This window comes from Archangium lipolyticum, from assembly GCF_024623785.1.
GTDB lineage: Bacteria > Myxococcota > Myxococcia > Myxococcales > Myxococcaceae > Archangium > Archangium lipolyticum.
Window position 1 is genome coordinate 228,896 of sequence record NZ_JANKBZ010000008.1, and the last position, 56,833, is coordinate 285,728.

The 56,833-nt window shown below is 69.2% G+C and carries 49 protein-coding genes and 1 pseudogene (2 of these 50 cut by a window edge); 24 read left to right on the forward strand and 26 right to left on the reverse strand.

The window, feature by feature from the left end; genetic code table 11:
• Positions 1 to 1,579, reverse strand: the 5' portion of a protein-coding gene (locus NR810_RS19550; protein WP_257454441.1) for a pre-peptidase C-terminal domain-containing protein. It extends 50 nt beyond the left edge of the window; the window shows 1,579 of its 1,629 coding nt (coding positions 1-1,579); the start codon lies at positions 1,577 to 1,579; its stop codon lies off the left edge, out of view.
• Between the two features lie 91 nt (positions 1,580 to 1,670).
• Positions 1,671 to 2,159 carry a YqaA family protein gene (locus NR810_RS19555; RefSeq protein ID WP_257454442.1) on the reverse strand — a complete coding sequence of 163 codons (489 nt, stop codon included), beginning with the start codon at positions 2,157 to 2,159 and terminating at the stop codon, positions 1,671 to 1,673.
• A 132-nt stretch (positions 2,160 to 2,291) separates the two neighbouring features.
• Between NR810_RS19555 and NR810_RS19560 the strand changes: the two genes are divergently transcribed.
• Positions 2,292 to 2,969 (forward strand): hypothetical protein, encoded by a 678-nt coding sequence (locus NR810_RS19560; protein WP_257454444.1) that lies wholly within the window; start codon positions 2,292 to 2,294, stop codon positions 2,967 to 2,969.
• Here the strand turns inward: NR810_RS19560 and NR810_RS19565 are convergent.
• On the reverse strand, positions 2,920 to 4,782 hold the full coding sequence (locus tag NR810_RS19565) for a hybrid sensor histidine kinase/response regulator (protein WP_257454446.1): 1,863 nt from the start codon (positions 4,780 to 4,782) through the stop codon (positions 2,920 to 2,922). The two genes, NR810_RS19560 and NR810_RS19565, sit on opposite strands and share 50 nt — an antisense overlap.
• A gap of 163 nt (positions 4,783 to 4,945) precedes the next feature.
• Between NR810_RS19565 and NR810_RS19570 the strand changes: the two genes are divergently transcribed.
• Entirely contained in the window at positions 4,946 to 5,404 is a 459-nt protein-coding gene (locus tag NR810_RS19570; RefSeq protein ID WP_257454447.1) for a hypothetical protein, read from the forward strand.
• 18 nt (positions 5,405 to 5,422) lie between these two features.
• On the opposite strand, the gene NR810_RS19575 is transcribed toward NR810_RS19570, so the two are convergent.
• The 6 genes from NR810_RS19575 to NR810_RS19600 all read right to left on the reverse strand — a co-directional run bounded on the left by NR810_RS19575 (position 5,423) and on the right by NR810_RS19600 (position 11,577).
• Positions 5,423 to 6,370, reverse strand: a complete 948-nt coding sequence (locus NR810_RS19575) for a glycoside hydrolase family 43 protein (RefSeq protein ID WP_257454448.1) — start codon at positions 6,368 to 6,370, stop codon at positions 5,423 to 5,425.
• 51 nt (positions 6,371 to 6,421) lie between these two features.
• Complete coding sequence (locus tag NR810_RS19580; RefSeq protein WP_257454449.1) at positions 6,422 to 7,219, reverse strand: hypothetical protein; 798 nt, start codon at positions 7,217 to 7,219, stop codon at positions 6,422 to 6,424.
• A 38-nt stretch (positions 7,220 to 7,257) separates the two neighbouring features.
• Positions 7,258 to 7,845 carry a hypothetical protein gene (locus NR810_RS19585; protein WP_257454452.1) on the reverse strand — a complete coding sequence of 196 codons (588 nt, stop codon included), beginning with the start codon at positions 7,843 to 7,845 and terminating at the stop codon, positions 7,258 to 7,260.
• Between the two features lie 60 nt (positions 7,846 to 7,905).
• Complete coding sequence (locus tag NR810_RS19590; protein ID WP_257454454.1) at positions 7,906 to 9,162, reverse strand: hypothetical protein; 1,257 nt, start codon at positions 9,160 to 9,162, stop codon at positions 7,906 to 7,908.
• Positions 9,163 to 9,240: 78 nt separating this feature from the next.
• Positions 9,241 to 9,843: a DUF2378 family protein gene (locus NR810_RS19595; RefSeq protein WP_257454455.1), complete on the reverse strand. Its 603-nt coding sequence runs from the start codon at positions 9,841 to 9,843 to the stop codon at positions 9,241 to 9,243.
• 93 nt (positions 9,844 to 9,936) lie between these two features.
• Positions 9,937 to 11,577, reverse strand: coding sequence for an AMP-binding protein (locus tag NR810_RS19600; protein WP_257454457.1), 1,641 nt, complete (start codon positions 11,575 to 11,577; stop codon positions 9,937 to 9,939).
• A gap of 146 nt (positions 11,578 to 11,723) precedes the next feature.
• Here NR810_RS19600 and NR810_RS19605 point away from each other — a divergent pair, with 146 nt between their 5' ends.
• The gene (locus tag NR810_RS19605) at positions 11,724 to 12,884 is read left to right on the forward strand and encodes an MFS transporter (protein ID WP_257454459.1); all 1,161 of its coding nucleotides are present in this window, start codon (positions 11,724 to 11,726) and stop codon (positions 12,882 to 12,884) included.
• 21 nt (positions 12,885 to 12,905) lie between these two features.
• Here NR810_RS19605 and NR810_RS19610 read toward each other — a convergent pair whose 3' ends face one another.
• Together NR810_RS19610 and NR810_RS19615 are read right to left on the reverse strand one after the other, a co-directional pair.
• Positions 12,906 to 13,484 (reverse strand): hypothetical protein, encoded by a 579-nt coding sequence (locus tag NR810_RS19610; protein ID WP_257454461.1) that lies wholly within the window; start codon positions 13,482 to 13,484, stop codon positions 12,906 to 12,908.
• Positions 13,485 to 13,487: 3 nt separating this feature from the next.
• On the reverse strand, positions 13,488 to 15,842 hold the full coding sequence (locus tag NR810_RS19615; protein WP_257454463.1) for a DUF2141 domain-containing protein: 2,355 nt from the start codon (positions 15,840 to 15,842) through the stop codon (positions 13,488 to 13,490).
• A gap of 282 nt (positions 15,843 to 16,124) precedes the next feature.
• On the opposite strand from NR810_RS19615, the gene NR810_RS19620 reads away from it, so the two are divergent.
• Entirely contained in the window at positions 16,125 to 17,216 is a 1,092-nt protein-coding gene (locus NR810_RS19620) for a BON domain-containing protein (protein WP_257454465.1), read from the forward strand.
• A gap of 39 nt (positions 17,217 to 17,255) precedes the next feature.
• Positions 17,256 to 17,801: a BON domain-containing protein gene (locus NR810_RS19625; protein WP_257454467.1), complete on the forward strand. Its 546-nt coding sequence runs from the start codon at positions 17,256 to 17,258 to the stop codon at positions 17,799 to 17,801.
• Positions 17,802 to 17,846: 45 nt separating this feature from the next.
• Here NR810_RS19625 and NR810_RS19630 read toward each other — a convergent pair whose 3' ends face one another.
• Positions 17,847 to 19,526 carry a R3H domain-containing nucleic acid-binding protein gene (locus tag NR810_RS19630; RefSeq protein WP_257454469.1) on the reverse strand — a complete coding sequence of 560 codons (1,680 nt, stop codon included), beginning with the start codon at positions 19,524 to 19,526 and terminating at the stop codon, positions 17,847 to 17,849.
• Between the two features lie 203 nt (positions 19,527 to 19,729).
• Here NR810_RS19630 and NR810_RS19635 point away from each other — a divergent pair, with 203 nt between their 5' ends.
• The gene (locus tag NR810_RS19635) at positions 19,730 to 20,257 is read left to right on the forward strand and encodes a hypothetical protein (RefSeq protein WP_257454470.1); all 528 of its coding nucleotides are present in this window, start codon (positions 19,730 to 19,732) and stop codon (positions 20,255 to 20,257) included.
• A gap of 99 nt (positions 20,258 to 20,356) precedes the next feature.
• Here the strand turns inward: NR810_RS19635 and NR810_RS19640 are convergent, their stop codons facing one another.
• From NR810_RS19640 to NR810_RS19665, 6 genes are all read right to left on the reverse strand, one after another.
• Positions 20,357 to 21,268 (reverse strand): cupin domain-containing protein, encoded by a 912-nt coding sequence (locus tag NR810_RS19640; RefSeq protein ID WP_257454472.1) that lies wholly within the window; start codon positions 21,266 to 21,268, stop codon positions 20,357 to 20,359.
• 42 nt (positions 21,269 to 21,310) lie between these two features.
• Positions 21,311 to 22,138, reverse strand: coding sequence for a cyanophycinase (locus tag NR810_RS19645; RefSeq protein ID WP_257454475.1), 828 nt, complete (start codon positions 22,136 to 22,138; stop codon positions 21,311 to 21,313).
• On the reverse strand, positions 22,135 to 23,250 hold the full coding sequence (locus tag NR810_RS19650; RefSeq protein ID WP_257454478.1) for an amidohydrolase family protein: 1,116 nt from the start codon (positions 23,248 to 23,250) through the stop codon (positions 22,135 to 22,137). The genes NR810_RS19645 and NR810_RS19650 overlap by 4 nt, the downstream gene beginning before the upstream one ends.
• 14 nt (positions 23,251 to 23,264) lie before the next feature.
• Complete coding sequence (gene cphA, locus NR810_RS19655) at positions 23,265 to 25,925, reverse strand: cyanophycin synthetase (protein ID WP_257454480.1); 2,661 nt, start codon at positions 25,923 to 25,925, stop codon at positions 23,265 to 23,267.
• Positions 25,926 to 26,057: 132 nt separating this feature from the next.
• Entirely contained in the window at positions 26,058 to 26,633 is a 576-nt protein-coding gene (locus NR810_RS19660) for an alpha-ketoglutarate-dependent dioxygenase AlkB (RefSeq protein WP_257454482.1), read from the reverse strand.
• A gap of 3 nt (positions 26,634 to 26,636) precedes the next feature.
• The gene (locus NR810_RS19665) at positions 26,637 to 27,308 is read right to left on the reverse strand and encodes a DUF2231 domain-containing protein (protein ID WP_257454484.1); all 672 of its coding nucleotides are present in this window, start codon (positions 27,306 to 27,308) and stop codon (positions 26,637 to 26,639) included.
• A gap of 209 nt (positions 27,309 to 27,517) precedes the next feature.
• Between NR810_RS19665 and NR810_RS19670 the strand changes: the two genes are divergently transcribed.
• The 7 genes from NR810_RS19670 to galE all read left to right on the forward strand — a co-directional run bounded on the left by NR810_RS19670 (position 27,518) and on the right by galE (position 36,663).
• Positions 27,518 to 27,721: a hypothetical protein gene (locus NR810_RS19670; protein WP_257454486.1), complete on the forward strand. Its 204-nt coding sequence runs from the start codon at positions 27,518 to 27,520 to the stop codon at positions 27,719 to 27,721.
• A 204-nt stretch (positions 27,722 to 27,925) separates the two neighbouring features.
• Positions 27,926 to 29,782: a glycoside hydrolase family 2 protein gene (locus tag NR810_RS19675; RefSeq protein ID WP_257454487.1), complete on the forward strand. Its 1,857-nt coding sequence runs from the start codon at positions 27,926 to 27,928 to the stop codon at positions 29,780 to 29,782.
• A gap of 18 nt (positions 29,783 to 29,800) precedes the next feature.
• Positions 29,801 to 30,931, forward strand: coding sequence for a galactokinase (galK, locus tag NR810_RS19680; protein WP_257454489.1), 1,131 nt, complete (start codon positions 29,801 to 29,803; stop codon positions 30,929 to 30,931).
• 117 nt (positions 30,932 to 31,048) lie between these two features.
• A complete protein-coding gene (locus NR810_RS19685) occupies positions 31,049 to 32,242 on the forward strand; it encodes a glycosyltransferase family 1 protein (protein ID WP_257454491.1) in 1,194 nt (397 codons plus the stop codon).
• 41 nt (positions 32,243 to 32,283) lie between these two features.
• Entirely contained in the window at positions 32,284 to 33,417 is a 1,134-nt protein-coding gene (gene glf, locus NR810_RS19690; RefSeq protein WP_257454493.1) for a UDP-galactopyranose mutase, read from the forward strand.
• Positions 33,414 to 35,765 carry a family 1 glycosylhydrolase gene (locus NR810_RS19695; protein WP_257454495.1) on the forward strand — a complete coding sequence of 784 codons (2,352 nt, stop codon included), beginning with the start codon at positions 33,414 to 33,416 and terminating at the stop codon, positions 35,763 to 35,765. Before glf ends, NR810_RS19695 begins: the two co-directional genes overlap by 4 nt.
• Complete coding sequence (galE, locus tag NR810_RS19700; RefSeq protein WP_257454497.1) at positions 35,686 to 36,663, forward strand: UDP-glucose 4-epimerase GalE; 978 nt, start codon at positions 35,686 to 35,688, stop codon at positions 36,661 to 36,663. The genes NR810_RS19695 and galE overlap by 80 nt, the downstream gene beginning before the upstream one ends.
• On the opposite strand, the gene NR810_RS19705 is transcribed toward galE, so the two are convergent.
• Together NR810_RS19705 and NR810_RS19710 are read right to left on the reverse strand one after the other, a co-directional pair.
• Positions 36,660 to 37,739 (reverse strand): M24 family metallopeptidase, encoded by a 1,080-nt coding sequence (locus NR810_RS19705; protein ID WP_257454499.1) that lies wholly within the window; start codon positions 37,737 to 37,739, stop codon positions 36,660 to 36,662. The genes galE and NR810_RS19705 overlap by 4 nt on opposite strands.
• An 85-nt stretch (positions 37,740 to 37,824) precedes the next feature.
• Positions 37,825 to 38,922: an AAA family ATPase gene (locus NR810_RS19710; RefSeq protein ID WP_257454501.1), complete on the reverse strand. Its 1,098-nt coding sequence runs from the start codon at positions 38,920 to 38,922 to the stop codon at positions 37,825 to 37,827.
• 80 nt (positions 38,923 to 39,002) lie between these two features.
• On the opposite strand from NR810_RS19710, the gene NR810_RS19715 reads away from it, so the two are divergent.
• From NR810_RS19715 to NR810_RS19730, 4 genes are all read left to right on the forward strand, one after another.
• Complete coding sequence (locus tag NR810_RS19715) at positions 39,003 to 39,860, forward strand: hypothetical protein (protein ID WP_257454503.1); 858 nt, start codon at positions 39,003 to 39,005, stop codon at positions 39,858 to 39,860.
• Complete coding sequence (locus NR810_RS19720; RefSeq protein ID WP_257454505.1) at positions 39,860 to 40,771, forward strand: DUF3396 domain-containing protein; 912 nt, start codon at positions 39,860 to 39,862, stop codon at positions 40,769 to 40,771. The genes NR810_RS19715 and NR810_RS19720 overlap by 1 nt, the downstream gene beginning before the upstream one ends.
• A 264-nt stretch (positions 40,772 to 41,035) precedes the next feature.
• Positions 41,036 to 43,462, forward strand: a complete 2,427-nt coding sequence (locus NR810_RS19725; RefSeq protein ID WP_257454506.1) for a lytic transglycosylase domain-containing protein — start codon at positions 41,036 to 41,038, stop codon at positions 43,460 to 43,462.
• A 5-nt stretch (positions 43,463 to 43,467) separates the two neighbouring features.
• Entirely contained in the window at positions 43,468 to 44,274 is an 807-nt protein-coding gene (locus NR810_RS19730) for a GNAT family N-acetyltransferase (RefSeq protein ID WP_257454508.1), read from the forward strand.
• A gap of 6 nt (positions 44,275 to 44,280) precedes the next feature.
• Here the strand turns inward: NR810_RS19730 and NR810_RS19735 are convergent, their stop codons facing one another.
• A complete protein-coding gene (locus NR810_RS19735; protein WP_257454510.1) occupies positions 44,281 to 45,114 on the reverse strand; it encodes a DUF3014 domain-containing protein in 834 nt (277 codons plus the stop codon).
• Positions 45,111 to 46,715, reverse strand: a complete 1,605-nt coding sequence (locus NR810_RS19740) for a sigma 54-interacting transcriptional regulator (RefSeq protein WP_257454511.1) — start codon at positions 46,713 to 46,715, stop codon at positions 45,111 to 45,113. The genes NR810_RS19735 and NR810_RS19740 overlap by 4 nt, the downstream gene beginning before the upstream one ends.
• Before the next feature lie 229 nt (positions 46,716 to 46,944).
• Between NR810_RS19740 and NR810_RS19745 the strand changes: the two genes are divergently transcribed.
• The 3 genes and pseudogenes from NR810_RS19745 to dps all read left to right on the forward strand — a co-directional run.
• Positions 46,945 to 47,499 carry a peroxiredoxin gene (locus NR810_RS19745; RefSeq protein ID WP_257454513.1) on the forward strand — a complete coding sequence of 185 codons (555 nt, stop codon included), beginning with the start codon at positions 46,945 to 46,947 and terminating at the stop codon, positions 47,497 to 47,499.
• Between the two features lie 6 nt (positions 47,500 to 47,505).
• Positions 47,506 to 48,033, forward strand: a complete 528-nt coding sequence (locus tag NR810_RS19750; protein ID WP_257454515.1) for a carboxymuconolactone decarboxylase family protein — start codon at positions 47,506 to 47,508, stop codon at positions 48,031 to 48,033.
• An 87-nt stretch (positions 48,034 to 48,120) separates the two neighbouring features.
• A pseudogene (gene dps, locus NR810_RS19755) lies at positions 48,121 to 48,621 on the forward strand (DNA starvation/stationary phase protection protein Dps); the annotation flags it as partial.
• A gap of 3 nt (positions 48,622 to 48,624) precedes the next feature.
• Here the strand turns inward: dps and NR810_RS19760 are convergent.
• From NR810_RS19760 to NR810_RS19775, 4 genes are all read right to left on the reverse strand, one after another.
• The gene (locus NR810_RS19760) at positions 48,625 to 49,005 is read right to left on the reverse strand and encodes a hypothetical protein (RefSeq protein ID WP_257454519.1); all 381 of its coding nucleotides are present in this window, start codon (positions 49,003 to 49,005) and stop codon (positions 48,625 to 48,627) included.
• A gap of 111 nt (positions 49,006 to 49,116) precedes the next feature.
• Complete coding sequence (locus tag NR810_RS19765) at positions 49,117 to 51,363, reverse strand: prolyl oligopeptidase family serine peptidase (protein WP_257454522.1); 2,247 nt, start codon at positions 51,361 to 51,363, stop codon at positions 49,117 to 49,119.
• 106 nt (positions 51,364 to 51,469) lie between these two features.
• The gene (locus NR810_RS19770; protein WP_257454524.1) at positions 51,470 to 53,542 is read right to left on the reverse strand and encodes a M13 family metallopeptidase; all 2,073 of its coding nucleotides are present in this window, start codon (positions 53,540 to 53,542) and stop codon (positions 51,470 to 51,472) included.
• Positions 53,543 to 53,718: 176 nt separating this feature from the next.
• On the reverse strand, positions 53,719 to 54,507 hold the full coding sequence (locus NR810_RS19775; RefSeq protein ID WP_257454526.1) for a glutathione S-transferase family protein: 789 nt from the start codon (positions 54,505 to 54,507) through the stop codon (positions 53,719 to 53,721).
• 205 nt (positions 54,508 to 54,712) lie between these two features.
• On the opposite strand from NR810_RS19775, the gene NR810_RS19780 reads away from it, so the two are divergent.
• The 4 genes in view from NR810_RS19780 to NR810_RS19795 are tightly spaced (at most 57 nt apart) and all read left to right on the forward strand, a layout consistent with a single transcriptional unit that may run on beyond the window.
• The gene (locus NR810_RS19780; RefSeq protein WP_257454529.1) at positions 54,713 to 55,519 is read left to right on the forward strand and encodes a hypothetical protein; all 807 of its coding nucleotides are present in this window, start codon (positions 54,713 to 54,715) and stop codon (positions 55,517 to 55,519) included.
• 24 nt (positions 55,520 to 55,543) lie between these two features.
• Complete coding sequence (locus NR810_RS19785; protein ID WP_257454531.1) at positions 55,544 to 55,981, forward strand: hypothetical protein; 438 nt, start codon at positions 55,544 to 55,546, stop codon at positions 55,979 to 55,981.
• A gap of 12 nt (positions 55,982 to 55,993) precedes the next feature.
• On the forward strand, positions 55,994 to 56,590 hold the full coding sequence (locus tag NR810_RS19790) for a TetR/AcrR family transcriptional regulator (protein WP_257454533.1): 597 nt from the start codon (positions 55,994 to 55,996) through the stop codon (positions 56,588 to 56,590).
• 57 nt (positions 56,591 to 56,647) lie between these two features.
• Positions 56,648 to 56,833: the 5' portion of an alpha/beta fold hydrolase gene (locus NR810_RS19795; RefSeq protein ID WP_257454535.1), read on the forward strand. 945 nt of this gene lie beyond the right edge of the window; the window shows 186 of its 1,131 coding nt (coding positions 1-186); it begins with the start codon at positions 56,648 to 56,650; the stop codon falls past the right edge of the window.

Consider the following 56,833-nt stretch of genomic DNA (forward strand, 5'->3'; position numbering starts at 1 on the left):
CGCCCGCGTAGCCCACCACCTTCACGTAGTAGGTGCCCGCCGCCGAAACGTTGTAGGTGCCCACCTCGGGGTTGGCCGTGGTGTAGCCGCGCGTCAGGTACGTGGTGACGTTGGAGCCGGAGTACAGGTACCAGTCCAGGTCCCCCGTCCCGGGCATGGTCAGCTTCACCGTGACGAAGCCCGGCGCGGTCACCGTGAACTTGAACCAGTCGATGTCCGTGCTGGTGGAGACGCTCCCGGTCACGTTGGTGCCCGCCGCCACCCGGCCATTGGCGCCCGCCGCGGTGTTGTTGACCTCGGTCTCCTGGGTGATGACGGGGTCCGGAGTCGGACCGGGGGCGGTGATGGTGAAGGCCCCGTCGCTCGTGTCGGAGGTGGCCACGTTGGACGCGTCACTCACCCGCACCCTGGCCGTCGTGGTCGCCGTGCCCGGCACCGTCCAGCCGTAGCTGCCCGCCGAGGCCGGCGTGCTCGCGGTGATGACGTTCCACGTGCTGCCATCGAGCGTGTACTCGAGCTTCACGTTCGTCACGTTGCTCGCCGTCCAGGTGATGGTCCCGTTCAGCCCGCCCGTCCAGCTCTCCCCACCATTGGGCGACACCACCGTCACGCTCGCCGGAGGCGGCGGGGTCGTGTCCGCCGGAATGAGGAAGTCCTTGATGACGGCCATGTGCTGCATGTTGGTGGAGGCGCTGTCGCCATACTGCGCCGGGGAGATGTCCGAGAGCGGCGTGTACACCCGCGTGTCCACCACCACGCCCGCGCTGAAGGAGCTGGAGCCGAGGACCGTGGGCGTCTGGTAGGCGCGCAGGTCCGAGTCCACGAGCACGTGGTCATAGGGCTTGTTGCGGTTGGAGTTGGTGTCGGGGTCGCCGTTCTGGTCCACCGGATGCGGACCGTTGGTGGTCACCACCTGGTTGAAGGTGCTGAAGCAGGACTCGGTGCGGCTGTCGGTATTGAAGTCCCCACCGATGGTCAGGTAGTCGCCCACGGGCACGAGCTCGTTGATGCGCTTCACCAGCTCGATGGCCTCGTTGTTGCGATCGCCAGCGGAGCCAGAGTTGAGCAGGTGCACGCTCACCACCCAGAGGTCCTTGGAACCCGGCACGTCGATACGCGCCCAGGCGAAATCACGGTTGGAGACGACCGGGTCATTCCACTGACCCGAGGAGACGATGGGCCAGCGGCTGATGACACCGTTGGGAATCTGCGCCCCGGTCTCTCGCGAGTAATGGAAGCCCGTCCCGAAGGCGGTATCGACGAAGCTCCGGAGGGCGCTGGCCGAGTTGTTGCCGTAGTTGAACTCCTGGATCATCACCACGTCCGGCTGCGTGCCCTGGAAGATGCGGATGCCCTCTCCCGGGTCGTAGCTCTGGCCATTGCCGCTGGTGATGTTGGCGGCCATCAGCCGCACCCGCACATCCGCGAGTGGCGCCGCGCTGGCGGACACGCTTTCGTCCGCGGGCTCTCGCGTGTCCACGGCACTCCCGCCACAGGCGGCGAGAACCAGGGTGAGCAGCGGCGCCAGCAGCCAGGACCGGAGCCCGGTGCGCATCGAGAAGGTGGGAGACTGTCGCATACGGAGACTTCCTGCCCGCGAGGCGCGGGCGGGTGGGAGGAGGACGGCGCGCGTCATCATCGCCCATCACCCCCCCCGCCGTCTCGCAGTCCTACGGTGAAATTCCAGCCTGGCTCGCCGCGGCAACGGACAGGGCGACGAAGAGGTAGCGCAGCGCCTTGCCCAGGGTGACGAAGGCGACGAAGGGCGCCCAGCGCATCCCCACGAGGCCGGCGGCGAGCACGAACACGTCCCCCACCACGGGGAGCCACGCGAGGAGGAGCACCGGAGCGCCCCAGGTGGCCAGCCGCGCCTGGGCCCGCTCCAGCCGGGGACCCTCCCGCGCGCGGCGGCGTTGCACCCAGCGCCCCACCGGGCCCCCTCCCCCACGCGCCACCCAGCGCCCCAGGAGGTAGACGGTGATGGCCCCGAGCACGTTGCCCACGGTGGCCACCGCCACGGTCCACGCCGGCTGCACCCCTCCATAGATGAGCGCGGCCAGCACCGCCTCGGAGGGAGCCGGCAGCACGGAGCCCGCCATCACGGCCACGAGGAAGAGCCCGGGCAATCCCCATTCGGCCAGGGTGGAGGAGTCCGGCATGGTCGCGCCCACTTTAGGACGTTCCCGCGCCCGTCCGTACAGCCACGAACTCCCCGTACTCCCGGGAGGGATGGACGCCTGCCTGCCCATTCCTACCTTCTGGCCAACCCCTTCCCCGTACCGAGGTCTCCCATGAAGCCCTTCGTCGTCCTCGCGGCCACGGGCGCCGTGCTCGCCAGTGGACTCTGTCTGGCCCAGTCCGCCAGGTACACCGTGAGAATCCAGGAGCTGTTCCTCCTGCCCGGAGTCTCCACCCCCACCACCAACCAGAGCGCCAGCGGCGAGTGGAAGGACGTGCTCCACACCACCCTGACGACGGCCCAGAAGAAGAACCTCGCGATGAGGGTGGAGCTCGAGGCCGGCCTGCACACGGACGCGCCCACGCGCGGCAGGGCCTTCCCCGGGGAGGTCTCCGCCCGGGGTCAGCTGGAGATCCGTGTGCTGGTGGACGGCACCCAGGTGGCCCCCGGCCCCCTCGTCATCGCCGAGAGCACCCAGCCCCAGATGAACCGCTTCGGAGACCTGCTCTCCAGCTGTGCCGACACCAACGCGGACGGCACCCTCCTCTTCGAGGAGTGCATCTTCACCCTGGAGGAGCAGCGGCGCGTGCTCCGGGCCCTCGACGCCCGCGCGCTCTCCTTCTCCCTGGACGACATCGACACCGGCACGCATGACCTGCGGGTGCAGGCGCGCGTCAGCGTCTCCAGCCAGGGCGCCAGCGGCTCGGCCTCGGCGGGCGCGTGGTTGGGCCGAGGCACCATCAGCCTCGAGGAGGTGCGGCTGGTGAAGAGCTTCGATATCTCCGACTGAGCACCTGGGGTGCGATCGAGGCCACCACGGAGAGCAACTGCGAGGGGTTCAGCGGTTTGGCGAGGTGCACATCGAAGCCCGCGGCCAGGGCACGCCGCCGGTCCTCGCTCCGGGCGAAGGCCGTGAACGCCACCGCGGGGATACGCTCCTCGTTCCGCTCCCGCTCCTGGGCGCGGAGCTGGCGGATCAAGCTGTAGCCATCCTCTCCGGCCATGCCGATGTCCGAGACGAGCACATCGGGCCGGAGGGAGCCGAGCAGCGCCAGGGCCTCCCGGGTGCTCGCCGCGCGAATTACCTGGGCACGGCAGCCCTCCAACACCTCGGAGAGGAGGGCCAGCGTATCCGGCTCGTCCTCCACCACGAGGATGTGAAGTCCCTCCAGGCAAGGTGTCCAGGCCTCCGGGGGCCGAGCGCCCTGTTCCGGCCGGGCCTGAGTGGACGGTGACGGCTCCGGCGCGCATGGCGGGGGATGGGGAAAGGTGACGCGGAAGGTGGCGCCCCGGCCCGGCCCGTCGCTGTGCGCGAACACGGTGCCCCCGTGCATCTCCACCAGGTGACGCACGATGGCCAGCCCCAGACCCAGGCCACCATGGGAGCGCGTGGAGCTGCTGTCGGCCTGGCGGAAGCGCTCGAAGACATGCGGAAGGAAGGACGGGGCGATGCCCTGCCCCGTGTCCTCCACCTCCAGCCGGGCCTCGCCCTCTCCCTGCTCCAGCCGCACCACCACCTGGCCTCCCGAGGGCGTGAACTTGATGGCGTTGGTCAACAGGTTCCACACCACCTGCTGCAAGCGCTCGGCATCCACGGACAGGGGCCCCACACCGGGGGCGACACTCAGGGACAGCCGCACGCCCCGGGCCTCGGCCGCCGGGCGGACCGCGTCGAGCGCCGCCTCCAGCACCGGCAGGGGCTCCAGCGGACGCACGTCCAGCCGCAGCTTCCCGGTGACGATGCGGCTGATGTCCAGCAAGTCCTCGATGAGCTGCGTCTGCGCCCGCGCGTTGCGCTCGATGGTCGCCAGGGCGCGCTGGCGCTTGTCCTCCGGCATCTCGCGCGTGCGCAGCAGCTGGGCCCACCCGAGGATGGAGGTGAGGGGCGTGCGCAGCTCGTGGGACAGCGTGGAGAGGAACTCGTCCTTCATCCGGCTGGCGGACTCGGCTTCCCGGCGGGCCTGGCGCTCGAGGGCCAGCAGGCGCTCCCGCTCCTGTTCCGCCCGGGCCTTCTCCATCGCCACGGAGGCGATGTGGGCCATGGTCTCGATGAGGTGCAGCTCGTGCTCCGTGGGGGCCCGGGGCTCTTTGTAATACATGGCCAGCGTCCCCAGCACCCGCCCTTCCGAGGAGAGGATGGGACCGGACCAGCACGCCTGCAGCCGAAGCACCTTCGCGAAGTCCTGGTAGGGAATCCAGTTGGGGTGCGTGTTGATGTCCGTCACCACCACCATCCGTTTCCAATACGCGGCCGCGCCGCAGGAGCCCACGGTGGGGCCGATGGGCAACCCCTCGACGAGGGCGTTGTAGGCGGGCGGCAGGCTGTCCCCAGCTCCCACGTGGAGGAGGCCAGCGTCATCCAGCAACAACACCGAGGCCATCATCCCCGGGCTCAACAGCTCGATGGCACGGGTGATGGACCGCAACATGTCCGGCAACGAAGTGCCGCGAGCCACCAGCTCCAACAGCCGGTTCTGCATCGCCAGACGAGCTTCCACCTGGCCGCGCCCATCTGCCTTGTCATTCGCCAACCCGGTGAGCGCCTCCAGCTCTCCCAACAGTGCGTCCGATGAACCCGGCGAGGAAGCAGACGGATGATCCATGGGAACCCCACATCCACGCGAACACCCCAGAGGGTGACGCGCCAATCCCCATTCTATGAGTCGCGCGGAGTCGTCGCACAGCGAGCCCTCGCCCCCCAGGTGTCAGCTTCGAGCGGCTCCCTCGTCCTGTGGCCCATCCGTTTGGGATACAAAGGAATACACCATGTGCCGATACGCGATGAGCGGCCCCTACAAGCAGCACTACGCCTGCTTCGACTGTCGCAAGAGCTTCAAGTGGCCGCGGGACGCCCACCAGCCACGCTCAGCGGACACCCCTTCCGAAGTGAAGTGCCCGCAGTGCGGTGAGCCCATGTCCTCCATGGGCATGGACTTCAAGCCACCCCCCCGGCACGACACCCACCAGTGGGAGAAGGTCCGCGTCCTGCTCGCCCACGGGTACACGTACCACTCGTGTGGCTGCGGCGGACCGGGTTACCGGCCCCGGACGTTGGGCGAGGTGCCGGAGTTCCTCGCCAGCCGGCCACCGCGCTCGCCGGGTGAGGCACTGCTGCGGCGCATCTCCGCACGGGAGGAAGGTGGAGCCCGGTGGAAGCGGGAGTCGAGCCTGTCGGACAACCAGTATTGGAGCCCGAAACAAAGGCCCCGCCGTCCCGGTGCCTGAGTCGGCGCCGAGTATCCGTCATCCGGCCGTGCGAGGGAGGTGCGTCGGCACGAAGGACGGTCCGAGCACCCGGGGGCCCTGCTCGCCCCACACGAGCGGGTCGATGCACATCCGGCGAGCCGTCCGGCCCGGGTCCCACGCGTGGTAGACGACGACGTCCTGCCCGCCGGGACCGGTGACCACGCAGTTGTGCCCGGGGCCGATCACCTTGTCCGACACGGTCCGCAGCAGAGGGGGGATGCCGGCCGGCTCGACCCATGGCCCGAGCGGGTGATCGGCCACGGCATACGCGACACCGTACGTCGGCTCCAGCCAGGAACCGCCGGAGTAGAAGCAGTAGTAGCGGCCCTCGTAGCGGCGGACGAACGGACCTTCCAGCGTGTGCCAGTCATAGACCTGCCCGTACATCTTCCGCTCGCGCAGGAACACCTGCCAGTCGCCACTGGGCCGCAGCATGGTGCGAGGCTGTCCGCGCAGCCGGGTCATGCCCTCCAGCACGTCGACGGCGAGCATGGTGCCGACCCGGTCGCCCTCGAGGACGTCCCGGGCGTAGAAGAGGTACCAGGTGCCGTCCTCGTCCCGGAAGGGGCTCGCGTCGATGGCGAAGCGCTCCCCCGGGGTGAGATTGATGCCCTGGTCGATGAACGGGCCCGTCGGACGGTCGGCGACCGCGACCCGCAGATGGTGGCCAGCGTCCCCGAATCCCACGGAGTAGTACATCCACCACTTCCCATGAGCCTCGGTGACCTCCGGTGCCCAGTAGTCGCTTCCGGCCTCCGGGGGTAGCAGCTCGAGGGCGCCTCCCACGCTGCTCCAGGTGATGAGGTCTGGAGACGTGAGCACTTCAAAAGCGCGCCCGTCGACCACCCGGCCGGTACCGTAGGCGACATACCCGTCCCCGACCCGCAGGACGAAGGGGTCCGCGAAGTAGGCGTCGTGCACGGGGTTGCAGTAGCGGAGGGTCATGGCGGGATGACTACAACATGAGTGACCTGGAGGAAGGTGAAGTGGCTCATGTCACGGTGAGCCGATGTCCAGTTCCCGCCGTGTGGGGATGCGGATCAGCACGCGCAGTCCCTTCCTGCGATTGAATCCCACTGAGTAGAGCTCGCTCCCAATGGCGACCACAGCCGGAGGCGGGGGCGAGGGCTGCGTCTCCAACCAGGAATACGCCTCCTCCCGGGTCGCGAAGGACCGGACCGGGCGCGAGACCCTGGTGGAGTGGAGGGTACCCAGGAACTCCTCGAAGCCATGGTGCTCCCCAATGTCCATCACGAAGTGGAAGGCAATCTTGGCGATCCTGATGGCCTCCAATTCCTCAGGTGAAGACATACGCTGCTCCATCTCATGGAGGTGGAGGCAGGTCTTGTTGCAGAGATCGAAGAGGCTGAAGCGCGCACCACGACCCGGGTTCGGAGTGCTGGGCTCTTCCTCTTCCTCTTCCTCCGCACCCGCCATCCGCGCCCACTCTTCTTTGGAGGCAAGGCGGAGCAGCTTCCGGTGCTCGAGCTCGCGCGAGTACGCGACGTGATAGAGAGAATCCCCCACCCCGATGATGGCCCCATGGGGAGGAGCTGGGTGAACCCGCAGCCAGGCCTCCGCCTCTTCCTTCGTCACGAAAGAGAGAGCCGGAGTCAGCCGTGCCGTGTTGAAGCCTTCGAGGTATTCCTCGAACTCGATGGCCTCGTTCCTCTCCAAGATGAAGTGAAGAGCGATCCTGGAGTTCTCGAGCGCGTCATGCTGCTCCGAGGTGGATGCAAACCGCTCCACTCCGTGAAGCAAGACCAAGGTGCTCTGGATGAGAACAGGATTCATATGGACGCTCCAACGAGCCGTGTGGTGCGCATTGCGCTTCAACCCGCCATGAGCACGACGGGAGCCAGTACGACCACGCCAGCCCCAGCCGAGAGGGTCACGAAAGCAACACCCGCGATGACGACGACCGTGCCAACGAGGAGCTCCTTCCGGTTCCGTTTCAGCCATTCGGCCGCCTCATGCGTGGCGGAAAACTCCAGGGCAGGCGAGCGCTGCGACTTGAGGCAATCCTGGTATTCCTCCATGCACTTCTCGGCGCAGTAGCTTCCCTTGCTACCGTCCCCACGCTTGACATGACTCAGATAGGACGGAAGCCTGCGTTTCATGCAGTCCCGAAAGCAGTCGATATGCTCCTGCTCACAGTCCCTCGGACGGGATGAGGCGAGCACGATGTTTTCAACTGCATCGCCCGTGCTGGAGAGGTGGTCATACCACGACAGGTCGAACTCGCTGGCGCGTTGCCAGGAGTGCCTGGCCTGACCATCCGATGCATCCTCGATGACGAGCACGAAGCCGGTAAGCTCCTCGGAGCGTGAAGGTGCGGCATGGCGAGTACTGCCACAAGAGACCAGCAGCAAGACGAGGCCAGCCGCGAGCAGCTTGGAAACAAGTGCCTGGGTACTCATGGAGTGACGCACTACCAGACAGACGAGCGCCATCCAAACAACTGGCCCTTCGAGCACCCGTCACGCCGCGACGGCGTGATCCAGCGAGCGCCAGGTGCCCAGCGCCCAGTCCTGCTCGTCCGGATCGTCGAAGCTCACCACGCACAGCGCGCGATGCGCTCCGGCCTCGCACAGCGCCGTCAGCCGGCACTCCTCCGCCCCCACGTGCAGCGTGGCCCTTCCGCTCACCCGCTCTCCGTGGTGCTGGAACTCGTACGGCAGCGATTCCTCGGGTCCCGGTGCGATGCCACTCACGTCCTGCAACGGCACGAAGCGCACGCTCCGCCGATGGTCCCTCGCCACCCAGCTCCCATCCGCCAGCCGCTGCTCGGCCAGCGAGCCAGGAATGCGGATCTCCCACCCCTCGGGCAGCGTCACCTGCACCGCGCCCCGCCGGTATCCAATGAGCGAGCCCGATGGCGCCTCGGCGGCGTGCCGCGACACCCGCTCCGCCAGCGTGCCTCCAATGCCCAGGTACCCCAGCACCTCCTGCCACTCGCGCCACGGGTACGGCAGCGTCGGGTCCTCCCGCCACGCCAGCTCCAGCAGCCGGGCCACGTCGCGGAACAGGTGCCGCTCCTCCTCGAGCAGCGGCGGGCGCCACACCATCTCCGTCCAGATGCGGCTGAGCGCACGGCCCAGCCGCGTCGAGGCACCCAGTCCAGGCTCCCACCACGGGAAGATGTCCCGGCCGTTGCGCGGATCCTCCCGCACGGCGCGCAGCCACGACTCGTCACGAGGGCCCAGCGGCGTCAGCAGGGCACCGGGGTATTCGAAGCCGTGCCCCGAGCGCATCGACAGCGTGGCACCCGAGTGGCCGAGCCTCCGGAAGTCCAGCACCCGGCCCGCCATCTCCGACAACCAGGCGAGCATGCGCGGCTCGATTTCGCTCGCATCCCCGGTGTGGAAGTAGCCCGTGGGATCCCCTACTCCGGCGGTGGTGAGGGCGGGTTCGGCCCAGTCCACCTGGAGCGCGTCCCCCAGGGCGTGCAGCAGATCGCACAGGTAGCGGTGATAGCCGGGCCCCACCATGGAGGTGTTGGCCAGGACGACCACCCGCCCCTGCCCTGCGGCGACGATGGCCACCTCCTCGGCGGCCGGGTGCAGACGCAGGAAGAGGACGGGCCCCTGGGGGCTCTCCACCGTGCGCGAGCTCTCCAGCAGTTCCTCCGCGGCCTCGTGGACCCAGCGCTCCACCTTCCGCAGCCAGGGCCGGGGAGCCTCGGGCGCGCTGAGCTCGCCCCCATACCAGCCAGCCAGTAGCAGCTTCACTCCCATCGCGTCCTCTCCTCTCCATCCGGCGGCGGACCCATCCCCACGCAACGGGCAACAGGAGCCGATTATGTCTCGGGGCCCTCAACTCCAGCGGATGTCGTAATCGATATCGAGCGGCGCCAGTCGGTGACCCCGCACCACGATCTCCTTCGCCGAGGACTGCTCCAGCGCGTAGGTGAGGACGCCCTCGTTGTAGGCCATGGGCAGGAGCTCCCGGCGCACCCGGAACCTCGCCTGCTTGTCCCCCAGGAGCTCCACGGTGCGGTTGCCAGTGCTGAGTGACGCCCGGAAGGCGGTGGGAAAGCTGTTGACCACCCGATGCGGATCCCTGCCGGCGAGCGCCAGCATCGTCTTGCCCACGGTGGATTGGTGGAAGTCCTCCGTGGCCCGCCGTCCCAGCAGGTGCATCACCGCGTCCCGCCCTCCGTGCTTCGGCCCGAGCAGCTCCGCGGCGGTGAAGAGGGCCTTGAGGAAATCCGCGATCGGGTAGCTGAAGAAGTCCACGAACTTCTTCGCACCCGCGGCCACGTAGCATCGGGCCCGGGCTTCCTCACCCCCGAGCGAACGCACCGCGTCGAACAGCCCGTTGAAGAACATGCCGCGGCACGTGTCCTCGGGAGTGGTCAGGGTGAGCAGGTGCTCCAGCTCGGGCGTGGGAATGACGGAGGTGGAGGGAAGAGACACGGGGGACCTCATGGGGGGCATGTCCGTTGGCCGCTCGGACGGCCTCCGGACAAGGGGGGGAGCCCATTACACCCCAAAACACCGCCCCCGGTGTCACGCCGTGCGGATGTTCGCCGCGGCCTCCAGCCCCAGCTCCACCACCGCCACCTCTCGCATCCGGAATTTCTGGATTTTCCCTGTCACCGTCATGGGGAACTCGTCGACGAACTTCCAGAAGCGGGGAATCTTGAAGGTGGAGATGCGGCCGGTGCAGAAGCGGACGAGCTCCTCCTGGGTGCAGGTGGCGCCGGGCTTCGTCTTCACCCAGGCCATCACCTCCTCGCCGTACTTCTCGCTGGGCACGCCGATGACCTGGGCCTCGCTGACGGCCGGGTGGGTGTGGAGGAACTCCTCGATTTCGCGCGGGTACACGTTCTCGCCGCCGCGGATGATCATGTCCTTGATGCGGCCAACGATCTTCACGTAGCCCTCCTCGTCCATGGTGGCGAGGTCGCCGGTGTGCATCCAGCCGGCCGCGTCGATGGACGTACGGGTGGCCTCGGGGTTGTTCCAGTAGCCGAGCATCACGCTGTAGGCGCGCGTGCACAGCTCGCCGGGCGAGCCGCGAGGCACCACCGCGCCCGTGCCTGGATCGACGATCTTCACCTCCACATGCGGGTGCACCCGGCCCACGGTGGAGACACGCTTGTCCAGGGGGTCATCCAGCGAGCTCTGCGTGGACACCGGCGAGGTCTCCGTCATGCCGTAGCAGATGGTGACCTCGCGCATGTTCATGCGCGACTGGACCTTCTTCATCACCTCGATGGGGCACGGCGAGCCGGCCATGATGCCGGTGCGCAGCGAGGAGAAGTCGAACTCGGCGAAGCGCGGGTGGTCCAGCTCGGCGATGAACATGGTGGGCACGCCGTAGAGCGCGGTGCAGCGCTCGGCGCCCACCGTCTGCATCACCGCGAGCGGATCGAACGCCTCGCTCGGAATCACCATGGTGGAGCCGTGGGAGGTACAGGCCAGGTTGCCCATCACCATGCCGAAGCAGTGGTAGAAGGGCACGGGGATGCAGACGCGGTCCTCGGGCGTGAGGCCGATGGCCTCTCCCACGAAGAAGCCATTGTTGAGGACGTTGTGGTGGCTGAGCGTGGCGCCCTTGGGAAAGCCGGTGGTGCCGGACGTGTACTGGATGTTGATGGGGTCGTCGAACTGGAGCGTGGCCTCGCGGTCCGCCAGGGTGCGCTCGCTCACGTGGGTCCCGTTCTTGAGCAGCAGCTCCCAGTCATCGTCCAGCACCAGGGCGACGCGCAGGCCGGGGCAGCGCGGGCGCACCTCCTCCAACATCTTGCGGTAGTCCGACTGGCGGAAGCCGCGCGAGAGCAGCAGCACGCTGGTGCCGGACTGGTTGAGCGCGTACTCCAGCTCCGCCGTCTTGTAGGCGGGGTTGAGGTTCACGAGGATGGCGCCAATGCGGGCCGCGGCGTACTGGGCCACCACCCACTCGTAACGGTTGGGGGACCAGAGGCCCACCCGATCCCCCTTCTCCACGCCAAAGGCCAACAGGCCCAGCGCCACCCGCGTCGTCACATCCCAGAACTCGCGCCACGTGGCACGGTAGCCCTGGGAGACGACCACGAGCGCTTCCCGATCGCCGTGGCGCTCGACGGTGCGCCGCAGGTTCTGGCCAATGGTCTCCCCGAGCAGCGGGGTGGTGCTGGTGCCGTGGACGTAGGAAGGAGAGGGCATGGGGTGGATCCTCCCCGTCCCCCCTCGGCCCGCGCAAGCCCCGCGAGCGCACCACCGGGGCTCCTGGCCCGGAGAACCCGGCCTCATGAGCCCCGCTTGTCGGGAGCCGGAGCGGGCTGTATGGGGGCGCCGTGAAGTCCCATTCCATGAGCCCCGGCCTCGTCTGGATGATGGCCGCCGCCGCGGGCCTCGCCGTCGCGAACCTCTACTACCACCAGCCCCTGCTCGGAGACATCGGCCAGACGTTCCAGGCCTCGGACCAGGCGTTGGGGCTCATCCCCACGTTCTCCCAGGTGGGCTACGCCCTGGGCCTGCTGCTCGTCGTCCCGCTGGGTGACAGCCTCGAGCGGCGGCGCGTCATCGTCGTCATGACCGTGCTGGTGAGCCTGGCGCTGATGGGCGTGGCATTGGCGCCGAACCTGCCGTGGATGGTGGCCGCCAGCGGCCTGGTGGGGGTGACGACGGTGGTGCCCCAGCTCATCGTCCCCTTCGCGGCGCACCTGGCGCCCGATGCCCAACGCGGCCGCGTGGTGGGCACGGTGATGAGCGGGCTGCTCATCGGCATCCTCCTGTCGCGCACCGCGTCCGGCTTCCTCGGGGTGCAGTTCGGCTGGCGCGCCATGTTCTGGCTCGCCGCGGGGCTGATGCTGGTGCTGGCGGTGGTGCTGCGGCTCACCCTGCCGAGCCTGTCCCCGAGCGCCCCCCTGCCCTACCCCGCCCTGCTGCGCTCCCTGGGAGGACTGGTGCGCGAGGAGCCCCTGCTGCGGCTGCACTCGGTGCTGGGCGCGCTCACCTTCGGCTGCTTCAGCGCCTTCTGGGCCACGCTGGCGCTCTACCTCCAGTCGATGCCCCAGCACTACGGGGCCCAGGTGGCGGGGCTCTTCGGCGTGGTGGGCGTGGCCGGCGCCATCGCCGCGCCGCTGGTGGGGCGTTACACCGACACGCGCGGGGACCGGCGCATCAACGCGCTCGGCATCGGCATCCTGTTCGCATCCTTCGGAGTGCTCTGGCTGCTGGGCCATTCACTGTGGGGCATCGCGCTCGGCGTCATCCTCCTGGACCTGGGCGCGCAGGCCAACCACATCTCCAACCAGACGCGCGTCTACGCGCTGCGTCCCGAGGCCCGCAACCGGCTCAACACCGTCTACATGGTGACGTACTTCGCCGGGGGTGCCACCGGCGCATGGCTGGGCAGCCTGGCCTGGAGCCACTGGGGCTGGAGCGGCGTGTGCGCCGTGGGCGCGGCGCTGTCGCTCACCGGGTTGTTGGTGCTGGGGCTCGCCCGGCCGAAGCGCCCGGCGGCCTGAGCGGGCCCGCCGGGCGGCGATTCAGCGACTCGTCCTCTCCTTGTCCTTGCAGGGCGAGGGCTCACGCAGCGCGAAGCCCCTGCCCAGCGTGCCGAGGGTGCCCTGCAGGCACACGAGGCCGAAGGGCCCCCGGTAGCTGGCGGGCAGCATCACGCTCCGGCCGTCCTCGGTGATCCCCGTCTTCAGCGGGAAGGGGGAAGCACCGCTCTCGGTGACCTTGAGCCACAGCCGGGTGCGCTTGCCCTCCGCGAGCGCTGGCGCGGGCCGGGGGGCCCGGCTCGTGTCATCGGAGCGGCGGCCGTTGTGGAAGCGCAGCACGGGGCCGCGCTCGTCCACCTCCAGCAGGCCCCAGAGCTCCACGAGCGCTCCGGCCTCCGGCGTCCAGTCGAACGCCTGGCCCTCGACGCGAAGCGCGTAGCGGTCATTGGACACCACGCCGCGCACCAGCTCGGAGAACCCGGCCAGGGCCAGGTAGCGGCCGGAGACACGCACGAGGCCAGGGCCCGGTTGGCCCTGGGCCAGGGTGGCCAGGTCGAGCGGGCGGTAGGAGGTCTCCGCCGGAGCGGTGGCCAGCAGCAGTGCGAGCGGCAACAGGAACATGGTTCACCGCTCCCGGGAGAAGAGGGTCTGGAAGATCGCCTGGGTATCGACGGGGGGCTGGAACCGTAGCGCGCCCTCCGGCAACACGTTCGCGCCCTGGCCACCGAGGGACGTCAGCACCGACATCCGCACGTTCACGGACGACACATCCGAGCTGACATCCAGGAGGGAACAACCGGTACCCGTGCCCGTGGTGTAGCAGCCGGAGTAGTCGCCAACACCCAGGGAGCCGTCACCGTTGACATCATTGTACGCGAGGACGATGTAGTCGGCCGGCTCCACGTAGAGCGTGTAGCCGACGTTCGGCATCGCGAGGGCGATCTTGAACCCCTTCGTCTTGGGCGAGCTCTCGTCGCACTTGCCCTCGACGGCGTGGCAGGCCACCACGTTCGTCCCCTGCAAGGAGCCGCCCGCCGGGGCGTACAGCGCGCCCTTGATGGCCTTGTAGCCGTAGGGCAGCGGGCCGGGCAGACGCACCACCACCGCATAGGGCGGTGCGCTGTTGCGCGCCTCGACGGTGATGGTGGCACTGCCGCCCGTGCCATGACCCACCAGGTAGCGCATCGAGCGTGCGGTGCCGATGATGCCCTGGTACAGGGGGGTGTGGCCCAGCATGGACCAGCTCCCGTCACGCAGGTTGAAGTCCTGGTAGTCGTAGCCGGTGAGCAGCCCCGTGTGATCGAGCATCAACGTGGCGGCCCAGTCGAGCATCAGATCCGGGAAGGGAGAGCCCGTGTGCGCCTCCAGGTTGGCGATGCCCGTGTTGGGGCCGGCCATCCACGCGCTCCAGAATTGGGAGTGCCCCTTCTTCTCCGCCACGCGCCAGAGCAGGAGGAAGTTGTAGCCGTAGATGCTCAGCCCCTCATCGGGCGCCTCGGGCCTGCCCGGATACACCGTGCGGAAGCGCTGGGGAGAGACCAGGCTGTAGCGCGCGTAGGGCTGGACCTCGCCCACCTGCGTGCCCAGCCCCGCGAGCTGCTGGGCCGCCATGGCACTGCCCTCCTCGGCCCACATCTCCTCGGGCGCACGCTGGGGATTGGAGAGCAGGCGCGTGCTCGTGGCGATCTGGTGCTTGAGCTCGTGCACCATGGTGGCGGGCATGGAGACGTTGAAGTACCGGGAGCGGGTCATCCCGGAGAGGGTGCTCGGAGTGGCGGCGTAGAAGATGTCACCCTCGTTGCTGCGAACACCCTGCGGCGCGGTCTCCGCGTCGCTGAACAGGTCGGCGGGGTGCACGTAGCCCAGCAGACCCTCGGGCCCCAGCAGGCGGCTGAAGACGATGAAGATCTTCCCGTTCTGGTCCACGTCCGAGAAGTTGCCGAAGTACTTCCGGTCGGACGGCACCACCCGGGTCTCGAAATCGTTGGCGAGGCTCTGCAGCTCGGCCGCGGAGAAGTCGTTCGCGTCCTCGTTCTGCACGAACCAGTACGCGTTGGCGCTCGCGTGGCGCAGCGTGGCGGTGATCTGCTGCTGCGTATCGCCGGTCATCACCCAGAAACCGCACTGGCGGGTGCCCACCGTGTACGGGCCGGGGCACTTGCCGAGCGAGGCCTGGGCGCTCACTCGGCCTGCACGGCTCAAGGGGATGGAGCCCGCCTGCTGGAGCCGCTCGGCCCACCGCAGGCCGTGCTCCAACCGGCGCAGGTGCGCGTCGGAATGCGTGGGGGCCGCATCGGCCGCCTGGAGGCCCACCGCCCCGCCCTCTGGACTGGTGCTCATCTGCTGGAGTTCGGGCAGCAGATCCTCCTGCGCCACCACGCCGCTGGTCTCGAGGCCGAACTGGAAGCCATCCACCTGGGAGGACTGGCTGGCGTGCACGGGGATGACGACCACGCGCTCCTGGACGCCGAGTGACGGGAAGGACACCGTGGCCTTGCCGTCCACGAAGTCCTTGGGGCGCAGGAACGTCACGTTCTCCGAGAGGGGGATGGTGCCGCCGGAGCCCTTCCTCTGCATGGTGATGTTGACGCCCAGCACGGGCGGAGTGACGGTGACGGCCTGCGAGCCGCCATTCGTATACAGACCCGAGTAGTCCCCATCATCGAACTCGCCGTTGTCGTTGACGTCCTGGGCGGCGAGCACGTGATAGGTGCCGGCGGCCAGGCCGTCGAAGCTGTAGGCGAAGCTCGAGCCCGAGGTCTGCAGCACCAGCTGCTTCGTGTTGCTGGAGTCGAGCGAGCACCCGTTGTTGATGACGAAGCACGCCACCACCTGGGTCCCCTGGAGGCTGACTCCGGCGGGCGCCGACACCGTGCCTCGGATGTAGAGGCTGGAAGGATCCGGCTCCGGTTTTTCCGGGCAGCCGGACAAGGACAGGGTGAGTCCCGCACAGGCGAGAAGTTGAAAGAACCTTCGCATCGAATCTTTTCCTTTCGGAGAGGGAAGCCGGCCGCGGGATGAGACCCCCCCGTCCACGCGGCCCGGGTCGCCATACACGACAGCCTACACCCCTGTCTCGTCACGATTCACATTCCAACATTCCCATTCACCAAGACGTCACACCTGAGAGACGCGTCGAGTGGTGGGCGGAGTCCTCCGCGCGAAGGGAGGGGGAGCCGGGCGGGCGTGCCTTCACGCCCCCTTGCCGTGGGTGCGAGCCGGTACGACCCTCAGGGCGATCCACACTCCAAGGAGGCGGCGATGGCGGACAGGCGGCGGCATGGCATGGAGCGGCAGGGATTGGGCCAGGACCCGGAGCGCGGCACCCGGCGTGATGTCACGGAACGAGGGCGGGACATGGGCCGCACGCGAAACGCCCGCGACGAGGATCGGGGCCCGGGCCGGGGCTACCGCGAGGAGGACCGGGACCGGGGCCGCTTCGGAGGTGGCGGTGGCATGAGGGGCAGCGGCTTCGACGATCGCGACGTGGGCCGCTACGGCCGGGGCTACGAGTACGGCGGTGACGAGGACCGGGGACGTTTCGACCAGGACAGCCGCGAGGAGTACCAGCGCGGCGGGCTGATGCGGGGAGCGCCAGGCGTGCGCCGGGCGGGCGGCCCCGGCGAGGAGTTCGGCGAGGGCTTCTGGAGCGAGGTGACGCGCGAGCGCACCCGGGGCGACTTCAACCGCTACGGGGACCGCGGCGCCGTCCGCACACAGCCGTACGACACCGACCGCTGGGACCGGGGCACCTACGCACTGGGCGCCGCGAGGGACCCGGAGGACATGCGGCGCTACGGCTGGGGCGAAGGCTGGAGCCAGGATCAGGGCAATGATCGCGGCTACGGCACGCGCGGCTTCGGCGATACGGACTACGAGCCCCCACGCGTGCAGTCCTCGTACATCGAGCAGCGCCCGCGCACCGGCTACGCCACCAGCCCCACGCGGGACATGGACCGGGAGATGGGCCACGGCGCCGGCCGCGGCGGCATGCAGGGCGCCTACCCCTACTACGAGCAGTCTCCCGAGCTGCCCCGGCGCCAGGGCCGAGGGCCGCGCAACTACCAGCGCTCGGATGAGCGCATCCGCGAGGATCTCTGCGAGCGGCTGATGCGGGCCTGGATGGACGCCGACGACGTGGACGTCCGGGTGGAGAAGGGCGAGGTCACCCTCACCGGCACGGTGAAGAGCCGCGACGAGAAGCGCGCCATCGAGGACGTGGCCGAGGACATCCTGGGCGTGAAGGAGGTCCACAACGAGCTCCGCGTCGCCCGCGAGCAGCAGCGCGACCTGGGACAGGAGCGTCGGGACGAGGACCAGGGCTCGAAGCAGGAAGGCCGGACGCTGCAGTGAGACGGCGCCCCACGCAACCGACAGGAGAGGAGTCCACGAATGGCACGGCGTGACAACGACAACTACGGCCAGGAGCAACGCTTCCCGGTGCGCGCGCGGCGCATGGAGCGCCCGGTACAGGACTACGGAACCCAACGCGGCGAGCAGGGCCGTCCGGGTTACGGCTCGTTCGGGGCCGAGCGGGGCTACAACCAGGGCGGCTACGGAGGGCTGGGCGCCTACGAGCGCGGCTACCAGCCTCGAAGCTACGACGCGAAGCTGGTGCGCCCGCCACGCGGCTACCAGCGCTCGGATGACCGCATCCGTGAGGACGTCTGCGAGCGGCTCATGGAAGGGCCCGTCGACGTGGGTGACGTGGAGGTCACCGTCAAGGACGGCGAGGTGACCCTGATGGGCACGGTGGAGGAGCGCTGGGAGAAGCGCGCCATCGAGGACATCGCCGCGCACGTGCGTGGCGTGCACGACGTGCACAACCGCGTCCGCGTGAAACCCCCGGAAGACAGGCCGATGGCCCGGGAAGCCACGAGGCTGCGCGAGGAGCGGCCCCAGGAGCCGCAGGGCGATCAGCCGCACATGGGCTCCTGACGGCCCCACCCGGGACGGAGGGCTCGCCAGGCGCCACGGCCTCACTCAGGCCAGACCTTCCGCGCCCTCCTCCTCATCGCCGTCCAGTTCCCGGCCCCGGGGCATGTCCACGATCGCCCCGAGCGGATAGATGGTGAGATGCCGCTGCGGCTCGCTGCCGTGGCTCACCGTCTCCAGATGGTAGCGCGACACGAGCCGATGCTGCAGCTTGCGCAGCCGGGGAGGCCTCGGGGCCAGGGGCACCGCCACGCTCTCGCTCAACACGCGCTGGATGGCATGCTCGGCCTCGAGCACCGCCTCGCGGATCTGCTCCTCGTCCACGCCCTCGGCGAGGAGGAAGATGTCGCGCAGCACCCGCCGCATCTCCGACGAGCTGTTGCGCTTGATGGCCAGCACGCGCGCCCCCGTCTTCTCCGACACCTTTCGCAACTTCGGATCGTTCGCCCGCGAGCGCAACGTGATGACGACGTCCGCGTTCTCCAGGCGGCCCGCCACGCGCGCGTCCGCGCCAAGGTCCCGCAGCACCCGCTCGAGCAGATCCCTGCTGGCCGCGTGCGCGTAGACGCGCGTGGTGCCCTGGCGCAGGCCGGGCTCGCGCCGGGGCGGAGGGGCCGTCCGGGACGGCTCGCGACCGGGAGCTGGCTCCCGGGAGGATCCGCGCGAGAGCCCGCGAGGCGCCTCGGCGGCACGGGTCGGCAGGGGAGCCACCGCCTCGGGCTCCTCCTTCACCTCCACCTGGCCCTCGACGAGCTGGCGCCGCTCGCCGCCCACGTTCTCGCCCGCCAGCAGCCGGTCCACCGACTGGGCGGTGTCGCGGTGCACCAGCACCTCGTCGCGGTTCACCATCTCCACCACCACGTCGAAGGTGGGCGGAGCCCGGCGCTCGCTGATCGTCTTCTGCGTGCGCCGCCGCCGCGCCTCCTCGTCGCTGAGCGTGACGACGTGCACGCCGCCCACCAGGTCCGACAGCGTGGGGTTGAGGACGAGGTTCTCCAGCGTGTTGCCGTGGGCCGTGGCCACCAGCTGCACGCCGCGCTCGGCGATGGTGCGGGCCGCGGCGGCCTCGGCCGAGGTGCCAATCTCGTCGACGATGATGGCCTCGGGCATGTGGTTCTCCACCGCCTCGATCATCACGTCGTGCTGCCGGTCCGGCCGCGACACCTGCATGCGGCGCGCGCCGCCGATGCCCGGGTGGGGGATGTCTCCGTCGCCTCCAATCTCATTGGAGGTGTCCACCACCATGACGCGCTTGCCCAGGTCATCGGCCAGCACGCGGGCCACCTCGCGCAGCTTCGTCGTCTTGCCCACCCCGGGCCGGCCGAGCAGCAGGATGTTGAGGCCGCTGCCGATCAGATCCTTGAGCATGTCGATGGTGCCGAAGATGGCGCGCCCCACGCGCAGCGTGAGGCCCACGACCTTGTTCTGACGGTTGCGGATGGCGGAGACGCGGTGGAGGGTGCGCTCGATGCCGGCGCGGTTGTCCTCGCCCACCGAGCCCACCTGCCCCAGCACGTGCTCCAGGTCCTTGCGGGTGACGGGGGTTTCGGACAGGCGCACCACGCGCCCGGTGAGCCGGGCCTCGGGCGAGCGGCCGAGGTCCATCACCACCTCGAGGACCTCCGTGGGAGACAGCTCCCTCACCGCCGCCTGCAGAGGCTCGGGCAGGACACTCACGAGGAGCTGGAAGTCGTCATGGGGAACGGCAATGGCGTCGCGCGAGCTCATGGCGTGTCTAAAGGTGAATCCTTCCGAGTCGGGTTGCACGTGTCCCCGCGGCCGAGGGGCAACGGGGCACCCGATGCTAGCGGGCATCCAGGGGCACCGTCCCCTTCTCGTGACTGGGTACGTCGAGACACCCTGCATAGCTCAGCAACAGGGGCATGACTGGGGGCCTTTGCCTCCAGCCTCCACGCCCGAGGAGCGACCCCATGGCCCGGTACGACAAGGACGACGAACTCAACACCCCCCACCCGAAGCACATCGACAAGCCCAAGGGAGAGATGACCATCCGCGAGGCCGCCTCGAAAGAGATGGAGGAGCAATCCACCGGGACCACCGTCATGCGGGGAAAGGCGGTGCACGGTTTCGGAAATGGCACCGACACGTCGAAGCGGCATGGCGACATGCGGTCCATGGACATGCCGATGATGCACGGCCCAGCGCTTCAGGAGGTGGAGGCCCCCATGAAGGGCTCCACCGCCGGCATGGGGATGGGCATGCAGCCGCCGAGCACCGGGGAGTCGGTGACGCGGCTCATGGACATGATCTTCCAGCTCCCGTTCCACGCGCAGCTCAGTGTGCTGCGGATGATGGCGCCGCGGGTGCTCGGGTCCATGGACTCGAGGGATCTGGACAACTTCCTGCGCGACCTGCGCTCGGAGATCTCCACGGTGGAGTCGGGTGAGGAAGGCACCGGAACGCGCATCACGAACACACCGGACATCCAGGGGACGTGAGCGGCGTCCCTCCCCGGTGGCCGACATGGGAGGGAGGGCTCGCCCGGTGGGCTGTCCTCCCTTCCGACGCAACCCGTCGTCGCCCAGTTCGTTCTCAGCTCAGTCCTTCTCGTCCCGGCGCGAGGGAGTGCCCAGGCCGAGTGCCGAGGAACGGATTCCCGCGCTGGCACTGGCGGCCATGAACCGGAGCACCTGCCGCGGGTCCTCCATCATCCGCTTCAGCTCGCCCCCGAGTTCCTGGAACAAGCTCCGGTAGAGCTCCATCTTCTCCGCGTCCGACAGCGGGGAGGCATGTCCCAGCGGTGGCAGCCGCCGCTGCCAGGCGCGCGAGCGCATCAACTGCGTGCGCAGGAAGTCCAGGACGTCGATGGGCGTCGGGGGCATGAGGCCCACCGAGATGGAGATGGACTCCTGCTCCGGCGCGCTCACGTGGTGCCAGTAGCCGCCGGGAATGTAGAGCCAGTCACCAGCCTCGAGTCGGCACTCCTGCACCGGCGTCCGCTCGCGCGAGACGTCCGGCGCATCGTTGAGCGTCTCGTGGAGGGGCGTGGGGTTGAGCGTGTTGCGCCGCAGCAGGTAGCTCTTGGCGCCCAGGGTCTGGAAGATGAAGACCTCTTCGGGGTCGCAATGCCAGCCAAAGCTGCCGTGCCCCGCGGGGGTGCAATAGAGCTGAAGGTTGACCGTGCCCTGAAGCTCGGCGGAGAGCGTACGCCCCAGCTCCGCGAGGCCGGCGTCGTGCCGGTCCGCGTGCCGCAAGACGATGGAATATCCCTGCGCGTGGAGCGCGCGGGCCTCGCGGGCGCTCGTGGGCCTGGGGCCGGTCCACAGCTTGCCATCGCGAACGAGCAGCAGGTCGCACTCGGGGGTCTCGATGAGGCGCTCGGCGGTGTCCCACGTCGCCAGCTCTCGCAGCTTCGAAGCGGCGGAGGGCCGCGCGAGCGGCTGCTGGAGGTAGTGCTCCTGGAGGAAGACGGAACGAGGGAGATCGCCCAACAGGGTATCAATGAGCATGACGCGGGCATTGTACCGGAGCGACATCCCGGAGGGGGGATGTCACACGGTGGAGGTCGAGGAGGGAGGGATGGGCCGGCGTTCCTTCAGGTTGAAGCGGTCGTCCCGGCCCAGCACGTGGACGCGCGCGTCGTGGATGGTGAGGATGCCCTCGGACTGCCGGTCCGACAGGCTGGTGAAGCGGATGCCGGTGCCGTCGATGACGTAGATGGCACCCGAGCCCAACACGGTGAATTCCTCGTCGTTCGTCACGTGGATGGCGGTGTCCTCGTCGATGCCGATGCCCAGGTTGTGCGGGTTCTGCGCGACGGCGCCCATGAGCCGCCCGAAGCGGCCCCGCTCGGCGAAGTGCGAGTCCACGATGACGCCCTCCAACAACCCGAGCCCCGGAGCCATGGACAGGGAGGTGAGACGGGACTGATTGGTGGGGCCGCTGATGAGCATCGTCTCGGACATGGCCGCCGCGCCCGCCGAGGTGCCGACGATGGTCGCCCCCTCCTCATGCAACGCGAAGATGCGGTCCAGCAGCGGCGAGCCCCCCATCTGGCTGGTGATGCGCAGCTGGTCGCCGCCGGTGAAGAACAGCACCGAGGCCCCCTCCAGCTTCTCCACGTTGGCCGGGTCATAGGCCTGCTCGCGGTTGCGGATGTCGAGCACCTCCATGTAGCGCACGCCCAGCCGGCCGAAGGCCTTGCGGTACGTCTCCGCCGTGGCCTCGGGCTCCATGGTGGCCACGGTGAGCACGACGATGCGCCCCCCGTCGTCCTGCGCCTTCTTCGCGGCCTGCCGCAGGATGGTCCGCTCCTCGTCCGACTCCTTCTGCTCGTGGCCACCGATGACCAGCAGGTCACCCCGGCGCTTCTTCTTCATGACATGTCTCCTTCCCCGCCCTCGAGCAGCCGCCCGTCCCGCACCCGCTGCCGTCCCCGAGCGAAGACGTGGACGACCTCCAGCGTGCGTGCCTCCAGCACCACCACGTCACCCTCCACGCCCGGCGCGAGCCGCCCCTTGCGGTGCAGCTTCAGCGCCGCCGCGGGATTGGCCGTGAAGAAGGGTAGGACCTGTTCGAGCAAGAACCCATGCTCGCGCACGGAGGCGACCAGTTCCTGATGCAGCCGGGCCGGCTCGGCGCCCGCGGTATGGGCATCCGAGGACACGGTGAGCCGCTCGGGCACGCCTCCGTGTTCCAGGTAGTAGCGGATCCACCGGCCCACTCCGGGATCCACCGTGTCCACGTCCACGAAGGCCCCCCGGCGCGACAAGGCGATGGCATCGTCCATCAGCGCGTCACTGCGGTTGGCGTGTGTGGCGTAGATGTACTCCGGCGCCACCTCGTACCCGTCGAGCAGCGCATGGAGCGGCCGCATCAGGGTGCGGCCCGGCCCGACGTGGAAGTGCGTGACGCCGGCCTTGCCCGCCATCCTCCCGCCCACCATCGCCGAGGACACCACCCGCGCCAGGTCGTCCAGCGAGGGGTGGCTGGAGCGGGCGTCGGAGATGGCCAGTTCCCCCACGCCGATGACCCGGTCGATGAGGACCAGGTCATCCATCACGGAGCCTGTGAGCGTGGCCGGAGGGACGTAGAAGCCGCCGGTGTAGAGGAAGGCGCTCACTCCCTGCTCGACCAGTTGCCGGACCTTGCCCACCAGCGCGCTCAGGTGCCGCGTGGTGCCATCCGTTCCCAGACAGCCCACCACGGTGGTGATGCCGGCGAGCAACAACTGCTCCAGGGAGACCTCGGGCCTGCGGCTGGCGAAGCCCTTCTCCCCGCCGGCCCCAATGAGGTGCTGGTGCGGGTCCACGAGGCCGGGGACGACGAGGCCCCCCCGGGCGTCGACCACCTCGTAGGGCAACCCGAGCGCGATCAACGCGGCTTCGTCCACCTCGCCCAGCCGGGCCACGCGCTCGCCCACCAGCAGCACCGGCTGGATTCCCGCCGGTGCTGGCGCGTGGAGGACTCCGTTGCGAATGAGAGTGAGCACCGGACCCGTGTCCCCTACATGAGGCTCCGAGACACGGGCAGCTCGCACACCCCGGACTCCTCATCCGCCTCCACGTCGGCGAGGGACTCGAGGACCTCCAGCGCCTCCTCGACGATGTCCGCGATGATGACCAGCCGGTCCCCGGGCCGGGAGCGTTGGAAGCCGAGGAGGATGCCCTCGCGCCCGTCCGCGGCGAAGTGGTGGGGCGTGTCCGGAGCCAGGCAGCTGCGCATCAACTGGGGAACCTCCAGCTCCGCGCGCTCGCGGCGATCCTTCAGGTCATGGAACACGTACTCGTCCACGAAGGGCAGCGTCTCCTGGACGGTGGCCAGGATGTCCTCGTCGCGGCGATCTCCCGGCAGGCCAATCACCATCAGGGTGCGGCGGGAGCCGTCGCGGGGCAGCGCCTCGGCGATGGCACGCATGGCGCCGACGTTGTGCCCGTAGTCCAGGATGACCTGCCGCCCCGCCAGCCCCAGGACGTTGAAACGCCCCGGCGCCATGCGGTGGTCCGAACGGAAGGTGGTCAGCGCGCGGACGATGAGCGCGGGGTTGAGCCCCTGGGCCCAGGCCGCGGCAGTGGCGGCGAGCGCGTTCTCGAGCTGGAAGCGCAGGGCGCCTCCCGCGGTGAAGGTGATGCGCTCCAGTTCCACCAGCAGCTGGCGGCGATCCCCCCTGGCCGTGACGATGAACCCGTTCTCGACGAACACGCCGCTGCCGCCCTGGGCCAGGTGCGCCTGGAGGATGGGGTTGTCCGGCCTGCGCGAGAAGTAGACGACCTGGCCCTTGGAGGCGGCCGCCATCTCCGCCACCAGTGGATCATCCGCGTTGAGCACCGCCGAACCATCCTCCGACACCGACTCGATGACGACCTGCTTCACCCGCGCCAGCTGCTCCAGCGTGTTGATGCCACCGAGCCCCAGGTGGTCCGGGCTGACGTTGGTGACGATGCCCACGCTGCACCAGTCGAAGCCGAGGCCCTCGCGCAGGATGCCGCCGCGCGCCACCTCCAACACCGCCACCTCCACGCGCGGGTGCAGGAGGACGGCCTGGGCGCTCCTCGGCCCCGAGCAATCACCCTCGAGGATGCGCTCGCCGCGGATGTACGTCCCGTCGGTGCTCGTCATGCCCACGCACTGGTGCGCCGTCTCGAACATGTGTGCCACCAGCCGGGTGACGGTCGTCTTCCCGTTGGTGCCGGTGACGGCGATGATGGGGATGCGCGAGGGCGCCCCATCCGGATAGAGCGACTCCACGATGGGCACGCCCACGTCGCGTGGAATGCCATTCGTCGGCTGCAGGTGCATGCGCAGCCCCGGCGCCGCGTTCACCTCGACGATGGCTCCGCCCTGCTCCATCACCGGGCGCCGGATGTCCTTGCACAGCAGGTCGATGCCCGCGACGTCCAGGTTGAGCACCTGCGCTGCGAGCTCGGCCATGCGTGCGTTGCTCGGGTGCACCTCGTCCGTCACGTCCGTGGCGGTGCCACCGGTGGACAGGTTGCAGTTCTGGCGCAGCTTGACGACCTGGCCCTGTGCCGGAACGGACTCCCCGGTGAGCCCCTGCTGACCGAGCACCACCTGTGCCGCGTCGTCCAGCCGGATGCGGGTGAGGGAGCTGCTATGGCCCGGCCTCCGGCGGGGATCCTGGTTGGCCACCTCGACCAGTTGCGCCACCGTGCGCCGGCCATCCCCGATGACCTGTGCCGGGTCCCTCCGCGCCGCGGCCACCATCTTCCCATTGACGACCAGGAGCCGGAAGTCATCGCCTTCGATATGCCGCTCGACGAGCACGTCGCCGCGGTACTGGCTGGCGACCTCGTACGCGGCGCGGACCTCGGCCTCGGAGCGCAGGTTCACCATCACGCCCTTGCCCTGGTTGCCCGCCTCCGGCTTGAGGATGACGGGCAGGCCGAGGTCCTGGGCCACCTCCCAGGCCTCGTCCGCCGAGCGCACCGTGCGGCCCTCGGGCACGGAGATGCCCACGTTGCGCAGCACGCGGTTGGTGAGGGGCTTCTCCTGGCAGATCTCCACGGCGAGCGAGGACGTGTCGGACGTCTGCGAGGCGAGGATGCGCTTCTGGTGGATGCCGTAGCCGAGCTGCACCAGGCTGCCGGTGGGCGTCAGCCGGCGCACCGGAATCTTCCGGCGGCGCGCGGCATTGACGATGGCGCGGGTGCTCGGGCCCATCCGGTACTCGTCGGCCATGTCCCGCAGGCGCTCGAGGGCCGCGGGCGCGTCGTAGGGCTCGTCGAACATGGCCGCGAGCGTCATCTCCAGCGCCGTCTTGAAGGCCTCGCGCGCGGGCTCCTCCTCCTCATAGGCGACCACGACGGTGTACACCCCCGTCTCGCCCGTGCCCCGCGCGCGGCCATACGCCACGTCGAAGCCCATCTCGTTCTGGATGGCGATGGTGACGTGCTCGGTGATGTGCGCCAGGTACGTGCCGCGCCGCAGCCGCTCCACGAAGCCCCCGGGCCGGCCGATGCTGCATTCGTGCACGTGCAGCCCGGGCAACCAGGACGTCAACCGCTCGACGAAACCGGGGAAGGAGTTGCTCGGCCGCGTCTCCAGCGGACCGATGTCCAGCTCGACGCGCAGCACGGTCTTGTATGCGTAGAGATTGGGCCCGCGGAGGGCCTGGACCCTGCGAACCGTCACGCCATGGGAAGTCATGAGAATTAATTCCGGGTCGGGTTGATTCACACAGACGGTACGGCTGTGTGACCTCTTTCAGAGGTATCCCTGCCCTTCCCGACCTGCACCTGTCCCTGGGTTCAATCAAAGCCTCGCACCGGAGACACGTTGTCAGCCCGGCAACGACGCGGTGCGGCGGGATGAGGCCCGCACCGTCCGGAAGCTGAGCGAGTACCGCAGGGTCTTCACCGGAGAGAGCGTGTGCTGCCAGCTCGAGCGCGCCGCTCCGGCCAGGATGTAGAGGGAGCGTGGCGCGAGCTCGAGCGCTGCTGTCTGGTATGCGCCGTCCACCTCTCGACGGAAGCGCATCCGCGCCGCTCCGAGCAGCGAGACGCCGATGACACAGGGGCCGAACATCGGCGCATCGCGGTGCCAGCCGATGCTCGCACCGGGTGGGTAGCGGGAGACGAGCGCCTCCTCGAGCTCGCCGGGGTCGAGTCCCGCGGCGGCGGCGCAGCGCTCCCTCAGTGGTTCGAGGAAGGGCGGCACGGGTGGGGCGGGCGTGAGCCTCCAGGATTCATACCCGTAGTCCCAGCCGTAGTGCACCACGGTGCGCCGGGCCACCACCCCGTGCATGTGGATCTCCCGGAAGTCGAGCCGGGAGAGCTCGTCCACCAGCGTGCGCTCCTCTTCCTCGGTGAGGAAGCCGGGCAGGTAGCGCAGCCCTTCGGGAAGCCCGGTCACCATCGGTCAGACCCGAGGCACCTCGGGGCCCGGAACGGTGGTGTCGCGGGACAGGGCCTCGAGCCCCACCGTGGGACCCTCGTAGCCCCGGCCGAAGCCCTTGGCGCCAGGCTCCAACGGATGCGCGCCCGAGAAGAGGCTCTTCGCGCGGCCGAACAGCCAGCGCACGCCCTGGAGCCCGTCGCGCAGGAGCGCCCGGGGCGCCTCGCGGGACAGGAGCGGCGGCCCCTTCAACGTCCCCGACACGGTGTCCTTCGGCATCGGGTTGATGCCCACGCCCAGCTCGTAGACCATCTTCCCGCCGAGCGTGGCGGTGTACAGCGCCGCGGCGTTGGCCAGCAGCCCGACCACGGTCTGGCCCACCGAGGGAGGCCGGCCCAGCCGCCACAGCGTCACGCCCACGGCCCCCAACGTGATGCAGGCATTGCCCAGGCCGTGGAGGAACACCATGTCCCGGGCGCGGGGTTCCTCGAGCTTCACCTCCTGGGAGGCGGCCAGTCCGGCCAGCCCCGCGAAGAGCGCGCTCACCGTACCGGCCACCCAGAAGCGCCGGCCCACCTTCGCCCAGGACCGGTCCCCGCTGGTGACCGCGATGAGATCGGCCACCGCCGCGGTGGGCAGCAGGGCCAGTGGAGCGTGAACGACAGAGGGATGGAGTTCGTGAAGGAGCATCTTCATGCCAGGAGGGTAGACACCCCGCCGCGCGAGCCTCGCTCCCCTGCCCGGAGACCATCCGTCCGCGGCGAAGCTGGCGGACCGCGAGCACGGGGAGCGGGCAGGCCTGCGCTGTCCCTCCTTCCGTGGAGGACACCAGCCACGGCTGGCCTCCCCCCGAGAGGGCCTGACCATGAGCAACTTATGGCTGCTTGAACTCAAGGGCCCCCACCATGACAGCACCAGACACTGAACCCAGAACAACAACGGAACAGGGCGGCGAACAGGCTCCCGAGGACACCCGCTCGGCCCAGCCGGACGCGGTTCCCGCGTCCCCTGGCGGAAAGGCCTCGACGGCGCCTGGCGAGGACATCCAGGTGTGCGCATCGGACACCATCGACGAAGGCGACGGAAACTACCTGGAGCCGCCAGACTGATGGGCGCGAGCGCTCCACGAGGTGAGCGTGCCGGTCCGCTCCGCGACCTGGCATGCAACGCGCGGTGAACACCCGGCGTCGCGCGGTGCCTACTCTTGGCGCATGGGTAGCCAGGACTCGACGCGTGCGGCAAGCACTTCCGCTGTACCGGGGGCCACTGTACCGGAGGCCACTCCCGCCCCCTCCGCATGGGCGGGAGCGGCAATGGATGAAGCAACGCAGGTGCGTGGCTATCCACGCCCTCAACTGCGGCGTGCCGCCTGGTGCCCGCTCAATGGCTCCTGGGACTTCGCGCTCGACCCGCTCGGGCGCTGGTCGGTTCCAGCCGAGGTGGGCTGGAACGCTCGCATCCTCGTGCCCTTCGCTCCGGAGACGGAGAGCAGCGGCGTGGGGGATACCAGCTTCTACCGCGCGTGCTGGTACCGCCGCGCCTTCGAGCCTCCCCCGCTCGGGCCCCAGGAGCGGCTGGTGCTGCACTTCGGGGCGGTGGACCACGCGGCCACCGTCTGGGTCAACGGCTCGCGCTGCGCGTACCACGAGGGGGGCTACTCGCCCTTCAAGGTCGACATCACCGACCTGCTCCACCGCGACGGCCCGCAGGAGATCGTCGTGCGCGCGGAGGACGATCCGGCCGACCTCGCCAAACCCCGGGGCAAGCAGGACTGGCAGCTCGAGCCCCACTCCATCTGGTACCCACGCACCACCGGCATCTGGCAGACGGTGTGGCTCGAGCGGGTCCCCGTCACCCGCATCGAGGGCCTGCGGTGGACGCCCAACCTGGCGCGCTGGGAGCTGGGGCTCGAGGTGCACATCGAGGGGCTGCGCCCCGAGGGGCTGCGGCTGAACGTACAGCTGAGCGTGGGGGACACCCTGCTCGCCCGCGACTCGTACACGGTGGTGCTGGGGGAGGTGTATCGCCGCATCGCGCTGTCCGACCCGGGCATCGACGACTTCCGCAACGAGCTGCTGTGGAGTCCCTCCTCGCCCACGCTCATCCAGGCCCGGCTGGAGCTGCGCGGCGCCGATGGCCAGTTGTTCGACGCGGTGGACAGCTACACGGCGCTGCGGGCCGTCTCGGTGCAGGGTGACCGCTTCGTGCTCAACGGGAGGCCCTACCCGCTGCGGCTGGTGCTCGACCAGGGCTACTGGGATGCCACCGGCATCACCGCGCCGGACGACGCGGCGCTCCGGCGCGACGTGGAGCTCGCCCGGGCCATGGGCTTCAACGGCGTGCGCAAGCACCAGAAGATCGAGGACCCGCGCTACCTCTACTGGGCGGACCGGCTGGGGCTCATCGTCTGGGAGGAGATGCCCAGCGCGTACCGCTTCACCCGCCAGTCCGTCGAGCGGCTCACCCGCGAGTGGCTCGAGGTGCTCGCGCGCGACTACAGCCACCCGTGCATCGTGGCGTGGGTGCCGCTCAACGAGTCCTGGGGCGTACCCAACCTGCCCGACAACGTCGCCGAGCGGCACTACGTGCAGGCGCTCTTCCACCTCACCCGCACGATCGACCCGATACGCCCCGTCATCGGCAACGACGGTTGGGAGAGCGTGGCCACCGACATCATCGGCATCCACGACTACGACGCCGACCCCGCGAAGATCGCCCAGCGCTATCGCTCGCACGAGGTGCGCCCGCACCTGTTCCAGCGCGAGCGTCCCGGCGGACGGGTGATCGTCCTCGACGGCCACCCGCATATCGATCATCCCATCGTCCTCTCCGAGTTCGGCGGCATCTCGATGGCGCGTGGCGACCAGCGGGAGTGGGGCTACTCCCAGTGCAAGAATCCGGAGGAGCTGGCACACCGCTACACCGCGCTGCTCGAGGTGGTGCGCTCACTCGAGCTGTTCGCGGGCTTCTGTTACACGCAGTTCGCCGACACGTACCAGGAGGCGAACGGGCTGCTCTACTCGGACCGCACGCCCAAGTTCCCCCTGGAGCAGATAGCGAAGGCCACACGCGGCCCGCGATTCTTCAGCGACATTCCCATGCCCCCCGCCCCTTCCGGGCGGCCCCGCCCCACCACCGAGACAGGCGAGCCCGAGCCCGCGGGGGCCTGAGCCACGAGAGGAACGGCGATGCGATCTCCCCCGGATGACGCCCCCCGCTTCGAAGCGCTCTTCGGCCGCCCGGCGAAGGTACGAGCCCAGGCCCCCGGCCGGGTGAACCTCATCGGCGAGCACACCGACTACAACGGTGGCTTCGTGCTGCCGATGGCCATCCCCCAGCAGACGGAGGTGATGCTGGCCCCGCGCGAGGACCGAAAGGTGCGCGCCTTCAGCGCCAACCTCAAGTCCGAAGCGAAGGTGGACGAGTACGTGCTCGGGCAGGAGAAGCCCGGCCGGGGCTGGCTGGACTACGTGCAGGGCGTCACCCGCGTGCTGCACTCGGAGGGCCACACCCTCGGAGGCTTCGACCTGTGGCTGCGCTCGGACGTGCCGCTCGGCAGCGGCCTGTCCTCGAGCGCCGCCCTGGAGGTGGCCCTGCTGCGCGGCCTGCGTGAGTGCTTCGGACTGCCGCTGGACGACGTGCGCATCGCACTGCTGGGCCAGAAGGTGGAGTGCGACTTCGTCGGCGCGCCCGTGGGGGTGATGGACCAGATGGCCTCCAGCCTCGCGCATGGGGGCTCGGCGCTCTTCCTCGACACCCGGAGCCTCCAGTACGAGCGCGTGCCGCTGCCCGCGGGGGTGGAGCCCATCGTCGTCAACTCGGGCGTGACGCACAGCCACGCGGGGGGCGACTACCGGGTGCGCCGCGCCGAGTGCGAGCGCTCCGCGAAGCTGCTCGGTGTCGAGCAACTGCGTGACCTCCCCGACGGAGAGCTGCCGCGTGCGCTCGCCCTGCCCGAGCCGCTCGGCCGGCGCGTGCGCCACGTGCTCACCGAGAACGCGCGCGTGCTGGCCACCGTGCGGGCGCTGCGCGAGGGCGATCTCGCCGCGCTGGGCCCCCTGTTGTATGCCTCACATGTCTCTCAGCGGGACGACTACGAGGTGTCCGTTCCGGAGATCGACCTGCTGGTGGACCTCGCCCGCGCCGAGCCCGATGTGCTCGGGGCCCGGCTGACAGGTGGTGGCTTTGGCGGCTCGGTGGTGATGCTGGCACGGACGGGAACGGGCGCGGACGTGGCGGCTCGCATCGCCACCCGCTACGGCGAACGTGCCACGCACCGGGCAACCGTGCTCGTTCCCCAACCCGCCCCCTCGCCCTGATCGCCCCCCCTGAGCAGGCGACGGAGCGAGCCTCCTTTGTACCCCAGGTCAGTAGGAGTGACTGGGATGGGTGACCACCCTCCTCACGTACCCAAGGGCGTGTACGGAGGAGGGCGGATGACGATGCAGTCGAGCCACAATGTGATGGAAACCGGCCAGCAGCCGGATCTGGTGTGCCTCTCGCACTTGCGCTGGAACTTCGTCTTCCAGCGCCCCCAGCACCTGCTCAGCCGCTTCGCGCGGGAGCGCCGGGTGTTCTTCTTCGAGGAGCCCATCTACGACCGGAAGCAGCCGCGGCTCCAGGTCACCCGCTCTCTCGAGGGTGTCTGGGTGGCGGTGCCACACCTGCCCGAGGGGCTCGACGAACAGCGGGTGGTGGCCATGCAGCGGGCGATGCTCGACGAGCTCCTCGCCCGGCATGCCGTGCACCGGTACGTGAGCTGGTACTACACGCCGATGGCGCTGCCCTTCACGCGGCACCTCGAGCCCCGGGCGGTGGCCTACGACTGCATGGACGAGCTGTCCGCGTTCCGGGGCGCGCCTCCCGCGCTGCTGCGCCACGAGGTGGAGTTGCTCGAGCGCGCGGACCTGGTCTTCACCGGTGGCCAGAGCCTCTACGAGGCCAAGCGGGACCGGCACCCCTGCGTGCATGCCTTCCCCAGCAGCGTGGACGTGGCACACTTCGCCACCGCGCGCCGCCCCCTGAAGGATCCGGAGGATCAGGCGTCCATCCCCCATCCACGGCTCGGCTTCTTCGGCGTGGTGGACGAGCGGATGGATGTCGCGCTGCTCGAGGCGGTGGCCGACGCGCGCCCGGACTGGCAGCTCGTCATCATCGGCCCGGTGGTGAAGATCGACCCGGCGACCCTGCCACGCCGGCCCAACCTCCACTTCCTGGGCGGCAAGCTCTACACCGAGCTTCCTGCGTACCTGGCGAACTGGGACGTGGCGCTGATGCCGTTCGCGCGCAACGAATCCACGCGCTTCATCTCGCCCACCAAGACGCCCGAGTACCTCGCGGCCGGCAAGCCCGTGGTGTCCACGTCCATCCGTGACGTGGTGCGCCCCTATGGCGAGCAGGGCCTGGTGCGCATCGCGGACACGCCGGAGGACTTCGTGCGCGCCTGCGAGGCGGCCCTGGCCGAGGACCGCGCCACCTGGCTCCCCCGGGTGGACGCCCACCTGGCGACGATGTCCTGGGACACCACCTGGTCCCAGATGAAGGCCCTGCTCGACGCCGCCTCGGGACGGCGCGAGGAGGCGGCGAAACCCAGGAGCGCGGCGGCAGCCGAGGACCTGGCCACCATTTGAGACCACCGGCGCGAGCGTGCGCCCCGACAAGGAAGACGACGATGTTCGACTACATGGTGGTGGGAGCGGGATTCGCGGGCAGCGTGATGGCCGAGCGGCTCGCCAGCGTCCACGGCAAGAAGGTCCTCGTGGTGGAGAAGCGGCCCCACATCGGCGGCAACGCCTATGACCACTACAACGATGACGGGCTGCTCGTGCACAAGTACGGGCCGCACATCTTCCACACCAACTCCCAGGACGTCTTCGACTACCTCAGCCGCTTCACCGAGTGGCGGCCCTACATGCACCGGGTGCTGGCGAGCGTGGACGGGCAGTTGATGCCCATCCCCATCAACCTCACCACGCTCAACCAGTACTTCGGCCTCAACCTCACCTCCTTCGAGGTGGAGGCCTTCCTGCAGAAGCTGGCCGAGAAGCGCGAGGCCATCCGCACCTCCGAGGACGTCGTCCTCAGCAAGGTGGGGCGTGAGCTGTACGAGAAGTTCTTCCGCAACTACACGCGCAAGCAGTGGGGCCTGGATCCGAGCGAGCTGGACTCCACCGTCATCGCCCGCATCCCGGTGCGCACCAACCGGGATGACCGCTACTTCAGCGACAAGTACCAGGTGATGCCGCTGCATGGGTACACCCGGATGTTCGAGCGGATGCTCGCGCACCCCAACATCAAGGTGCTGCTGAACACCGACTACCACGAGGTCAAGGACATCATCCCGTACCGGGAGATGATCTTCACCGGCCCGGTGGACGAGTACTTCGACTACTGCTTCGGCAAGCTGCCCTACCGCTCCCTGAAGTTCCGCCACGAGACGCACAGCCAGGAGCGCTTCCAGCAGGCGCCGGTGGTGAACTTCCCCAACGAGTACCCGTACACGCGCTGCACCGAGTTCAAGTACCTCACCGGGCAGGAGCACCCGAAGACGAGCGTCGTCTACGAGTACCCCACGGCCGAGGGAGACCCATACTACCCGGTGCCCCGCCCGGAGAACGCCGAGCTGTACCGCAAGTACGAGCAGCTCGCGAAGGACACCCCGGGCGTGCACTTCGTGGGACGGCTGGCCACGTACAAGTACTACAACATGGACCAGGTGGTGGCGCAGGCCCTCACCCTGTGCACGAAGATCATCGGCGTGCGCCGCAGGGATCTGCTCGAGATGCAGGTGGAGGGGCACGCGTGAGCCCTACCTCCGGAGGACCTCGGGGACTCCCCGAGCTGTGGGGCGGCATCGAAGGCACGGTCAACCGCGTGGGCGACCGGTACTTCGACCAGATGCGGCGCAGTGGCCACTGGGAGCGCATCGAGGATCTGGATCTCATCGCCGCGCTCGGTATCAAGGCCCTGCGCTACCCGGTGCTCTGGGAGCAGCTCGCACCGCTCGGCCCCTCGCGGGCGGACTGGACGTGGCCGGACGCGCGGCTGGCACGGCTGCGGCAGTTGGGGGTGCGGCCCATCGTCGGACTCGTGCACCACGGCAGCGGGCCGCGGCACACCAGCCTGGTGGACCCGGCCTTCCCCTTCGAGCTGGCGCAGTACGCGCGGGCCGTGGCCGAGCGCTACCCGTGGGTGGAGGACTACACCCCCGTCAACGAGCCACTGACCACCGGGCGCTTCAGCGGGCTGTACGGCCACTGGTACCCGCACGGCAAGGACTACACCACGTTCGCGCGGACGATGGTGGTGCAGTGCCGCGCCATCGTGGAGGCCATGCGCGCCATCCGCGAGGTGACACCCGGGGCCCGCCTGATCCAGACAGAGGACATGGGGCGCACCTACAGCACCCCGCACCTCGTCTACCAGGCGGAGTTCGAGAACCACCGGCGCTGGCTGAGCCTGGACCTGCTCTGCGGGCGCATCGACCGCCACCACCCGCTGTGGCCCCACCTGCTGAGCTGGGGCGTCTCCGAGAAGGAGCTCGGGTGGTTCCTCGACAACCCCATGCCCCCGGACGTGGTGGGGCTCAACTACTACATCACCAGCGACCGGCTGCTCGACGAGCGGATGGAGCACTACCCGGCCTGGTCCCACGGCGGCAACGGACGCGATGCCTACGCGGACGTGCACGTGGCCGGGGTGTGGAAGGACGCCATCTCCGGCCATCGGGACGTGCTCTCGTGGGCGTGGGAGCGCTACCGGCTGCCGGTGGCCTTCACCGAGGTGCACCTGGGCTGCACACGGGAGGACCAGCTCCGCTGGCTGGGCGAGGCATGGGACGCGGCCTGCTCGCTGCGCCAGGAGGGCGTCGACGTGCGCGCCCTCACCGTGTGGAGCCTGCTGGGGGCCTACGACTGGAACACGCTGGTGACGGCCGAGCGCGGCTTCTACGAGCCGGGCGTCTTCGACATACGCTCGCCGCGCCCGCGCCCCACCGCGCTGGCCCACATGACACACGCGCTGGCCACTCGTGGGGACTTCGAGCACCCGGTGCTCGCCTCGCCGGGCTGGTGGCGGCGTGACGACAGGCCGGAGCCGAACTTCGCCGCGAGCCTCCACGGTGACAGCCCGGTGCCCTACGTGACGTACGTGCCCCCCCGGCGCCCGGGCTCCGAGGCACCCCGTCCCCTGCTCATCACTGGAGCAACCGGGACGCTGGGACGCGCCTTCGCCCGGCTGTGCACGAACCGGGGTATCGCCTTCAAGCTCCTGTCACGTCAGGAGCTGGACATCGCCTCACCGAAATCGGTGGAGAGGGCACTCGAGCGACACCAGCCCTGGGCCGTCATCAACGCCGCGGGCTACGTGCGCGTGGATGACGCCGAGCTGGATGCCGAGCGGTGCTTCCGGGAGAACACCGTCGGTCCGGAGGTGCTCGCCACCCTCTGCGGCACGAATGGCGTGCGGCTGGTCACCTTCTCCTCGGATCTCGTCTTCGGTGGCTCGCGCAGCTCGGCCTATCTGGAGAGCAGCCGGGTCCAACCGCTCAACCAATACGGCCGGAGCAAGGTGGAAGCCGAGCGCCGGGTCCTGGGGCGGATGCCCGAGGCACTGGTGATCCGCACGGGTGCCTTCTTCGGCCCATGGGATCGCCACAACTTCGTCACCCTCGCGCTCGGAGCGCTCGCGAGCGGGAAGCGCTTCGCGGCGGTGAACGACGTGATCGTCTCCCCCACGTACGTGCCGGATCTCGTGCACACCTGCCTGGATCTGCTCCTCGACGAGGCGAGCGGCGTCTGGCACCTCACCAACGAGGGAGAGGTGACGTGGGCGGAGCTGGCCACCCAGGCCGCCCGTCTGGCCGGGTTGGATCCGCGGCGGGTGGTGGCCAGGCCCCTGATCTCTTTCGGGTGGGCAGCGGCGCGACCTCGCTATAGCGTCCTGGGGAGCGAGCGCGCACAGTTGATGCCCCCGCTCGCCAAGGCCCTCGAGCGTTACCTCGAGGAGGATGAGCACAAGCCCGCGCGAAAGGCGGCCGGCGGTGGCCGGGTGGCCTGCGTGGAGTGTGGAGGGAATGCCGATGAAAGTCATGGTGACGGGCGGTGCGGGCTACATCGGGAGCGTGGTGACGGAGGAGTTGCTGCGGGGGGGTGACGAGGTCGTCGTCTACGACAGCCTCTACAAGGGCCACCGGGAGGCGGTGGTGGAGGGCGCCACCTTCGTGAAGGGCGATCTGCTCGACACGGCGCTGCTGCGCGAGACGCTCGCCCACCACAAGGTCGAGGCGGTGGTGCACATGGCGGCCGACTCGCTGGTGGGCGAGTCGGTGAAGGTGCCGGCGAAGTACTACCGCAACAACGTCCTCGGGGGGCTCAGCCTGCTGGATGCCATGCTCGGGGCGGAGGTGAAGTACCTCGTCTTCTCCTCCACCGCCGCCGTCTACGGTGAGCCGGCGAAGCAGCCCATCGAGGAGACCGACCCCACCCAGCCCACCAACCCTTATGGCGAGACGAAGCTCGCCTTCGAGCGGGCCCTGCGCTGGTACGACGGGGCGCACGGGCTGAAGTACGTGAGCCTGCGCTACTTCAACGCCGCGGGCGCCACCGAGCGCAGCGGCGAGCGGCACAATCCCGAGACGCACCTCATCCCGCTGGTGCTCCAGGCGGCGACGGGCCAGCTGCCCGAGGTCACCGTCTTCGGCGATGACTACCCCACCCCGGATGGCACCTGCGTGCGCGACTACATCCACGTGGTGGACCTGGCGCAGGCGCACATCCTCGCCCTGCACGCGCTGGCCAAGGGGCACCCGAGCTCCATCTACAACCTGGGCTGCGGTGGAGAGGGCTACAGCGTGAAGCAGGTCATCGACTGCGCCCGCCGCGTCACGGGACGGGACATTCCCGTGCGCAAGGGAGCGAGGCGGGCGGGAGATCCCGCGGTGCTCATCGCCAGCTCCGCGCGCATCGTCCGGGAGCTGGGCTGGCGTCCCACGCAACAGAAGCTGGACGCCATCGTCGAGTCCGCCTGGCGCTGGATGCAGCGCAACCGCTAGCGCACGAGGACGTCGGGCCTCGGGAGCCCCTCCACCTGCACCGTGGGCCAGCGCGGGTCCACGGTGAGGTTCTCCAGGCCATCCGGGGACACGACGATGGTGTCCTCGATCTTCGCCCCGGGCAGGGAGGGGTTCCACGCCACCGCGTTGTAGAGCTCGAGCGCCACCGTCATGCCGGGGAGCGCCACCACGTCCCGGGAGAGATAGCCGCACGAGCCCCCCTGGTGGTGGAACGCCTCGCCCCCGGGATGCCCGGCCGCGGCATAAGCCTGGACGAGCGCGTCGTAGACCTGACCGAGCGTGGCGCCCGGGCGGGAGGCCTGGAGCGCGGCGGCCTCGATGCGCGCCACGTCGGTGATGAGCCGGCGCTCCTCGGCGGAGGGGGGCCGGAAGTAGACGAAGCGGGTGAGGTTGGCGAAGAGGCCGTGCCGGCGGGCGCAGAAGACGAGCATGGCCCGGCCCCCGAGCCGCTCCTTCGAGGCCGTGGCGTGCCGGTGCAGGGGGAGACGGCGCTCCTCACCGACGAGGGTCAGCGTGGGATGGATGCCTCGCGCCCAGAGCGCCTCGGCTCCGGCGCCGGCCAGCTCGAATCCCGTCCACTCGGGCCTGGCGGCGAGCAGTACGTCGGTCATGGCCGCGGCCGACTCCCGTCCGAGCGCGCGGTAACGCTCGAGCTCCTCGGGAAGGAGCGACCAGCGGGCACGCAGCAGACCCGCTGGCAGCGGCACCTCGCCCGCGGTGGGCCGGTCCGAGGCGATGGAGCCAGCTCCTCGACGCTCGGACACGAAGGCCTCGCGCCGGGCCTTGTCCGTCCACGGGTGGGCCCAGACCGGCAGCCCCGCGGGGACCTCCTCCTGCTCCAGCCGCGCCTCCTCGATGACGTCCGTGAGCACCCAGGCCCCGTCAGGGGTGATGAGCACCTCCGCGACGCCGGCCTCCGCCGTGAGGATGACGACGCTGGAGCCACCACACGTCGCCCAGGCGAACCAGTCCACGCCTCGCAGGCGGACCGCGCCCAACCCGTGCTCCTGCATGTTTGCTCGCACCAGGGCGAGCTTGGTCGACAGTTCGTTCATGACGGCTCCACGTGGTGACAGAAGTTATGGGGAAGATGGACCATGGGGCCGAACGCCGCGAAGCACAAGGCCGGACAGCGGCGGGTCAGTCTTCCGGCGCCTCGCTCCCCTCCACCACCGTCGCCCCGAGTTCCTTCGTCAGCCGCAACGGCTCCGCGCGTGAGCGCTTCGCGATGGCCTGGGCCAGGGGCTCGGCGTGCGTCGTCACCCAGACCTGGCTGTGCATCGAGGCATCCACGATGAGCCGGCCGAGGGGCTCCAACAGATCCGGGTGCAGACTCGTCTCCGGCTCGTTGAGCGCGAGGAACGCCGGGGGCCTGGGGCTCAGGAGCGCCGCCAGGAGGCACAGGTAGCGCAGCGTTCCGTCCGACAGCTCGCGCGCCGCCAGGGGACGCAGCAGCCCCGGCTGGTGGAGGAAGAGGCTGAAGCGCCCCTGAGGCGCCTGCACCTCCAACCGAGAGCCGGGGAACGCATCGGAGAGGGCCCGCTCCAGCGCCTCGTGGTCCCCAATCTCGATGATGGTCCGCAGTGCGGCGGCCAGATCGCGCCCGTCATGCGCCAGTACCGGGGTGCGCACGCCCACCTGTGGCGAGCGCATGGGGGCGTCCGGATCCGTGCGGAAGTGGTGATAGAAGCGCCACATCCGCAACGTGCGTTGCAGCTCGGACAGGCGCGGGAAGCGGTGCGGCTCGGCGAGTTGGGACAACACCGATTCACTGGCCCAGAGCTGCACGGGGAACGTGGTCCGGCTCCCTTCGGAGTCGCGCACGAAGGCCGTGCGATCCTTGCGCTCCATCAGCACCGCCCGCCGCTTTCCATCCACGGTCCACAGGTGCTCTTCCTTCACTTCCGGGTCCAACTTGAAGAGGGTCGGATCCGTTGGCGAGGTGGGCACCGGGCCGAGACTCAGCTCGTACGCGAGGTCGTCGAGGGAGACACCCACCGTCATGCGCAGGGGCTTCTTGTCGCGCGAGCCCGCCCAGAGCACGCTGGGCACGCCGCCCTCCTCCGCGAGCACCTGGGCCAGCCGGCCCTCGGCCGCGGCGGACAGCAGGTAGAGCGAGCGGTAGAGGTTCGTCTTCCCGCTGCCGTTGGGCCCCACGATGACGGTGAGCGGCCCCACGGGCAGGACGAGCTTGCGCACCGAGCGGTACCCGGCGACCTCGAGCTGGGTGATGGGCATGACACCACACCCTAGAACACGCCCGGGACACGGTTCAGGGGTATCTTGACCGGCTGACTGCCCCCAGGAGGAGCTGTCACATGTTCACCCGTTTCACTGCGTCGAGCGTGCCTGGCCTGGTCATTCTCGGTGTGCTGGCCGGATGCGCCACGGGGACTCTTTCGGGAAGCAAGGTGGGCTCCACGTCCGCGGCGGGACACCGCACACCGAGCCACTACGCACAGTCCACGGACTCGGCGACGAGCGGCTGCCTGCGCAACCCCGCCTGCTACGGCCAGTCGGGAGACGACGCCATCATTCCCTGGCTGTCGCGCGCGGCGCGCGCGGCCCGCACCACCGCCACCCTCGCGACGATGCTGGCGGACACGGAGGTCCAGGTCGTCGAGCAGGTACTGACCCAGTGCGCCAAGGCGGCCCATCAACAGGTCAACGCCGGGGACAAGGAACTCCAGGGGCAGGAGCCCACCCGGGAGCAGTGCAAGGAGGTGCTCCGCAAGGAGGGGGACAAGGAAATAACGCGTGCCATGGAGCTCGGGGCCAGGAAGCACAAGCTGGCCCTGGATTGTGCACGGGCAGCGTTCGCCGAGCGCTTCTCGGAGAACGTCACCGTGGAGCCGACCTATCAGCAGGACACGGCCACGGGACGGTGGATGCGGCTCGACCCCAAGAAGGTGGCGGAGTGGCTTGAATTGGGGCTGACCGGCAAGCTCTGGGGATCGCTGGTGCCCGACATCGTGATTCACGCCGCTGGCGATCCGAACCAGGTTCGGCATGTCTACGACTTCAAGTTTCCCTGCCCGGCCAATAACGAACCTTCTTGGAGAAAATCCACCAAAGGCCAGCCTCATCATCCGAACGATCAAAGAGCGATGTATAGAAAGGCACTCCTTGGAGGAAAGAGCGAGCCCAGACTCGTCACTCCCGAAGGAGTCAAATGATGAGCGAGCACTACCCGCGCGTACGTCTCTACAAAAACAAGCTCGTGGGAGGAAGCCACCTCTTCATCCGGGAGAGCGTGAGCATCACTCTGTACATGAGGCGCTCCTACCAGGAGGTAGTGCAGCAGGTGATTAGCGCCCTGGAAGCGTATCGCCACAAGCTCGGGCCCCAGGCGCTCGGTTGGTACATCGACCCGGATAGCGGCGACTGGGAGCAACTTGATGACAAAAGCTGGGCGAACTTGCGGCAGATGTTGCTCACAGGAACCATCGCCCAACTCTGGCTGCGTGAGTCACCCAGTGAAACCACGGGATACGAGGTTCTCTATTACGGTCGGCTGCTCGACGTGGCCGATGAAGATGAGACCAGTGTGGTGTCCTTCCGCCTCCCCACGGAATACATGGAGGAGCACGGGCCAGAGCAGGTGCGGGAATTGGCGCTGGAACTGGCGACGGAGCTGCCCTTCACCACCGGCCATGCCGGCCTCGCCTTCCACTTCCCAGAGAGCATGCTCGGCACCACGGAGCGCATCCGTGACCTGTCCTTCCGCCATCCCGGCCTGGACATTCCAGGAGTGCACTTCGAATCCCTCTCCATCGGCACGCGGGTGGACGGGGTGCACTGGCTGAACTTCCTGGGTCCTCCCGTCCTGGGTGAGTTGGGTGGCGCCACTGGCCTGCGACAGCGTCTTCACTCGCCCAGCACCGCCGTGCAGGAACTCGAAGGAGAGCGGGCGGTGGTGACGCTGGGGAAATGGCCGGAGGCGGGAGATACGGAGCAGGGCCACACGCTGCCCGAGTACCGCGAGCTGGCACGCGTGCTGGAACCCTGGCTGTACATGGGCCGCGCTCGCTTCAGTGGTTTCAGCGAGGAGGACATGCGGCGGTGGGAGCGGCGCTTCCTCGACTGACGCTCGCTGCCACCCAGGTGACACTGCGCTCTCCGTGCGCATTCGCACTGCATGAGAAGCGCCCACTCCCGCGTTCTCAGAGCGTGTGAATCACTCGCGGTAGCTGTCATGCAGCCTGCTCGCCTGCCCCCCGGCGGGCATGTGTGCCGTGCACGAGACAACGCACGCTCGCAAAGCGCCATCGTCCCACACTCCCCGTGCCTGAAAGCCGTTCCTAGTTCTAGGCCCTCACGCGCTGTGCGTGCCTCGAACAAGGGGGATGGTGTGGGACTGGAACACGCGACGCTCCGAGGCCTCTTGCGGCCCGCGAGTCAGCTGATGGGCTGGCCGCTGATGGCCGCCCTCTGGGTGGCGCCCGCCTGGGCCGAGCCGCCCGCTCCGCAACAGGAAGGAGAGATCTCCAACCTCGCCGAGAGCGCCTCGTCCAAGCATCAACTGGACTCCTCGCTGGACAGTGAGGACGAGGAGGCCCCTCCCGAGTTCACCCTCGGACCCGTGGAACAGGTCCCCCCGGGGGAGCGCCGCTGGGTGCACAAGTTCGAGCGCGCGGACCTCACGTCCTACTTCGCCGAGGGAGAGCTCGCCAAGGCCAAGGACGCCTTCGACCGGGGCCGATACCGCACCGCGCGACAGATACTGGAGACGCAGGACGCCACGCCCCCGGTGCGCTACCTCCGGGCGATGAGCGCCCTGCGCATGGGCCAGTGGGCCACGGCGGCCGAGGAGCTCGCGTCGCTGGCCGAGGCCCACCCGCCCCTGCGCGACTACTGCCACTTCGAGGCGGCGCGCGCCTATGAGCGGCTGCGCAAGTGGACCGAGGCCGTCCAGCACTACTCGGCCGTGTCTCCCGGCGCCCGGCGCTACGAGGAGGCCCGCTTCGGCATGGCGTACATCCTCGAGAAGAAGAAGCGGGACTACGCCGGCGCCCTGGCGGCCCTCACTCCCATCGTCCAGACGGAGACGCCCAAGCCCAACAACCCCGCCCAGGCCGAGGCGTGGCTGACCATCGCCCGGCTGGCGCGCTACCAGGCAGATTACAACGGCGAGCACCGGGCGCACCTCGCGGTGTGGGCGCTCCACCCCTTCTCCAGGGAAGCCTCCGCGGCCGTGAAGGGCCTGCGCGATCTGCCCTACGTGCCCAAGTGGAAGGTGGCGCGCGCCGAGACGCTGCTCTCCCTGCACCACAACCTCGAGGCGTTGGACATGCTGGAGCGGCTGCTGCCCAAGATGGAGCTGCCGGATCCGCTCGCCTGCCGCGCGCACTTCGCCTACGGCACGGCGCTGCGCAAGGAGCGTAAGCACTCGCTGGCCATCCGCGCGCTGCGGCCCGTCGTCGAGCAGTGCCAGGACGCCGCGCTCCGCCCGCGCGCCCTCTACGTGCTGGGCTACTCGGAGTCGGTGGTGGAGCCGGAGAGCTCCGTCGCCACCTACCTGAAGCTCGCGCAGGACTACCCGCAGCACCCCTACGCGGACGACGCCCTCTTCTACGCGGCCGGCAAGGCGCTGGAGCGCGGGGAGAAGGCGGCGGCCATGAGCTACCTGGACCAGCTCATCGCCCGCTATCCGGAAGGCAACTTCGCGGCCGAGGCCCTCTTCCAGCGCTTCTGGGTGTACCGCGCCGAGGGCCAGCCCGACGCGGCGCTCGAGGCCCTCTCCCGCATCGAGGCCCTCCAGGGCAAGGGCTCCACGCACGAGTCGGTGCAGCGGGCCCGCTACTGGCGCGCGCGCATCCTGATGACGCAGAGCCGCGCCGCGGAGGCCCATGCACTGCTGGAGCGGGTGGCGGCCGAGGGCGCGGCCACGTGGTACGGGCTGATGGCGCGCTCCCGGCTGGCACGTGAGGCTCCGGAGCGGGCCCGCGCCGTCTCCGAGAAGCTGCGCGCCCCCGTGAGCGTCATGGATGTCTGGCCCCTGGACGCGGGCAACCTCGCGAAGGATCCCCACTTCATCACCGGCATCGAGCTGATGAGGCTGGAGCACCGGGAAGGCGCCGCCGAGCTGCTGGCCGTGGACCGCAAGGGCCGCAGCGAGGAGTCCATCCGGCTGCTCTTCCACATCCTCAACACCACCGGCCACGAGCGTCACGCGCGCCCCATCGCCTGGGCCCTGCGCCGCGAGGGACTGGCCGCGCCCACCGAGGCCGAGACGCGCCTCATCTACTCGGCGGCCTACCCGCACGCCTTCCGCGACCTGGTGGTGCGGCACAGCCGGGCGGCGCGGGTGAACCCGGACCTGATGCAGGCCCTCATCCGCGAGGAGAGCGCCTTCAACCCCAGGGCGCGCTCGTCCACCGGGGCGCTCGGGCTGGCCCAGCTCATGCCCGCCACGGCCTTCGCGGTGGCGCGCCAGCTCAACGTGCCGCTGGCCACGCCCACGGCGCTGCTCGAGCCCCGGGAGAACATCCGCCTCGGCTCGGCGTACCTGGGCAGCCTGCAGCGCCGCTTCGCGGGCAACCCGGCGCTCGCGGTCGCCAGCTACAACGCCGGTCCCGGCGCGGTGGATCGCTGGCTGTCGCGCTTCCCCGATGCCGAGCTGGACGAGTGGGTGGAGCAGATTCCGGTGGAGGAGACGCGCCTCTACGTCAAGCGCGTGCTCGGCAGTGCCGCGACCTACCAGCTCCTCAACGCCTCGGACTCGCTCACCACGCTGGCCTTCGGGGAGCGTGGCTCCAATAATGCGGGCTCGCGCTGAGCCCCATGTCCATCGACGAGATTCACGAATCCAACACCCAGTTCCATGACGCCTGGCGCTTCTTCGCCAGGAACAGTGTCGCCGGGGAGGTACTCGACCTGCCCGAGGTGTCCATCGCGTCGAGCAACGTCTCCTGGTCGATGATGAACGCGGCCTTCCTCCCCGGTCCGGTGGAGACCGAGGAGGCCCTGGGGCGGGCCGCGGCCACCGCCGCCCGCTACTTCGCGCCGGGGAAGCACGGGTGGATGTTCGCCCTGTGCGAGGACCAGCTGCCCCCCCGGTTGAGGACGCGGGCCGAGGCGCTGTTGGCCCCCCACGGGTTGGCGCCCTCCCTGGTGGCCACGGGCATGGTGGCCGAGCGTCTCGCGCCGCCCATGCGGCCCCTGCCGGTGATGGACATCCGCCAGGCCAGGGATGCCGAGGGCCGACAGCACCTCTGCGACGTCAACTCCCGCTGCTACGACGTGCCGATACCGGTGGGGCGCGAGGCCTTCGACGTGCCGGCCCTCTTCTCGGGTGAAGGCAGGGGCTATGTCGGCTTCCGTCAGGGGGAGGCCGCCACCAGCACGGCCGTCATCCGGGTGAACGGCGTGGCCTACATCTCCATGGTGGCCACGTTGCCCTCGCACCGGCAGCTCGGCTGCGCCGAGGCCGTCATGCGGCACGCGCTCGACGAGGCGAAGCAGGCCTGGGGCATCGAACGCACGGTGCTGCACGCCACCCCGGTGGGGCTGCCCGTCTACCGCCGCATGGGCTACCGGCCCGTGACGCGCCTCCACTTCTACATGGCGGCGCCCCCACAGGGCCGGTGAGCCGGCTCAGCGGCTCGCGGAGGGCAGCCCGAGCGCGCTTCGCAGCTCGCGCAGCTTCGCCTGGATGGCGCGCGCGTTGGCCGGCCCCATGCGCAGCAGGTGCTTCTGCGCGGCGCCGAGTTGCTCCAGCTCCGGGGCCGCGTAGGCGTAGTGCACGCCCGGCGTGTCCACCACCTCGATGTCGCCCTCGGGCACGGGCGTGTCGAGCAGCCGCTGGATGGCGTTCGCGAGCGTCTGCTCGAAGCCCTGGCCGGGGCGGCTGATCTCCTTGTGGGCCTCGTCGATGAGCGGCCTGAGCACGCCGTAAGCCCGCGCGGTGGCCTGCGTGTCGAGCGAGGAGACGACACGCACCACGGGGTCGTAACGGGCGAAGCTCTCGGGGGCGATGAAGGTGCGGCCATCGCGCTCGGCGACCTGGAAGGCCCCCTGGGGCGCCAGGAACGCGAGCGCCGCGCGCGGGCTCTCGCCCTCGGCGATGTTGCCGATGGCCGAGGTGAAGCGCCGGATGAGATCCTCGGTGGAGGAGAGCCACTTCTGAAGATCGGGCTGGGGGGACAGAGGGCCCACCAGCTCGCGCACGCGGGCGTCGCTCTGAGACAGGGGCGGCAGGCGCACGGCGGGAGTCCCGGCATCCTCGTCCGCCGAGGGCGCTGGAGCGGCGGCCACTGGCCCGGCGGGAGCGGCCGGAGCCGGGGCCTGCTTCTCACCGCGCAGGAAGTACCAGGCAAGGCCGGCCCCCACCATCAGGACCGCGACGATGCCCACCACCAGGGCCTTGCCAGAGGACCTGGGCGGCGGTGCGGCGACAGGGACACCTCGAGGCTGCTGCGGATCGCTCATGATTCCTCCTGAGGGGTACGAGCCACGTACTGCTCCAACCGGGCGATGCCCAGCTTCTTCATCCGGCTCTGCAACGTGGAGGGTTTGAGACCCAACAGCGCCGCCGCGCCCCCCGGGCCGTAGATGCGGCCCTGCGTCAACGCCAGCACGCGCAGGATGTGCTGGCGCTGCACCTCCTCCAGCGTGGGCACCGCGCCCTCCGGCAACGGTGGCAGTGGCAACGGCTCCGCCCCCGCCTTCGTCCCTGGCGTGCGCAGGGGCAGATCGAAGGCCTCCGCCCCCAGCTCCGGCTTGCGCGACAAGATGGTGGCCCGCTCCAGCGCGTTGGCCAGCTCGCGGATGTTGCCCGGCCAGTCATAGGCCGCGAGGCGGGCGATGCCCTCCGCCGTCACCTTCATCCCCCGCCGTCCGGTGCGCTTCGCCAGCTCGGCCAGGAGGAACGCGCACAGCTGCGGCAGGTCCTCCAGCCGCTCGCGCAGCGGGGGCAGCCGCAGCGGGAAGACGCTCAGCCGGTAGTACAGATCCTCCCGGAAGCGCCGCTGGGCAATGGCCTGTTGCAGGTCCACGTGGGTGGCCGCGAGGATCCGCGCGTCCGAGCGCACCGTGCGATCGCTCCCCACCGGCTCGAAGGTCTTCTCCTGGAGGGCCCGCAGCAGCTTGGCCTGGAGCTCCACCGGCAGCTCACCCACCTCGTCCAGGAAGAGCGTGCCACCGTGCGCCATCTGGAAGCGCCCGGCCCTGTCGCGCGTGGCGCCCGTGAAGGCCCCCTTCACGTGGCCGAACAGCTCGCTCTCCAGCAGCCCCGCGGGGATGGCCGCGCAGTTGAGCGTCACGAAGGGCCCCTCCGCCCTCGAGCTCCAGCGGTGTACCGCCCGCGCCAGCCGCTCCTTGCCCGTGCCCGTCTCCCCCAGCAGCAGCACCGGCGTGTCCGTCTCCGCCACCTGCCGCCCCCGCATCGCCAGCTCGCGCACCGCCGGGCTGCGCGACGTCTCCAACACCCCCACCTCGTCCCCGCCCAGCTGCGACTCCAACAGCCGCGCGTGCTCGTGCTCCCGCCGGTGCAGCACCTCGAAGGTGCTCTTCTGCTCGGCCTGCTGCAGCGAGGTGGCCAGCATCTGCCCGTACACCTCCACCAGCTCCACCACCGCCTGCGGGTACGTCTCGCACTCCGTCCTGTCCAACGTCAGCAGGCCGTAGCAGCGCTCCCCCGCGCACAGCGGCACCACCATGCACGAGTGCCCCGGCGGCAGGTCGAGCACCCCATCGAAGGGGTCTCCATCTCCGTGCGCGTGGTCCTCCTGGGTGAAGGCCCGGGCGCGGCGCGTCTCCAGTGCCTGTCCCAGCGTGGGAAAGTCCGCCAGCTTCAGCTCGTGGCGGCGCACCTTCTCCGAGGCCAGCGGCCCCCGCGCGGCCACCGACACCAGTTTCCCTTCTCGCAGCAAGAAGAGGGTGGCGAGGTCGAAGCGCACCACGCGGGTGAGCCAGTCCAGGCCCCGGCGCAGCAGCTCCCCCACGGCCTCCTCGGAGGTCGCCAGCTCGATCAGGTCCCGGGCATCCCTCAGGGGCCCGGTTCGCGTCACCGCAACGATGTCGTCCGCCATGCGTCAGCTTAAATAACCGGAGCGCCACCGAAATGTCAGTGGCGTCCGACACCGAAGTTTCGGTATGCACCGAAGTGGCAGCGCCGTTCAGGGAGTGAGGAAGAGTCAACCCTTTGGAATCACGGGTGTCGTTTCCCTGGCACGGAGGCTGCTCCAAGTAGTACGCGAAGAAACCCTTAGCCGGTCTGCCAGGCAGGCAGGCCTCAACAACCCAAAGGAGTCGAACCAAATGCTGACCGTTGGCGACAAGCTTCCCGCATTCAACGTGACCGGTGTTGTGAGCCTGGAGAAGGGCAAGGAGTTCAAGGAGATCAACCAGGACACCTACAAGGGCAAGTGGCTGGTCCTCTTCTTCTGGCCGAAGGACTTCACCTTCATCTGCCCGACCGAGATCGCCGAGTTCGGCAAGCGTGAGAAGGACTTCCAGGACCGCGGCGCGCAGGTGCTCGGCGTGAGCACCGACAGCGAGTACGTGCACCACGCGTGGCGCACGCACCACCCGGACCTCAAGAACCTGCCCTTCCCCATGCTGGCCGACATCAAGCGCGAGCTGAGCACGGGCCTGGGCGTGCTGCACAAGGACGCGGGCGTGGCGCTGCGCGCGACCTTCATCATCGACCCGCAGGGCATCATCCGGCACGTGTCGGTGAACGACCTGTCGGTGGGCCGCAACGTGAGCGAGGTGCTCCGCACGCTGGACGCGTTCCAGACGGACGAGCTGTGCCCCTGCAACTGGCAGAAGGGCGAGGAGACCCTCACCAAGAAGCTGGCGAAGGCGGGGTAATACGCCATGGCGTCGCTCGAAGTCGTTCGCGGTGAGCTGGCGGATGCCCACAGGGACACCCGCCTCAATCTCCAGTCCGTGCTGGAGAGCGGAAGCCTGACCCCCGAGCAGCGCTGGGGGGTGGCGGTGGCGTGTGCCTTCGCGGCTCGTAACGAGAAGCTGAAGGAAGCCATCCTCCACGAGGCTCGCCAGGCCCTGGGCGAGAAGGCCGAGCCCGTCGTCGAGGACGCGCGCGCCGCGGCCTCGCTGATGGCGATGAACAACGTCTACTACCGGTTCCGTCACATGGTGGGGAAGGAGTCGTACTCCACCAAGCGGGCCGGTCTGCGGATGAACCGGCTGATGCAGGTGCTCACCAACAAGGTGGACTTCGAGCTCGTCTGCCTCGCGGTGAGCGCCATCAACGGCTGTGAGACGTGCATCAAGGCCCACGAGAAGGTCGTCATCGAGGGCGGCCTCTCCGAGGACCAGGTGCACGATGCCGTCCGCATCGCCTCGGTCGTCCACGCGGCGGCGGTGGGTCTCGAGTCGTAGGCGTTCCGCTTCATGCTGACATCAGACGCGCCCTCCGGTGGAAACGCCGGGGGGCGCGTCGCTTTTCAGCGCGGCGCATCCAATCTCCAAACCACACGAAAGGAAGAACGCATGTACCGCAGCCCGAGCCCCCTCCCCGAGCAGACCCGCTCCGCCGTCTCCGCCACCCTCAACGAGCGCCTGGCGGATGGATTGGATCTGCACAGTCAGATCAAGGTCGCGCACTGGAACATCAAGGGCCCGCAGTTCGCGGCGCTGCACCCGCTCTTCGAGACGTTCGCGGTGAGCCTGGCGGCGCACAATGACTCCGTGGCCGAGCGCTCGGTGACGCTGGGTGGCAAGGCGTACGGCACCGCCCGGCACGTGGCGAAGACGAGCCGCATCCCGGACTACCCGCAGGAGACGACGAGAGATCTGGAGCACGTGCGGCTGCTGGCCGAGCGCATCGAGGCCTACCTGAGCGGCGTGCGCGAGAGCCGCAAGCTGGCCGAGCAGCACCAGGACACGGACACGGTGGATCTGCTCACCGGCATCATCACCGAGTTCGAGAAGCACGCCTGGTTCCTGCGTGCCTCCCTGGAAGGCTAGAGCCTACTTCTGGGGTGCGTCGTCCGTCGGTCCCTCGTCGATGACCTCGGACTTCGCCTTCACGTCGCCGTCCTTCCCGGAGGCGGCGTTCGTGTCATCCGTCTCCGGCGGCGTCTCTCCGCCGGGGAACCGGGGCTCCTGCTGGACGTCCCAGCGCTGTCCGTCGGGCGTGGTGACCGTGGTGTTGTTGCCGCTGCCGCCGGTGGCCTCGCCGTCATAGACGGTGGGCGCTCCCTCGCGGGCCTCGCGCGCCTGCTTGTCGTCATCCTCCGCCTGCTGCAGGGGTGGCTTGTCGGCCTGGGCTTCGTCGTCCACGTTCGAGCCGTGGGCACAGCCCCAGAGGGACAGCGCGCAGGCGGCGGCCAGTAGGGAAAGCTTCTTCACGTCACACCTCCTTGTCCGATTCCGTCCCTGGACAAGGTGGGTGCCCTCCAGTCGGAGGCAAGGAAGGGAACGGGCACCCGGGAATGGGCCCGGATGCCCGCCCGCCCTGGCTCAGCGGCCCTGGTCGGCCGCGACGGCCTGCCCGGGGTTCACGCCCATCTGGTACAGCGTGAAGGCCCACAGGTCGGAGTACTCCTCGATGACCTTGGTGGTGGGCTTGCCCGCGCCGTGGCCGGCCTTCGTCTCGATGCGGATGAGCACCGGAGCCTCACCGGCCTGCGCCGCCTGGGCGGCCGCGGTGAACTTGAAGCTGTGGCCCGGCACCACGCGGTCGTCATGGTCCGCGGTGTGGACGAGCATGGGCGGGTAGCGCGTGCCCGGCTTCAGGTTGTGCAGCGGCGAGTAGGCCTGGAGCGCCTTGAACTCCTCCGGGTTCTCCGAGGAGCCGTAGTCGCTCGTCCAGGCCCAGCCGATGGTGAACTTGTGGAAGCGCAGCATGTCCATCACGCCCACGCCCGGCAGGGCCACGCCGAACAGCTCCGGACGCTGCGTCACCGCCGCGCCCACCAGCAGGCCACCATTGGAGCGGCCGGTGATGGCCAGCTTCGGGGTGGACGTGTACTTGTTGGCGATGAGCCACTCGGCCGCGGAGATGAAGTCGTCGAAGACGTTCTGCTTCTGCAGCTTCGTGCCGGCCTTGTACCACTCGCGGCCGTACTCTCCACCGCCGCGCAGGTTGGCCACGGCCCAGACACCGCCCTGCTCCATCCACACCAGGCTGCCCACGCTGAAGCCCGGAGTCAGCGACACGTCGAAGCCGCCGTAGCCGTACAGCATGGTGGGGTTCGTCCCATCCAGCTTCAGCCCCTTCTTGTGGCTGAGGAACATGGGGACGCGGGTGCCGTCCTTGCTCGTGAAGAAGACCTGCGTCGTCTCGTACAGCGACGGGTCGAACTTCACCTTGGGCGCCTTGTACACCTGGCTCTGGCCGGTCTTCAGGTCATACCGGTAGATGGTCGCGGGCGTGGTGTAGCTGGCGTAGGAGTAGAAGGTCTCCGTGTCCGTGCGCTTGCCGAAGAAGCCGGAGGCGGTGCCCAGGCCGGGCAGCGCCACCTCGCCCACGGGCTTGCCCTCGCGCGAGAACAGGCGCACCTGCGAGCGGGCATCCTTCAGCACGTTGACGATGAACCGGTCATTGACCAGGCTCACCGAGGAGATCGTCTCCTCGCCCTGGGGGATGATCTCCTTCCAGTTCTTGCGCTCCGGCTTGCGCAGGTCGATGGCGACGACGCGGCCACGCGGCGCGTCCAGGTCCGTCTTGAACCAGAAGAGCGTCCCGTCGTTGTCGATGTAGTCGTAGTCCGCGTCCCAGTCGCGCAGCAGCTCGACGACCTTGGCCTTGGGGTCCTTCAGGTCCTTGTAGAAGATGAGGTTCTTGCGCTCGGTGCCGCGGGAGATCCGGATGAGCAGGTAGCGCCCGTCGTCGGTGACGCGGCCGCCGAAGCCCCACTCCTTGTGGTCCTTGCGCTCGTAGACGAGGGTGTCCTCGCTCTGCGGCGTGCCCAGCTTGTGGAAATAGAGCTTCTGGAAGTAGTTGGCGCCGCTCATCGCCTCGGCGGCCTTCGGCTCGTCATAGCGGCTGTAGAAGAAGCCCTTGCCGTCCTTCGTCCACGAGGCGCCGGAGAACTTCACCCACTTGATGATGTCCGGCAGGTCCTTGCCGGTGCGCACGTCGCGCACGTGCCACTCGACCCAGTCACTGCCGGAGGCGGCCAGACCGTACGCGAGCAGGTTGCCGTCATCCGAGATGGACAGGCCGCTGACGGCCACCGTGCCGTCCGCCGACAGCGTGTTCGGATCCAACAACACCCGGGGCTCGGCCTCGAGCGAGTCGGCCGTATAGAGCACCGACTGGTTCTGCAGGCCATTGTTGCGGCTGAAGAAGTAGCGGTTGCCCTCGCGCATGGGCACGCTGAACTTCTCGAAGTCCCACAGCTCGGTGAAGCGCTGCTTGAGCTGTGCACGGCCCGGAATCTTCTCCAGATAGCCGAAGGTGAGCTTGTTCTGGGCTTCGATCCACTGGCGGGACTCGGGCGAATCCGGGTTCTCCAACCAGCGGTACGGGTCCGCCACCTTCGTGCCGTGGTAGTCGTCGACCACGTCGTCCTTGCGCGCGGCCGGATAGGCCAGGCGCGCGGGAGCCTGGGCGGAGGGGCTCGCCGGAGTGGAGGCGGCGGTCTCGCTGGAAGTGGAAGCCTGGGACGCGCCGGAGGACTGGGCCTCCAGCTGCGCCGGAGCATGACTGCAGTGCGTGAGCCAGAGGGCACACGCGGCGGCGGACAAAGCGCGGATTCGCATGGTGGCGCGCGAACCTACCAGCCCGGGGGCGTATTTCCGAAACAGGCACATGACTCGCCGCGTCGGAAGCGCCCCCGGGAGCGCGCCATCAATCCAACCTCTCAGCTCACCAGACCTTGACGCGCTTCTCGGGCGGCAGGTACGCGCCGTCGCCCTCCTTCACACCGAAGGCGTTGTAGAACTCGGGCATGTTGCGCACCACGCCGTTCACCCGGTACTCGCCCGGGGAGTGCGGGTCGGTGAGCAGCTGCTGCCGGAGCGCGTCGTCGCGGTTGAGCGAGCGCCACACCTGGGCCCAGCCGAGGAAGAAGCGCTGGTCGCCGGTGAAGCCCTCGATGACCGGGGCCTCCTTGTCACCCAGCGACAACTTGTAGGCCTTGTAGGCCACCGTCAGGCCGCTCAGGTCGCCGATGTTCTCACCCAGGGTGAGCTTGCCGTTGACGTTCATGCCCTGCAGCGGGCTGAAGGCGGAGTACTGATCCGACAACATGCCGGTGCGCTGCTGGAAGGCGGCCTTGTCGGTCTGGCTCCACCAGTCGCGCAGGTTGCCGTTGCCGTCGGAGCGGGCCCCCTGGTCGTCGAAGCCGTGGCTGATCTCATGGCCGATGACGCCGCCGATGGCGCCGTAGTTGGTGGCGTCATCCGCCTCCGGGTTGAAGAACGGCGGCTGGAGGATGGCGGCCGGGAAGACGATCTCGTTCATCGTCGAGCTGTAGTAGGCATTCACCGTCTGCGGCGTCATGCCCCACTCGGCCCGGTCGATGGGCTTGCCGAGCCGGTCGATGATGCGGCGGTACTCGAACGCGTTGGAGCGCTTGATGTTGCCGTAGAGATCGTCCCTGGCGATGGTGAGCGCGGAGTAGTCGCGCCACTTCTCCGGGTAGCCGATCTTCACGGTGAATCTGGCCAGCTTGTCCTGGGCCTGGGCCTTGGTGTCCGGGCTCATCCACTCGAGCTGGTCGATGCCCTGCTTGAAGGCGACCTGCAGGTTCTTCACCAGCTCCTGCATGCGGGCCTTGCTCTCGGGGCTGAAGTTGCGCTCCACGTAGAGCTTGCCGACCGCCTCGCCCAGCGAGCGATCCACGGCCTCCACGCCGCGCTTCCAGCGGGGACGGTTCTCCTGCAGGCCCTGCAGCGTCTTGCCACGGAAGGCGAAGTGGGCCTCCTCGAAGGGCGTGCTCAGCAGGGGCGCCGCGTCGTCGAGCAGCTTGAAGGTGAGGTATTGCTTGAGCACCGGCAGCGGCGTGCTGGCCAGCAGCGCGTCAGCGGCCTGGAAGTAGTCCGGCTGGCGCACGATGATGCCCGGCGTCTTCTCCGCGCCCTGGGCCTTGATGTAGCGCGTCCACGAGAAGTTCGGGGTGAGCTTCTCCAGCTCCGCCACGCTCTTGAAGTTGTAGGTGGCCTCGCGGTCGCGGTTGCGCACGCGATCCCAGTGCTTCTCGGCGAGCGCGGTCTCCAGGGCCATGATGGCCTTGGCCGCGCCGGCGGGATCCTTCTCACCGCCCAGACGCATCAGCGTCTCGATGTAGGTGAGATAGGCGGCGCGCGTCTCGGCCAGACGCGCATCCTGCTTGAGGTAGTAGTCGCGATCCGGCAGGCCCAGACCGCTCTGGTTGACGTAGGCGATGTAGCGCTCCGCCTGCTTCGCGTCCTGGCCCACGAAGAGGACGAACGGCGTCGGGACGCCCGCGCGCGTCAGCTCGGCGAACAGCTCGGGGAGCTGCTGCTTGTCCTGGAGGGCGGCGATGCGGTTGAGCTCCGCGCGCGCCGGCTCGAGGCCGAGCGCCTGGATGCGCGCCGTGTCCATGAAGCTCTCATACAGGTCGCCGATCTTCTGCGCGTCCGAGCCGGCCTTCTTCTCCTTGGCGGCGGCGGCCTCCTCGATGAGGGTGCGCAGAGCGGCCTCGCTCTTGTCACGCAGCTCGATGAAGGAGCCGTAACGGCCCTTGTCCGCCGGAATCTGGGCGGTCTTCAGCCACGTGCCGTTGACGTAGCGGTAGAAGTCATCCTGGGGGCGCACGCTGGAGTCGAAGTTCTTCGTGTCGACGCCGAGCGCCCGCGGCTTGGACGCCTGGGCGGACGGGGTGTTCTGCGTGGTGGCCGTGCACCCGCCCAGGAGAAGGCAGGCCCCGAGCGCGCCCTGCGCCCAGGAGTTGCGGAGGAACTTCTTGCTGTTCATGAGTGCTCGCTGTGCTGTGTCGGGTGAAACGAAGGCAGCCAACCCGCCGGGCGGGGAGGAATTCCCAAGGCCCCCTGGATTCCAGCCGTCCCGTCAGGTCGGCGCATGCTGCCCGAGGCGGGCGAGGGGCATCCACCCACCCGCCGTGAGCCCCTCCGACACGGAGCGTCGTCATGTCACCCGGTGAAGCCCCGGGCCGGGCGCTGGCGGTCCTCCTGATAGCGCCGCGCGAGCCACTGGCCCGCGGGCCGTGCGTTGATGGCCGCGCGCATCTCTTCTATCGCGGGGGCCGTTGGCTGGCCGGGCCGGTGGTAGGGAGAGCCCTCGGGGGCCAACAGGGGCGCGTAGAGGGACGCCGCGGTGATGTCCGCGAGCGACAGGGACGCGCCCACCAGGTAGCGCGAGGGGTCTCCTTGAATCTCACGCTCCAGCCGCTCGAGCCCCTCCAGCAGCTTCACCCGGGACTCCTCCACCTTGGGGGGAGTCAGCTGGTACTGGCGCCGGATGGCCTGCTTGATGAGGGGGACCAGCGCGCGCCCGAGCAGACGCATCGGCGGGGGGAACGCACCGAACATGATCGGCGTGATGTCCACGCCACTGCCGAAGAGCTGCGCGTACACCCAGCGGCGCACGTGCTTGCCGGCCATCTCGTCGAAGAAGGCCTCCAGTTCGAGGACACGCTCGCGCTCGGCGCCGGAGGCGGGAATCAGCGCGGGAGCCGACGGGTAGGCGCGCTCCAGGTGCAGGGCGATGTCGGTGGAGTCCGTGACGACGTTGCCGCGATCCACCAACAGGGGCACGGTGCCGCGCCCTCCCTTCGTGAGGCGCTTCGTCAACAGGCGGTGCGGGCCGGGGATGAGGTTCTCCACGCCGTAGGAGAGGCCCTTGGCGTCGAGGTTCCACCGGGTCTTCTCGCAGTAGTGCGAGATGGTGAACTGGTACAGGGTGCGTTCGGGATGGGGCATGTCGGGAGCCTCGGAAGGCCGCGGAGCATAGCTGTCCGAACCGCCCTCCCGTCACCCGCGTCGGCCCGGGTGTGCAGCCCCCTGCACGACTCCCCCTCCTCGCCTCGGAACTTCGGGGGGTTGCGCGGAAGGCACACGGGTTGCTCTCCCAGGCACGGGCCCCCCGCTCTGTGCAGCGGGCCCCCATCCAGAGGAGAATCCCCCCATGCGAATTCCTGCCTGCCTCGCCCTCGTCATCCTCTCCACCGCCTGCGGCAAGGAGCCGCCCACGAAGGAGGAGATCGAAGACGCCCGCGCTCGCGTGGACCTCGCGGTGCTCGCGGCCAACCAGGTGCGCGTGGCGCTCGAGGTGCTCGGAATCCTGCCCGTCTATACCTGCGGTGAGTCACGGCGCACCTTCGTGGGCCGGGCCGCCGAGGGCGCCCGCACGAAGGTGGCCTGTGTCACCGCCACCGCCGAGGCCCTGGACGACTCCTCGGACGCGGTGGTGCTCTCCTTCCCCGACACGGGCTGCACCGTGGGCGGGCGCACCGTGTCCGGGCACAGCTCCTTCATCTACAAGGGCGGAGAGGACCGGATGGATGTCTTCGCGGAGCTCCGCGAGCTGAAGGTGGACGGACAGCCGCTCCAGGCCAAGGTGGGCTACGGCACCTGCAGCGACGAGAAGCGCTTCTGGGCCGAGAGCACTGGCGACCTGCCGGGCCGGGCGAGCAGCAGCTACAGCGTGAACGCGAACGTGGGCGTGCGCGATGGGGTTCCGATCTTCGGCGGCACCACGCTCGTGCTCAACGGGCCGGGCGAGGTGACCGGCTCCCTGGGCACGGACCGCGTCACCTTCTCCGAGCTGCAGTACGAGGTGGGTGAGTATCTCCCCAAGAAGGGCGAGGCCCTCATCGAGACGGCCAAGGGCCACCAGGTGCGGGTCAACTTCAGCGAGGTGCTGTGGCGCCTGGGCAAGGTGGAGGTGGAGATCGACGACCGGGCGCCCATCACCGTGCCCGTCATCCGCTGAGCCCGATGAGGTAGATTGCGCGGTATGACCGCCCCAGACTCCCGCCCCACCCCTGGAATGCTCGCCCGTGCCCTGAAGACGGTCGGGCGGCTCACCAGCTCCGAGACCCGCTCGGGCAAGGTCTTCGCGAAGGCCGAGCAGGGTCTCACCCAGGTAGCCGCCCGCCTCGCCGAGAGCCCCACCTTCCTTCGCCTCAGCGGCGGACTGATGCGCCGGGGCTTCTCCCTGCAGATCCGCCGCACCTCGGTGATGGAGAAGACGCTGCACTCGCTGCGCGTGCCCACCGCCTCCGAGGTCGAGGTCCTGCGCGACCAGCTCCGCCGCATGGGCGACCAGGTGGAGGCGCTCGGCTCGCAGCTTGAGCACGTCGTCGAGCTGTTGGAGCGCCAGGAGCAGCAGTCGGCTCCCACCCCCAACGCCCCCTCCGCTCCCCGCCGGCGCCGGACCAGCGCCGCCCGATAGCGCGCCCGGACCATGCCCCGTACGCCCCAGCAGTACCAGCAACTGAAGGAGGAGCGGAGGAGCGCGCTGCTGAAAGCCGCCCGCGAGGTCTTCGCTCGCCGGGGACTGGCGGCCACCAAGATGGCGGACCTCGCCGCCGCGGCGGGGATCAGCTACGGGCTCGTCTACCACTACTTCCCGGACAAGGAGTCCGTGTTCGCCACACTCGTAGAGGAGGCGATCCAGGACGGCATCCGGAACCTCACCGAGGAGCGGCAGGGGCCCGGCACCCCCTGGGAGCAGCTCCAGCGGTTCTGCACCCGGATGTTGGAGTACATCCGGGATGAGCCCTCGCTGCCGCTCATCCTCGTCCAGGCGCACGCCAGCGAGAGCATCCCCGCCCCGGTCGAGCAGGCCCTGGAGCGCTATACCACCCAGTTCTTCCAGCAACTGGTGGAGCTCATCGAGGCCGGACAGCGCGAGGGGCAGATCGTGAAGCTCCCCGCCGCGGAGCTCGCGCGGCTCCTGTTGTCCACCGTGCAGGGGCTCGCGCTGACGCAGGTGCTCCCCCGGCCGGGCAATGCCCCGTTCCCGGCCACCGATACCGTGCTCCGGCTCTTCAGGCCCTGACACACAGGGGCGCCCCGCCGCGCTATGGTAGGGGCTCCTGCTTCCCGGAGTCCTCCCGTGAATAGGCCCGCCCAAGCCTTCCAGCGGATCCGCTCGTTCGTCTCGTCCCAGGTCGATGTCTCGCGCTCGCTCGCGCAGGCCCTGCAGGACCGCTCCATCAACCCCTACCCGTACCTCAAGCCCTTCATCGAGAAGGCCGCCGGCGTCCGCGAGCCCCCCATCAGCCCCACGCCGCACTCGGTG

Coding starts and splice junctions, on each gene's coding strand:
- NR810_RS19750 (WP_257454515.1), top strand. CDS start 47,506: ATGGCGTCGCTCGAAGTCGTTCGCGGTGAGCTGGCGGATGCCCACAGG.
- NR810_RS19780 (WP_257454529.1), top strand. CDS start 54,713: ATGCGAATTCCTGCCTGCCTCGCCCTCGTCATCCTCTCCACCGCCTGC.
- cphA (WP_257454480.1), bottom strand. CDS start 25,925: ATGACTTCCCATGGCGTGACGGTTCGCAGGGTCCAGGCCCTCCGCGGG.
- NR810_RS19730 (WP_257454508.1), top strand. CDS start 43,468: ATGTCCATCGACGAGATTCACGAATCCAACACCCAGTTCCATGACGCC.
- NR810_RS19705 (WP_257454499.1), bottom strand. CDS start 37,739: ATGAACGAACTGTCGACCAAGCTCGCCCTGGTGCGAGCAAACATGCAG.
- NR810_RS19715 (WP_257454503.1), top strand. CDS start 39,003: ATGTTCACCCGTTTCACTGCGTCGAGCGTGCCTGGCCTGGTCATTCTC.
- NR810_RS19565 (WP_257454446.1), bottom strand. CDS start 4,782: ATGGATCATCCGTCTGCTTCCTCGCCGGGTTCATCGGACGCACTGTTG.
- NR810_RS19570 (WP_257454447.1), top strand. CDS start 4,946: ATGTGCCGATACGCGATGAGCGGCCCCTACAAGCAGCACTACGCCTGC.
- NR810_RS19735 (WP_257454510.1), bottom strand. CDS start 45,114: ATGAGCGATCCGCAGCAGCCTCGAGGTGTCCCTGTCGCCGCACCGCCG.
- NR810_RS19575 (WP_257454448.1), bottom strand. CDS start 6,370: ATGACCCTCCGCTACTGCAACCCCGTGCACGACGCCTACTTCGCGGAC.
- NR810_RS19640 (WP_257454472.1), bottom strand. CDS start 21,268: ATGCTCATTGATACCCTGTTGGGCGATCTCCCTCGTTCCGTCTTCCTC.
- NR810_RS19670 (WP_257454486.1), top strand. CDS start 27,518: ATGACAGCACCAGACACTGAACCCAGAACAACAACGGAACAGGGCGGC.
- NR810_RS19590 (WP_257454454.1), bottom strand. CDS start 9,162: ATGGGAGTGAAGCTGCTACTGGCTGGCTGGTATGGGGGCGAGCTCAGC.
- NR810_RS19645 (WP_257454475.1), bottom strand. CDS start 22,138: ATGAAGAAGAAGCGCCGGGGTGACCTGCTGGTCATCGGTGGCCACGAG.
- NR810_RS19765 (WP_257454522.1), bottom strand. CDS start 51,363: ATGCGAATCCGCGCTTTGTCCGCCGCCGCGTGTGCCCTCTGGCTCACG.
- NR810_RS19585 (WP_257454452.1), bottom strand. CDS start 7,845: ATGAGTACCCAGGCACTTGTTTCCAAGCTGCTCGCGGCTGGCCTCGTC.
- NR810_RS19790 (WP_257454533.1), top strand. CDS start 55,994: ATGCCCCGTACGCCCCAGCAGTACCAGCAACTGAAGGAGGAGCGGAGG.
- galE (WP_257454497.1), top strand. CDS start 35,686: ATGCCGATGAAAGTCATGGTGACGGGCGGTGCGGGCTACATCGGGAGC.
- NR810_RS19600 (WP_257454457.1), bottom strand. CDS start 11,577: ATGCCCTCTCCTTCCTACGTCCACGGCACCAGCACCACCCCGCTGCTC.
- NR810_RS19615 (WP_257454463.1), bottom strand. CDS start 15,842: ATGCGAAGGTTCTTTCAACTTCTCGCCTGTGCGGGACTCACCCTGTCC.
- NR810_RS19770 (WP_257454524.1), bottom strand. CDS start 53,542: ATGAACAGCAAGAAGTTCCTCCGCAACTCCTGGGCGCAGGGCGCGCTC.
- NR810_RS19785 (WP_257454531.1), top strand. CDS start 55,544: ATGACCGCCCCAGACTCCCGCCCCACCCCTGGAATGCTCGCCCGTGCC.
- NR810_RS19620 (WP_257454465.1), top strand. CDS start 16,125: ATGGCGGACAGGCGGCGGCATGGCATGGAGCGGCAGGGATTGGGCCAG.
- NR810_RS19720 (WP_257454505.1), top strand. CDS start 39,860: ATGAGCGAGCACTACCCGCGCGTACGTCTCTACAAAAACAAGCTCGTG.
- NR810_RS19745 (WP_257454513.1), top strand. CDS start 46,945: ATGCTGACCGTTGGCGACAAGCTTCCCGCATTCAACGTGACCGGTGTT.
- NR810_RS19665 (WP_257454484.1), bottom strand. CDS start 27,308: ATGAAGATGCTCCTTCACGAACTCCATCCCTCTGTCGTTCACGCTCCA.
- galK (WP_257454489.1), top strand. CDS start 29,801: ATGCGATCTCCCCCGGATGACGCCCCCCGCTTCGAAGCGCTCTTCGGC.
- NR810_RS19555 (WP_257454442.1), bottom strand. CDS start 2,159: ATGCCGGACTCCTCCACCCTGGCCGAATGGGGATTGCCCGGGCTCTTC.
- NR810_RS19560 (WP_257454444.1), top strand. CDS start 2,292: ATGAAGCCCTTCGTCGTCCTCGCGGCCACGGGCGCCGTGCTCGCCAGT.
- NR810_RS19625 (WP_257454467.1), top strand. CDS start 17,256: ATGGCACGGCGTGACAACGACAACTACGGCCAGGAGCAACGCTTCCCG.
- glf (WP_257454493.1), top strand. CDS start 32,284: ATGTTCGACTACATGGTGGTGGGAGCGGGATTCGCGGGCAGCGTGATG.
- NR810_RS19710 (WP_257454501.1), bottom strand. CDS start 38,922: ATGCCCATCACCCAGCTCGAGGTCGCCGGGTACCGCTCGGTGCGCAAG.
- NR810_RS19605 (WP_257454459.1), top strand. CDS start 11,724: ATGAGCCCCGGCCTCGTCTGGATGATGGCCGCCGCCGCGGGCCTCGCC.
- NR810_RS19630 (WP_257454469.1), bottom strand. CDS start 19,526: ATGAGCTCGCGCGACGCCATTGCCGTTCCCCATGACGACTTCCAGCTC.
- NR810_RS19685 (WP_257454491.1), top strand. CDS start 31,049: ATGACGATGCAGTCGAGCCACAATGTGATGGAAACCGGCCAGCAGCCG.
- NR810_RS19660 (WP_257454482.1), bottom strand. CDS start 26,633: ATGGTGACCGGGCTTCCCGAAGGGCTGCGCTACCTGCCCGGCTTCCTC.
- NR810_RS19675 (WP_257454487.1), top strand. CDS start 27,926: ATGGATGAAGCAACGCAGGTGCGTGGCTATCCACGCCCTCAACTGCGG.
- NR810_RS19610 (WP_257454461.1), bottom strand. CDS start 13,484: ATGTTCCTGTTGCCGCTCGCACTGCTGCTGGCCACCGCTCCGGCGGAG.
- NR810_RS19740 (WP_257454511.1), bottom strand. CDS start 46,715: ATGGCGGACGACATCGTTGCGGTGACGCGAACCGGGCCCCTGAGGGAT.
- NR810_RS19580 (WP_257454449.1), bottom strand. CDS start 7,219: ATGAATCCTGTTCTCATCCAGAGCACCTTGGTCTTGCTTCACGGAGTG.
- NR810_RS19775 (WP_257454526.1), bottom strand. CDS start 54,507: ATGCCCCATCCCGAACGCACCCTGTACCAGTTCACCATCTCGCACTAC.
- NR810_RS19635 (WP_257454470.1), top strand. CDS start 19,730: ATGGCCCGGTACGACAAGGACGACGAACTCAACACCCCCCACCCGAAG.